This is a genomic window from Clostridium nigeriense, assembly GCF_050585245.1.
In the GTDB taxonomy this organism is placed as follows: Bacteria; Bacillota; Clostridia; order Clostridiales; family Clostridiaceae; genus Clostridium; species Clostridium nigeriense_A.
This window is the reverse complement of sequence record NZ_JBNOOF010000014.1, coordinates 1-57,671: the sequence shown is the minus strand read 5'-3', so window position 1 is coordinate 57,671 and position 57,671 is coordinate 1. Positions and strand designations below refer to the sequence as shown.

Annotated in this window: 49 protein-coding genes, 1 tRNA gene and 1 pseudogene (1 of these 51 running past the window's edge); 7 read left to right on the top strand and 44 right to left on the bottom strand. The window is 29.0% G+C overall.

The genetic code is table 11. The annotated features are described in order from the left end of the window. Positions 1–628 (top strand): annotated as a pseudogene (locus ACQPUY_RS16440) (IS3 family transposase); it begins 695 nt to the left of the window's first position. 98 nt (positions 629–726) lie between these two features. Here ACQPUY_RS16440 and rlmD read toward each other — a convergent pair. The 33 genes from rlmD to ACQPUY_RS16275 all read right to left on the bottom strand — a co-directional run bounded on the left by rlmD (position 727) and on the right by ACQPUY_RS16275 (position 41,072). Next, entirely contained in the window at positions 727–2,091 is a 1,365-nt protein-coding gene (gene rlmD, locus ACQPUY_RS16435) for a 23S rRNA (uracil(1939)-C(5))-methyltransferase RlmD (RefSeq protein WP_430842926.1), read from the bottom strand. Positions 2,092–2,508: 417 nt separating this feature from the next. Further along, a complete protein-coding gene (pyk, locus tag ACQPUY_RS16430) occupies positions 2,509–3,927 on the bottom strand; it encodes a pyruvate kinase (RefSeq protein ID WP_430842924.1) in 1,419 nt (472 codons plus the stop codon). 98 nt (positions 3,928–4,025) lie between these two features. Further along, on the bottom strand, positions 4,026–4,985 hold the full coding sequence (gene pfkA / locus ACQPUY_RS16425) for a 6-phosphofructokinase (protein ID WP_430842922.1): 960 nt from the start codon (positions 4,983–4,985) through the stop codon (positions 4,026–4,028). Positions 4,986–5,427: 442 nt separating this feature from the next. Further along, complete coding sequence (locus ACQPUY_RS16420) at positions 5,428–8,982, bottom strand: DNA polymerase III subunit alpha (RefSeq protein ID WP_430842920.1); 3,555 nt, start codon at positions 8,980–8,982, stop codon at positions 5,428–5,430. A gap of 152 nt (positions 8,983–9,134) precedes the next feature. After that, entirely contained in the window at positions 9,135–10,085 is a 951-nt protein-coding gene (gene whiA / locus ACQPUY_RS16415) for a DNA-binding protein WhiA (RefSeq protein WP_430842918.1), read from the bottom strand. A 91-nt stretch (positions 10,086–10,176) separates the two neighbouring features. After that, positions 10,177–11,424 carry a sensor histidine kinase gene (locus ACQPUY_RS16410; RefSeq protein ID WP_430842916.1) on the bottom strand — a complete coding sequence of 416 codons (1,248 nt, stop codon included), beginning with the start codon at positions 11,422–11,424 and terminating at the stop codon, positions 10,177–10,179. Positions 11,425–11,591: 167 nt separating this feature from the next. After that, a complete protein-coding gene (locus tag ACQPUY_RS16405) occupies positions 11,592–12,941 on the bottom strand; it encodes a gluconeogenesis factor YvcK family protein (protein ID WP_430842914.1) in 1,350 nt (449 codons plus the stop codon). Next, the gene (rapZ, locus tag ACQPUY_RS16400) at positions 12,938–13,822 is read right to left on the bottom strand and encodes an RNase adapter RapZ (protein ID WP_430842912.1); all 885 of its coding nucleotides are present in this window, start codon (positions 13,820–13,822) and stop codon (positions 12,938–12,940) included. The genes ACQPUY_RS16405 and rapZ overlap by 4 nt, the downstream gene beginning before the upstream one ends. 229 nt (positions 13,823–14,051) lie before the next feature. Continuing rightward, positions 14,052–14,843 (bottom strand): TIGR00266 family protein, encoded by a 792-nt coding sequence (locus tag ACQPUY_RS16395; protein WP_430842910.1) that lies wholly within the window; start codon positions 14,841–14,843, stop codon positions 14,052–14,054. Positions 14,844–14,867: 24 nt separating this feature from the next. Continuing rightward, positions 14,868–15,350: an LURP-one-related/scramblase family protein gene (locus ACQPUY_RS16390; RefSeq protein ID WP_430842908.1), complete on the bottom strand. Its 483-nt coding sequence runs from the start codon at positions 15,348–15,350 to the stop codon at positions 14,868–14,870. 193 nt (positions 15,351–15,543) lie between these two features. Beyond that, the gene (murB, locus tag ACQPUY_RS16385; protein WP_430842906.1) at positions 15,544–16,464 is read right to left on the bottom strand and encodes a UDP-N-acetylmuramate dehydrogenase; all 921 of its coding nucleotides are present in this window, start codon (positions 16,462–16,464) and stop codon (positions 15,544–15,546) included. A gap of 175 nt (positions 16,465–16,639) precedes the next feature. Continuing rightward, positions 16,640–18,508, bottom strand: a complete 1,869-nt coding sequence (uvrC, locus tag ACQPUY_RS16380; protein ID WP_430842904.1) for an excinuclease ABC subunit UvrC — start codon at positions 18,506–18,508, stop codon at positions 16,640–16,642. Between the two features lie 327 nt (positions 18,509–18,835). Then, on the bottom strand, positions 18,836–19,384 hold the full coding sequence (locus ACQPUY_RS16375; RefSeq protein WP_430842902.1) for a dTDP-4-dehydrorhamnose 3,5-epimerase family protein: 549 nt from the start codon (positions 19,382–19,384) through the stop codon (positions 18,836–18,838). A 139-nt stretch (positions 19,385–19,523) separates the two neighbouring features. Continuing rightward, positions 19,524–20,990 carry a peptidoglycan D,D-transpeptidase FtsI family protein gene (locus ACQPUY_RS16370; RefSeq protein ID WP_430842900.1) on the bottom strand — a complete coding sequence of 489 codons (1,467 nt, stop codon included), beginning with the start codon at positions 20,988–20,990 and terminating at the stop codon, positions 19,524–19,526. Between the two features lie 126 nt (positions 20,991–21,116). Then, positions 21,117–22,352: an FtsW/RodA/SpoVE family cell cycle protein gene (locus ACQPUY_RS16365; protein ID WP_430842898.1), complete on the bottom strand. Its 1,236-nt coding sequence runs from the start codon at positions 22,350–22,352 to the stop codon at positions 21,117–21,119. Positions 22,353–22,362: 10 nt separating this feature from the next. After that, positions 22,363–22,815: an FHA domain-containing protein gene (locus ACQPUY_RS16360; RefSeq protein ID WP_430842896.1), complete on the bottom strand. Its 453-nt coding sequence runs from the start codon at positions 22,813–22,815 to the stop codon at positions 22,363–22,365. A 72-nt stretch (positions 22,816–22,887) separates the two neighbouring features. After that, on the bottom strand, positions 22,888–25,716 hold the full coding sequence (gene uvrA / locus ACQPUY_RS16355) for an excinuclease ABC subunit UvrA (RefSeq protein WP_430842894.1): 2,829 nt from the start codon (positions 25,714–25,716) through the stop codon (positions 22,888–22,890). Between the two features lie 236 nt (positions 25,717–25,952). Continuing rightward, positions 25,953–26,849 (bottom strand): radical SAM protein, encoded by an 897-nt coding sequence (locus ACQPUY_RS16350; protein WP_430842892.1) that lies wholly within the window; start codon positions 26,847–26,849, stop codon positions 25,953–25,955. Between the two features lie 44 nt (positions 26,850–26,893). Then, positions 26,894–28,867: an excinuclease ABC subunit UvrB gene (uvrB, locus tag ACQPUY_RS16345; protein ID WP_430842890.1), complete on the bottom strand. Its 1,974-nt coding sequence runs from the start codon at positions 28,865–28,867 to the stop codon at positions 26,894–26,896. Between the two features lie 131 nt (positions 28,868–28,998). Continuing rightward, the gene (locus tag ACQPUY_RS16340) at positions 28,999–30,267 is read right to left on the bottom strand and encodes a PDZ domain-containing protein (RefSeq protein WP_430842888.1); all 1,269 of its coding nucleotides are present in this window, start codon (positions 30,265–30,267) and stop codon (positions 28,999–29,001) included. A gap of 11 nt (positions 30,268–30,278) precedes the next feature. Then, the gene (locus ACQPUY_RS16335) at positions 30,279–31,529 is read right to left on the bottom strand and encodes a S41 family peptidase (RefSeq protein WP_430842886.1); all 1,251 of its coding nucleotides are present in this window, start codon (positions 31,527–31,529) and stop codon (positions 30,279–30,281) included. A gap of 111 nt (positions 31,530–31,640) precedes the next feature. Continuing rightward, entirely contained in the window at positions 31,641–32,531 is an 891-nt protein-coding gene (gene ftsX, locus ACQPUY_RS16330) for a permease-like cell division protein FtsX (RefSeq protein WP_430842884.1), read from the bottom strand. Then, positions 32,521–33,207 (bottom strand): cell division ATP-binding protein FtsE, encoded by a 687-nt coding sequence (gene ftsE / locus ACQPUY_RS16325; protein WP_430842882.1) that lies wholly within the window; start codon positions 33,205–33,207, stop codon positions 32,521–32,523. Before ftsE ends, ftsX begins: the two co-directional genes overlap by 11 nt. 143 nt (positions 33,208–33,350) lie before the next feature. Further along, the gene (locus ACQPUY_RS16320) at positions 33,351–34,187 is read right to left on the bottom strand and encodes a YitT family protein (RefSeq protein WP_430842880.1); all 837 of its coding nucleotides are present in this window, start codon (positions 34,185–34,187) and stop codon (positions 33,351–33,353) included. A 43-nt stretch (positions 34,188–34,230) separates the two neighbouring features. Further along, entirely contained in the window at positions 34,231–35,076 is an 846-nt protein-coding gene (locus ACQPUY_RS16315; protein ID WP_430842878.1) for a YitT family protein, read from the bottom strand. A 231-nt stretch (positions 35,077–35,307) separates the two neighbouring features. Beyond that, positions 35,308–36,252, bottom strand: coding sequence for a transketolase family protein (locus ACQPUY_RS16310; RefSeq protein ID WP_430842876.1), 945 nt, complete (start codon positions 36,250–36,252; stop codon positions 35,308–35,310). Further along, positions 36,252–37,076 carry a transketolase gene (locus ACQPUY_RS16305; protein ID WP_430842874.1) on the bottom strand — a complete coding sequence of 275 codons (825 nt, stop codon included), beginning with the start codon at positions 37,074–37,076 and terminating at the stop codon, positions 36,252–36,254. Before ACQPUY_RS16305 ends, ACQPUY_RS16310 begins: the two co-directional genes overlap by 1 nt. 262 nt (positions 37,077–37,338) lie before the next feature. Further along, positions 37,339–37,692, bottom strand: coding sequence for a type II toxin-antitoxin system PemK/MazF family toxin (locus ACQPUY_RS16300; protein ID WP_430842872.1), 354 nt, complete (start codon positions 37,690–37,692; stop codon positions 37,339–37,341). Between the two features lie 8 nt (positions 37,693–37,700). Further along, complete coding sequence (locus ACQPUY_RS16295) at positions 37,701–37,943, bottom strand: hypothetical protein (RefSeq protein ID WP_430842870.1); 243 nt, start codon at positions 37,941–37,943, stop codon at positions 37,701–37,703. A gap of 242 nt (positions 37,944–38,185) precedes the next feature. Beyond that, positions 38,186–38,797, bottom strand: a complete 612-nt coding sequence (locus tag ACQPUY_RS16290; protein WP_430842868.1) for a germination lipoprotein GerS-related protein — start codon at positions 38,795–38,797, stop codon at positions 38,186–38,188. A 60-nt stretch (positions 38,798–38,857) separates the two neighbouring features. Further along, a complete protein-coding gene (locus tag ACQPUY_RS16285; protein ID WP_430842866.1) occupies positions 38,858–40,348 on the bottom strand; it encodes an NAD(P)H-hydrate dehydratase in 1,491 nt (496 codons plus the stop codon). Continuing rightward, a complete protein-coding gene (gene acpS, locus ACQPUY_RS16280; protein ID WP_430842864.1) occupies positions 40,348–40,716 on the bottom strand; it encodes a holo-ACP synthase in 369 nt (122 codons plus the stop codon). The genes ACQPUY_RS16285 and acpS overlap by 1 nt, the downstream gene beginning before the upstream one ends. Positions 40,717–40,766: 50 nt before the next feature. After that, positions 40,767–41,072 (bottom strand): DUF6514 family protein, encoded by a 306-nt coding sequence (locus tag ACQPUY_RS16275; RefSeq protein ID WP_430842862.1) that lies wholly within the window; start codon positions 41,070–41,072, stop codon positions 40,767–40,769. A 471-nt stretch (positions 41,073–41,543) separates the two neighbouring features. On the opposite strand from ACQPUY_RS16275, the gene ACQPUY_RS16270 reads away from it, so the two are divergent. Next, positions 41,544–44,171: an FAD-dependent oxidoreductase gene (locus tag ACQPUY_RS16270; RefSeq protein WP_430842860.1), complete on the top strand. Its 2,628-nt coding sequence runs from the start codon at positions 41,544–41,546 to the stop codon at positions 44,169–44,171. An 84-nt stretch (positions 44,172–44,255) separates the two neighbouring features. On the opposite strand, the gene ACQPUY_RS16265 is transcribed toward ACQPUY_RS16270, so the two are convergent. Beyond that, positions 44,256–44,633 carry a single-stranded DNA-binding protein gene (locus tag ACQPUY_RS16265; RefSeq protein WP_430842858.1) on the bottom strand — a complete coding sequence of 126 codons (378 nt, stop codon included), beginning with the start codon at positions 44,631–44,633 and terminating at the stop codon, positions 44,256–44,258. A gap of 131 nt (positions 44,634–44,764) precedes the next feature. Next, positions 44,765–45,601, bottom strand: coding sequence for a YihY/virulence factor BrkB family protein (locus tag ACQPUY_RS16260; RefSeq protein ID WP_430842856.1), 837 nt, complete (start codon positions 45,599–45,601; stop codon positions 44,765–44,767). Positions 45,602–45,764: 163 nt separating this feature from the next. Between ACQPUY_RS16260 and ACQPUY_RS16255 the strand changes: the two genes are divergently transcribed. After that, positions 45,765–46,643: an aldose 1-epimerase family protein gene (locus ACQPUY_RS16255; RefSeq protein ID WP_430842854.1), complete on the top strand. Its 879-nt coding sequence runs from the start codon at positions 45,765–45,767 to the stop codon at positions 46,641–46,643. A 60-nt stretch (positions 46,644–46,703) separates the two neighbouring features. Here ACQPUY_RS16255 and ACQPUY_RS16250 read toward each other — a convergent pair whose 3' ends face one another. From ACQPUY_RS16250 to ACQPUY_RS16235, 4 genes are all read right to left on the bottom strand, one after another. Then, positions 46,704–47,336 (bottom strand): cyclase family protein, encoded by a 633-nt coding sequence (locus ACQPUY_RS16250; RefSeq protein ID WP_430842852.1) that lies wholly within the window; start codon positions 47,334–47,336, stop codon positions 46,704–46,706. 12 nt (positions 47,337–47,348) lie between these two features. Continuing rightward, a complete protein-coding gene (locus ACQPUY_RS16245) occupies positions 47,349–49,637 on the bottom strand; it encodes an ATP-dependent DNA helicase (RefSeq protein WP_430842850.1) in 2,289 nt (762 codons plus the stop codon). A 134-nt stretch (positions 49,638–49,771) separates the two neighbouring features. Continuing rightward, entirely contained in the window at positions 49,772–49,915 is a 144-nt protein-coding gene (locus ACQPUY_RS16240; protein ID WP_430842848.1) for a YvrJ family protein, read from the bottom strand. A 56-nt stretch (positions 49,916–49,971) separates the two neighbouring features. After that, positions 49,972–50,562 (bottom strand): DUF1836 domain-containing protein, encoded by a 591-nt coding sequence (locus ACQPUY_RS16235; RefSeq protein WP_430842846.1) that lies wholly within the window; start codon positions 50,560–50,562, stop codon positions 49,972–49,974. Positions 50,563–50,973: 411 nt separating this feature from the next. On the opposite strand from ACQPUY_RS16235, the gene ACQPUY_RS16230 reads away from it, so the two are divergent. After that, positions 50,974–51,213, top strand: a complete 240-nt coding sequence (locus ACQPUY_RS16230) for an AbrB/MazE/SpoVT family DNA-binding domain-containing protein (RefSeq protein ID WP_016207519.1) — start codon at positions 50,974–50,976, stop codon at positions 51,211–51,213. 49 nt (positions 51,214–51,262) lie between these two features. Here the strand turns inward: ACQPUY_RS16230 and rsmI are convergent, their stop codons facing one another. The 4 genes from rsmI to ACQPUY_RS16210 form a co-directional block, all read right to left on the bottom strand. After that, positions 51,263–52,108, bottom strand: coding sequence for a 16S rRNA (cytidine(1402)-2'-O)-methyltransferase (gene rsmI / locus ACQPUY_RS16225; protein WP_430842844.1), 846 nt, complete (start codon positions 52,106–52,108; stop codon positions 51,263–51,265). A 2-nt stretch (positions 52,109–52,110) separates the two neighbouring features. Then, complete coding sequence (locus ACQPUY_RS16220; protein WP_430842842.1) at positions 52,111–52,860, bottom strand: tRNA1(Val) (adenine(37)-N6)-methyltransferase; 750 nt, start codon at positions 52,858–52,860, stop codon at positions 52,111–52,113. A gap of 306 nt (positions 52,861–53,166) precedes the next feature. Next, positions 53,167–54,408: an NlpC/P60 family protein gene (locus ACQPUY_RS16215; protein WP_430842840.1), complete on the bottom strand. Its 1,242-nt coding sequence runs from the start codon at positions 54,406–54,408 to the stop codon at positions 53,167–53,169. Between the two features lie 241 nt (positions 54,409–54,649). Then, entirely contained in the window at positions 54,650–54,955 is a 306-nt protein-coding gene (locus ACQPUY_RS16210) for a hypothetical protein (RefSeq protein ID WP_430842838.1), read from the bottom strand. 159 nt (positions 54,956–55,114) lie between these two features. Between ACQPUY_RS16210 and ACQPUY_RS16205 the strand changes: the two genes are divergently transcribed. Then, positions 55,115–55,190, top strand: a tRNA-Pro gene (locus ACQPUY_RS16205). A 306-nt stretch (positions 55,191–55,496) separates the two neighbouring features. Next, on the top strand, positions 55,497–56,138 hold the full coding sequence (locus tag ACQPUY_RS16200) for an HAD family hydrolase (RefSeq protein ID WP_430842837.1): 642 nt from the start codon (positions 55,497–55,499) through the stop codon (positions 56,136–56,138). A 51-nt stretch (positions 56,139–56,189) separates the two neighbouring features. On the opposite strand, the gene ACQPUY_RS16195 is transcribed toward ACQPUY_RS16200, so the two are convergent. Then, positions 56,190–56,936 (bottom strand): peptidylprolyl isomerase, encoded by a 747-nt coding sequence (locus ACQPUY_RS16195; protein WP_430842835.1) that lies wholly within the window; start codon positions 56,934–56,936, stop codon positions 56,190–56,192. Positions 56,937–57,109: 173 nt separating this feature from the next. On the opposite strand from ACQPUY_RS16195, the gene bcp reads away from it, so the two are divergent. Next, complete coding sequence (bcp, locus tag ACQPUY_RS16190; RefSeq protein WP_430842833.1) at positions 57,110–57,562, top strand: thioredoxin-dependent thiol peroxidase; 453 nt, start codon at positions 57,110–57,112, stop codon at positions 57,560–57,562. Positions 57,563–57,671 lie beyond the last annotated feature (109 nt).

Genomic DNA, 57,671 nt, shown 5'->3' with positions numbered 1-57,671 from the left:
TATACAAAGAATAATGAGAAAATTTAATATAGTTTGTCCAATTAGAAAACCTAATCCTTATAAATGTATAGCGAAAGCTACAAAGGAGCATACTGTAGTTCCGAACTTGCTTAATAGGAATTTCAAACAAGATATACCAGGTAAAGTATTACTTACAGATATCACATATTTGCCATATTCAAATTCTAATACGGCCTATTTGTCGACCATAAAAGATGCATCAACAAATGAAATATTAGCTTATAATTTATCAGATAGAATAACTTTAGATATTGCTACAAATACAATACATAAATTAATGATAAATCCTAATGTAAAACTTGCTAAAGACGCTTTTATTCATTCAGATCAAGGTAGCCATTATACAAGTCCGACATTTCAAAAACTTTTGAAATCCAAAAAGCTTGGACAATCTATGTCCAGACGCGGAAATTGCTGGGATAATGCACCACAAGAATCATTTTTGGGACATATGAAAGATGAAATTGATTATAAATCTTGCTCGAGTTTAGAAGAACTATAATTAATCATAGATGATTACATTGATTGTTATAATAATGACCGTTGTCAGTGGAACTTAAAAAAGCTGACTCCTGTTAAATACAGAAATCAGCTTTTAGCTTCTTAACTCTCTTTTTTAAAATGTCCTTGACATAGGTACCACTTTTTAAAATAACACTAATCCTTTAAAATGTCTTATTTGCAGGCTTTTCTAGCTATTTTTAATTATTTCCTTGACATCAATACTACCGTCTCCACATGACTTGTATGTGGGAACATATCAACTGGCTGTACTTTTTCTGTTTTATAACCTTTTTCCTCTAATATCTTTAAATCTCTTGCTAAAGTACTAGGATCACAAGAAACGTAAACTACCTTTTTAGGTTTTGCTTTTCCTATTGCGTCTAAAAGTTTTATATCGCATCCCTTTCTTGGTGGATCTACTACTATAACTTCTGGTGCAATACCTTTTTCAATTAATTCTGGTATTACTTCTTCTGATTTTCCTACAAAGAATTCTGCATTTTCTATATTATTTATCCTTGCATTTTCTCTTGCATTAATTATTGCTGGCTCTATTATTTCTACCCCATATACCTTCTTTGCTTTCTGAGATAAGAATAATGTTATAGTTCCAGTTCCACAGTAGGCATCGAATACTGTTTCTTCACCTGTTAACTCTGCATATTCTAAAGCTTTTGAATAAAGCTTTTCTGTTTGTACAGGATTTACTTGGAAAAATGATAATGGAGAAATATTAAACTTAAAGTTATCTATGTAATCTGTTATTGTATCTTCTCCCCATAGAGTTATACATTCTTGACCTAATATTACATTAGTATTTTCTTTATTTACATTTAAAATAATACTTTTTATTCCATCTATATTTTCTTTAATTTCTTCTATGAATCCATCTAAATTTGGAATCTCTCTCTTAGTTGATACTAACACTACCATAACTTCATTTGTAGTAAAGCCTTTACGAATCATTACATGTCTTATTAGTCCATTTTTATTAAAGATTCCATCAATACTAGCTGCTGAGATATTAAATTTTATCATCCAATTTCTCGTAATACTAGCAACCTTATCTGCTACTTCATCTTGAATTAAGCAAGTATCTAGATTTATTATATTATGACTTCTTGGAGCATAAAATCCTATACTTAATTCTCCTTTTACTATACCAACAGGTAATTGAACCTTATTTCTATATCTTTCTGGCTTTTCCATACCTATAGGATATTTTACTAATGAGCTATCTAATCCACCTATTTTTGATATACAATCCTTAACTCTCTCGAATTTATAATCTAATTGTTTTTTATAATTCATATGCTGAACTGTACATCCACCACATCTTTTATATACCCTACACTTTGGTTCAACTCTTTCTTCAGATGCCTCTATTATTTCTATTAGTTTTCCATAGGCATAGTTTTTCTTAACTTTCACTATTAAAGCTTTAACTTTTTCCCCTAAAATTGCTCCTTCTATAAATATAGGATAGCCATCAATTTTTGCTATGCCTTCTCCTTCATATCCTACACTAACTATATCCAATATATATTCATTGTTTTTTAAAACCAAATTTTTCACCTCTTAAAACCCTGTAAATTTAATTATTTCTAAAGTTTCATCTTATGATAGCATAAAAATATATAAATTACAAAAGATGTGGATTCATAAACACTGTATTTATTTTTAGGTAAAAAAAACGGCATCAAAGCGATGCCTAAGTTCAGAATTTGTTGCCATTTAATTCCATAATAATATTATTACATTATTCATTTCATAATATACATTATAACTTAACTTTTATCAATATATTTATTAACATTTTGTTAATTATCTATTTTATATCTTAATTTAAACTATTTTATCACAAATTTATATCATAATTATCACTTTATCATATTTTAATGATATTGATTATCATATGAGTATGATCTTATATAAATTTTAAAAAAATAGAAGCCATAAAGGCTTCTATTAATTAATAATATATTATTCAACTACGCTAATCTTTAATAAATTAGTTGCACCAATTTTATCAACTGGAACACCTGCAGCTATTACTACTGTATCTCCCTTTGCAACAAATCCATTAGCTTCTGCAACTTTAACTGATTCTTCCATCATATGATCAGTTGATTGCATTTGTCCAGAAACAACTGGATAAACACCAAAGCATAATGCTAATTTCTTAGCTACTTTTTCATCTGGAGTAACAGCAACTATTGGACAATCTGGTCTACATTGAGATAATCTTCTTGCAGTTGCTCCACTTTGAGTTGATGAAATTATAGCTGAAGCTTTTAATTCGTTAGCAGCGTTTGCAGCAGCTCTTGAAATAACTCCTGCTATAGCAGGTATATGCTTCTTAGCCTTTGAAATAGCTATTTCATAATCTAATTGTTTTTCAGCTTCTACAGCTATCTTAGCCATAGTTTGAACAGCTTCTACTGGCCAATCTCCATTTGCTGATTCTCCTGATAACATGATTGCATCAGTTCCATCATATATAGCATTAGCTACGTCTGATACTTCAGCTCTTGTTGGTCTTGGGTTTCTTATCATAGAATCTAACATTTGAGTAGCAGTTATAACCGGCTTTCCTGCATTATTACATTTTTCTATTATCATCTTTTGAACTGCTGGAAGTTTTTCCATTGGGATTTCAACACCTAGGTCTCCTCTAGCAACCATTATACCATCTGAAGCTTCTAATATAGCATCTATATTATCAACACCTTCTTGGTTTTCTATTTTTGAGAATATTTGAATATGCTCTCCACCATTTTCAACTAAAACTTTTCTTATAGCTTCAACGTCAGCTGATTTTCTTATGAATGATGCTGCAACTAGGTTAACTCCTATTTCACATCCAAATTTTAAGTCTGCTATATCTTTTTCAGTTAAAGCAGGTAATTTAATTGATACTCCTGGAACATTAACTCCCTTATGAGTTCCAACAAAACCTGTATTCATAACCTTACAGTTTATTTTGTTTCCTTCAACTGATTCAACTTTTAATCCAACTAGACCATCATCTATTAATATAGTATCTCCAGTTTTTACGTCATTTGCTAATCCTTCATAAGTTACTGTACATTGAGTTGTATCTCCTACAACATCTCCACCTGCATATATAACAAAATCACTACCTGATTTTAATTCAACCTTCTTAGGTTCGAACTTTCCAGTTCTAATTTCAGGTCCCTTAGTATCTAACATTATAGCTATTTCTCTATTATGTTTCTTAGCTAAGTCTTTTACTAAGTTTATTCTTTCTGCATGTTCTGCATGATCTCCATGTGAAAAGTTATGTCTTGATGCGTTCATTCCTGCTTCAATTATTTTTGATAGTATTTCTGGATTTTCACTGGCTGGACCTATAGTACAAATCATCTTAGTTTTTCTCATGTAATAACACTCCTTTAATTAAATATAATATTTTTAAATATTAATTTTGACTTAAAATAGTCATATATATTTTGAGTAATAAATCAAAGATTTATAATCTAAGATGAAATCTCGTTTGCTATTTCAAATAATTTTTCATCAAATTTTCTATCTAATGCTAATGCTTCATCTATATCTTGATCGATTATCTCATTATTTTTAATTCCTATTACTCTTGAAGTTTTTCCTTCTAAAAGAACTTCAACTGCTTTAGATCCCATTTTAGAAGCTAAAATTCTATCTGTTGCTGTTGGGCTACCACCTCTTTGAATATGACCTAAAACTGTTGCTCTAGTTTCAATTCCAGTAACTCCTTCAACATATTCAGCTAATTCTTGAGCTCCACCAACACCTTCTGCTAATAATACTAGGTTATGGATTTTACCCTTTTGCTTTCCTTCTAAAATTACTTTACAAAGTTCTTCCTTAGAGAATCCCTTTTCTGGTGTAATTATATACTCAGCTCCACCTGCAATACCTGCATATAAAGCTAGATCTCCACAATCTCTTCCCATAACTTCTATTATTGAAACTCTTTCATGAGAAGTTGATGTATCTCTAATTTTATCTATTGCATCTATTACTGTATTTAAAGCTGTATCAAATCCAATTGTAAAATCAGTATAAGTTAAATCATTGTCTATAGTTCCTGGTAAACCTACAGTTTTAACACCTAACTTTGATAAAAGTTTAGCTCCTGTAAATGAGCCATCTCCACCAATTACTACTAAAGCATCTACGCCATAAGCTTTTAATATTTTAGTAGCATTAACTCTTACTTCTTCCTTTTTAAATTCAAGACATCTAGCAGTTCTTAGGATAGTTCCTCCTCTATGAATGATATCTGAAACAGATGATCTATCCATAGTAAATAATTCTCCATTAATTAAACCACTATATCCTCTTTGAACGCCCATTACTTCAATACCATGATGTAAAGCAGTTCTTACAACGGCTCTTATTGCTGCGTTCATTCCTGGAGCATCTCCACCACTAGTTAAAATAGCTATTTTTTTCATGTTGTTTCCTCCTTAACACCACCGGGACAAAGGTTGTCCCACTTCCTGTGGAATTATCCATTTTTATTTACTATAATAATTTAAAATTTTTACCACATTAATTAGTTTTACTAATTTATCACCTTTTTTTATTTTACTTGCTTCCTTAAGTTTATGCAACTAAAATCAATACAATATTACGATTTTTATCGACTTTTTTATACCCTATAACTTATATTATAACCTAATTTAATATGATTTATATATTTATTAAAAATTTTTTCTCATTTATCTTTTGTAAATTTTTTCATTTAATTTTTTATTAATTTATTTACCTTTTTAATATAAATACTTAAATTTCTATTAAATTAAAGTAAAAACTCCAATTTATAAAAAATAACAAAGTAATGAAGTCTACAAATACTATACCTCTTAATAGTATGCATCTGCAAACTTCATTTCATTATTCAACTACTTTTACATTTTCTTCTCCAGTAATTTCTTTAAAGTAATTTATTACATCTGATTCTAAATTTACCCAGATATCCTTTGGCATTCTATAATTTTTTCTATCACTTTCTGTAAATAAATATACTGTGGTATCTCCTCTATACTCATCTGGCATCATTCTTAACTCTTTCATTAATGCCTTTCCGTTATTTATATCCTTAGCTCTAATATAAACTTTAGATGTATTAATTTTTTCTAAAGGCTCTATACTTTCACAAATTAACTTTGGAAGCTCATCTTCTTTAATGCTTATTCTCCCTTTAATAACTACTAGGGCATCCTCTTTTAATCCTTCTCTTACCTTATCTAAAGTCTTTGGGAATACTATAACTTCAATAATACCTGTCAAGTCTTCAAGTTTTAAAAATGCCATCATAGTATTATTTCTAGTTATTTTTTGATTATACTCAGCAATTATTCCCCCAAGTATTACTCTCTCTTCATCGTGAATTATATCATCAGGTAAATCACTTGGATTAAAAGTTTCTTTAATTATTTCATAAGATTTATATACCTTATCTATATTAGTAGATGTTTGAACTTTTAAACTATCTGCATACTCATCTAGTGGATGACCTGATAGGTATAAACCCGTCATTTCTTTTTCCATTGCTAATAAATTTTTCTTTGCAAACTCTTTTATGTTTGGATAATTAACTTCAGGAAGCTCTAATTCCTCTTCTAACCCAAATAAGCTAATTTGACCATCTATGTTTCTCTTTTTTTCATTAGCAACTCCATCCATCAACTTCTCATATACTGCCAACAGCCTTGATCTAAAGATTTTAAAGCAATCTAAAGCTCCAGCCTTAATTAAACTTTCAATAGATCTTTTGTTAACTGATGATAAATCAATTTTGTTAATAAAATCTATTATTGATTCAAAAGCCCCTTTATTATTTCTAGATTCTACTATGGTTTCAACAACGTTATAACCTACATTCTTTATAGCTGCTAAACCAAATCTTATCTTATTACCTTTAACAGTAAACTTTGAATAACTTTCATTTATATCAGGTGGAAGTACTTGAATTCCTAAACTTTCAGCAAAAGCAATGTAATGAGCTACTTTTTCACTTGTTCCCATAACAGAATTAAGCATAGCTGCTATAGTTTCTGCTGGATAGTACTTCATTAAAAATGCTGTTTGATATCCTATAACTGCATAGGCTGCTGCATGGGACTTATTAAATGCATAACTTGCAAAGTCCATCATTTGATCAAAAATCTTATTTGCAGCTTCTTCTGAAATTCCATTTCTTTTACATCCTGGAACCTCTATATTACCATCCTCATCTAATACACCATAAATGAAGTTTTTACGCTCCTCTTCCATAACCTTGTGTTTTTTCTTTGACATTGCTCTTCTTACAAGGTCACTTCTTCCCATAGAGTATCCAGCAAGTTTTCTTACTATTTCCATTACTTGCTCTTGATACACCATAACTCCATAAGTAACGTTAAGTATATCTTCTAGTTCTGGAGCTACATATTCAACCTTATCTGGATTTTGCTTACACTCTACATATCTCGGAATTTCAGCCATTGGTCCTGGTCTATAAAGAGATATACCTGCTATTATATCTTCTAAGCAGTCTGGTTTTAACTCCTTCATAAATGATGTCATACCTGGTGATTCTAATTGGAAAACACCTGCTGTCTTTCCTTCACCAATCATTTTATAAACATCTTTATCTTCAAAATTTATCTTATCTAAATTTATATCTACCCCTTGGTTCTCTTTAATCATCTTAACTGCATCATTCATAACAGTTAATGTTCTTAAGCCAAGGAAATCCATTTTAAGTAATCCTAATTCCTCCAAAGTTGTCATATCAAACTGTGCAACTATAGAATCTTCATTTTTTTGAAGTGGTACATATTCAACTAAAGGTTTTGAAGATATTACTACTCCTGCAGCATGTGTCGATGAGTGTCTCGGAAGTCCTTCTAAATCCTTACTAACATCTATTAGACTTTTTACTCTTTCTTCACTATTATAAGCAGCTTTAAGTTCTGGATTTATTTCTAAAGCTTTGTCTATAGTTATTCCTAGCATAGTTGGAATCATCTTAGCAATTCTATCCACCTCTGCATAAGAGTAATTCATAGCTCTTCCAACATCTCTAATACATGCTCTAGGGGCCATAGTACCAAAAGTTATAATTTGTGATACATTATTAACTCCATATTTATCAACAACATAATCTATAACTTCCTGTCTTCTTTCATAACAGAAGTCAGAGTCTATATCTGGCATACTTACTCTTTCAGGATTTAAAAATCTTTCAAAAAGTAAGCTATATTTTATTGGATCTATCTTAGTTATTCCTAATGTATATGCAACTATTGAACCTGCCGCAGATCCACGACCAGGTCCTGTTGGAATTCCATTTTCATTAGAAAATCTTATAAAATCCCAAGTAATTAAGAAATAATCTACATATCCCATTTGCTTAATTACTGATAATTCATATTCTAATCTTTCTATATATCCACAAGCTTCTTCATTTTCTTTATAATAATCCACAAGTTCTTCAACATTTAATGGTTTGTTTAAACATTCCTTAAATACATCATATCTTTCAATTAAACCTAAATAACAAAGATTTCTCAAGTAAACATAAGGCTCTACCCCTTCTGGTAATGGGAATTTAGGTAATTTTGAAACATGAAACTCATAATCAAAATTACATTCTTCTGCTATCTTTATAGTATTTTCTAATGCTTCTGGAATATAAGAAAACATATCCCACATTTCTTCTGGTGATTTTAAGTAAAACTGATCTGATGGATATCTTCTTCTATTTTGATCCTCTATTGTTTTTCCAGTTTGGATACACATTAGAATATCATGAGATGCTGAATCTCTTTGATTTATGTAGTGAACATCATTAGTTGCAACTAAAGGTATTCCTGTTTCCTTTGATAATTTGATGTTAGCCTCTGTAACCTTCCTTTGCTCATCCATACCATGATTTTGTATTTCTAAATAAAATCCTTCTTTAAAAATATCATTATATAAAAGAGCTACTTCTTTAGCCTTCTCATAATTATCCTTTAGATGCCAATGCTGAACCTCACCACCTAAACATGCACTTAAAGCTATAAGACCTTTACTATGCGCTCTTAAAAAATCATGATCAACCCTTGGTTTATAATAAAATCCTCTAATTGAAGCTTCAGATACAATTTCCATTAAATTCTCATATCCTTCTTCATTTTTAACTAATAAAACTAGGTGGTGAGTACTATTTTCTTTATCAGCTAATTTTATATCCATAGACTTTGCAGCAACATAAATTTCGCAACCAAGAATAGGCTTAATACCTTGTTCTACAGCTTCTTTATAAAAAGCTACACATCCATACATAACACCATGATCAGTAATAGCAATACTATCCATTCCTAACTCTTTTGCTTTACTTATTACCTTCTTAATCTTTCCAGAAGCATCAAGTAAACTATATTCGGTGTGAAGATGTAAATGAGCAAATTTTTTTTCCATATAAAACACCACCTTTTAATTAATAATTAATGATGCGTAATGCATAATTATGGATGTAATTTGTTCCAAATCACTAGTAAAAAAATTCAGAAACTCAGCTTGCTGAGTTTCATCATAAATTATCCATTTTCCATTATGCATTATACATTGAACTAATATGTTCCTGATCTAATTTCTTCCGCTATTTTCTCTATTTTTCTTAATCTATGATTAATTCCAGACTTTCCCACTGGGGGATTTAGCATTTCTCCTAGCTCTTTTAAAGATTCATCTGGATAACTTAATCTAAGTTCTGCTATCTCTCTTAAATTCTTAGGCAGTCTTTGAAGACCAATTTCTCTTTGTATAAGTTTTATACTCTCCACTTGTCTAACAGCAGCATTAACAGTTTTACTCAAGTTAGCTGTTTCACAGTTTACAAGTCTATTTACGTTATTTCTCATTTCCTTCATTATCCTTATGTTCTCTAATTCAAGTAATGAAGTATGTGCTCCTATTATTCCCAAAAGATTTGATATTTGTTCCCCTTCTTTTAAGTAAATAATAAAGCTATTTTTTCTCTGTATAACTTTAGAATTTAATCCAAAAGTATTTATTAAAGCTGATAAATCCCTTGCATACTCTTCACTATGAGTTACAAATTCTAAATGGTAAGTTTTTTCTGGATTACTTATACTTCCTCCACCTATAAACCCGCCTCTTATATACGCTCTTTTTAATTCATCAGATTTAACCATATTCTCATCTATTCTATAATTTAAGGTTAATACTCCTTCAACTTCGGTAAGTATTCCCGTATCTCTTAAAAGGCCTCTAACCCCCATGTCCTCTTCTATAAGAACCATATATATATTATTCTTTTTTAAAGAATTACTCTTTTTAACCATTAATTTTGAATGTATATTAAAATGTTCTTTAAGCAAACTAAATATATGCCTTGCTGATGCAGGGTTTTCAGTAGTAATTCTAAAAGATAAGCCTAATCCACTAAAAGATATAGTTCCACTCACCTTCATTATAGCTGAAATTTCAGCTAATGCCTCTTCCTTACTTAATTCTGAATATCTGCAAATTTCTCCTTTTACTTTTGATGAAAATGACATATTGCCTATTTCTCCTTATTTACTATTCTTATCAAGTTATTATAACATAAATAATAATAAAAATTTAGATGTAAATTATAGCTTAAACCATCTAAATAAATATTTCAATAACTAGATAATCATCAACTACTCTAGCATATATTGTCCCTTTATATTTTTTTACTATTTTCTTTACATTATATAGTCCATATCCCCTTTCATTACCCTTACTAGAAAATCCCTTGCTAAAGAAATTTTCAATTTTACTAGGATCTATATTTAACCCAGAAATATTATTTTTAACTTCTATCTTATATTTTTCTAATTTTCTTACATCAATTGAAATCTTCTTATTGTTAGATTCTTTAGTTGCTTCAATAGCATTATTTAATAAATTGCTTAAAATTATAGTTATTTCTGTATCATCTAAATAAGCCTCTTCTATATTATTCTTTATAGTATAACTTAAGTTAATCCCTAGTTGTTCACATTCTACTAACTTACTATATAAAATTGCCTTAATAGTTGCACTCTCTATATCTAACACCGTACTTAAAACATTAGTGTTATTAATATTGCCAATATAACTTCCTGCCTTCTCCTTTATTTCAGGAATACTCTTAGATACCTGAATCATTGAATAAAGCATACTAATATGATTTTTATATTCATGCTCATTTGCTCTTATATTTTGTATTATCTCATCTAATAAAGGATTATAGGCATTCTTTACTTCAATATTTTTGTTTTTCAGTATAGTCTTATGTAATGATCTATAAAAGCTTATATTTAATAAAATATTTATAAAAATAAGAAAATTAATTTCTATAATTGATCCATTTGATAACTTTCCACTATCATAAATTATTTTCAATATCATAAAGAACATAAATATATTCAATAATATATTAGATACTAATAGATTATCTTCAATATATTCCTCTAAATCAATATATTTTTTCTTTCTATAATACTTTAAAAACCCCATAATGATAAATACACTAATTGCATATAAAATTAAATTTATTAGTCTAAACTCTCTTGTTTTACCTGTAATAAAAAATATTATAGTAAGTAGACTATTTTGAATAATAAAAGTAATAACAACACAAATAATCATCTCTGTTAAAACTAAATTTCTATCTTTCCTATCTACATAAGCTAAGGCAAAAATCTCAGCAATTAATAATACTACATATACGAAAGTGACATTAAGAGGACTAAACTTATAAAACAATACACTACATACTGACACTATTAAACAATATAACAGAAAATTATCTAATTTTCCCTTATTGAATAAACTATTGTACAACAGTACAACAAGCATCATTTCAATAAATATCATTATCACACCCATATTAAACTTCCCTTTCTATAACTTTTATAAATATTCTTTATCATCCAACCTATATTTTAACAAATTTTTGTATTATTTTCTATAATTTCCTCTATTTTTCTCAAAATTATATATATTTTGTAAAAAAAGAGACTAAAAAGGATAAATTCTTTTTAGTCTCTAAATTATTATTTATTATTTCCCTTGATTTTTAGTTCTCTTTCTTTAATTTTTTGAGAAACATACATATATTCTATTATCTTCTTCCTATCATACAATAATTTTTTCTCCATTATTGTATCTACAAGAACCTCTGCTAGATATTCTGAATCATGCTTGACATAACCTTTTTCTATCTTTGCTAAAGAAGCCTCTATAACTTCTACTCCAAGGCTTTTAAGTTCTTTTCTATCAAGCTCTACTAATTGAGAGCTATCTTTTAAATATCTTTCTTTTATATCTGTAGGAATATCTCCTCTATTAGCAATAACATAATCAACAATTCCTCTTCCACCATATTTTTTTAATACCTTTATATGGTCAGAGGCTTTAAATCCATGTGTTTCACCAGGTTGAGTCATTATATTAGAAATATAAATTTTAATTGCATCACTTTTTCTAATACTTTCTGCAATATCCTTTACTAAAAGATTAGGAATTACACTCGTATAAAGGCTTCCTGGGCCTAAAACTATAGCATCTGCCTCTTCTATAGCTTTTATAGCATCCTGTAAAGGCTTTGCATCTTTAGGTTCAATCATAAGTTTTTTTATTCTTGAATTTTGACTTATAGATTCTTCTGGAATTTGTGATTCTCCTTCTATTCTATTTCCGTTTTCTAGTTCAGCTATTAGCTTCATATCCTCTAAAGTAACAGGCAGAACCTTCCCCGTAACAGCAAGTACTGAACTCATTTTTTGAACTGCATCTTCAAAATTATCACTTACTCCATCCATAGCAGCCAAAAATAAATTTCCAAAACTTTGATTTTTAAGTCTACCATCTTGAAATCTATATTGTAGAAGTTCTTCCATTAATGGCTCTGTATCAGCTAATGCTAATATACAGTTTCTTATATCCCCTGGTGGTAACATTCCTAAATCTTCTCTTAGATCTCCAGAACCTCCACCATCATCAGCAACTGTAACTATTGCAGTTATATTAGAAGTATAATACTTTAATCCCCTAAGCATTGTAGATAAACCTGTTCCACCACCTACAACTACTATTTTAGGCCCCTTTACTAACAGCCTTTTTTCATAAATTAAATTTTCCATCTTCCTACTATCTAATGATAAATGAATATATCCCTTATTAGTTAAAGCAATTATTGATTTCATACTTTCAACAACTGAAATATATATTACTAAAACTCCAGTAATATTTAAGAATATATAAAAAACTTTATAATAAATATCATAGACCCTTCTTACTGCTAATTCAGTAAATCCAAAAGCAATTAAAAGAATTCCAAATATTCCAAAGAAAAGCCATCTTTTTATTCTAACTCCAGGCTTTAACCATTCCTTTAAACTCATAGCTTCTTAGCTCCTTGATGTACATCTTCTCTAATATCTCTATGTTCTACAGAAATATTATAATCTTTACTATTTAAACTTTCATATATGGCATTTGCTATGGCAACAGATCTATGTCTTCCACCTGTACATCCTATTGAAATAATAAGTTGTCTCTTTCCTTCTTTTTTATAATTAGGAATTAAAAATTCTAATAATTCATCTACTCTTTTTATAAATCCTTTAGTTTCTTCTTGGGCTAAAACATAATTTTTAACAGGTTCTTCATTGCCTGAATATGGCTTAAGCTCTGGAATATAAAATGGATTTGGTATAAACCTAACATCAAATACTAAATCTGAATCTACTGGTATTCCATATTTAAATCCAAAACTTAATATAGTTACAGAAAGATGCCTTTCTGGTTGCTCTACATCTCCATAATTTTTAGTCATTTCTTCTCTTAAATCTTTAATAGCATATTTTGATGTATCTATTATTATATCTGCTCTATCTTTAACTTCTCTTAATCTATTTCTTTCTTCATTTATTCCTGTAATTATTCTACTTCCAGGTGCTAATGGATGACTTCGCCTAGTTTCCTTAAATCTCTTCACCAAAACCTCATCAGAAGCATCTAAGAATAGTATTTCATATTTAAATTCTTGATTTTTTAAATAATTCAAGCTCTCAAATAAATCATCGAAGAATATTCCTCCTCTAATGTCTATAACTAAAGCAACTTTATCTATCTTACCTTGGCTTTGTACACAAGCTTCTGCAAACTTTGGTATTAGCTTTGGAGGAAGGTTATCTACACAAAAGTATCCCATATCTTCAAGGCTTCTTGTTGCTTCTGTTTTACCCGCTCCTGATAATCCTGTAACTATTATAAATCTCATGATACTACCTCCCTTTAAAATTAAAGTTCATTAATTGAATTATATCATATTCCCTTTATTATTATAATAAGTTATCCTAATACTATGACAAAATATAATTTTTATAGCATAAAAAGTAGAGAAGATTACACTCTTCTCTACTTTTTACTAAACTTTTTAAAATTACTATATAACCATTTTTATATTTTTTAATTATTAAAATGGTTATATAAATAAAAAATTTCTAAAACTACTTTTCAAATATATTACCCAAAGAACCCAGTATGCTTCCTTCATCTACTGACTTCCCCATATTTTGTGGAGCTGATGAATAAACTTTTGAAGCAAGTTTACTAAATGGAAGGCTCTGAACCCACACCTCTCCTGGTCCAGTTAATGTAGCAAAGAATAGACCTTCCCCTCCAAATACAGCATTCTTAATTCCACCTACAAATTGGATATCATAATGAACATTTTGAGTCATAGCAACTAGGCAACCTGTATCTATTTTTATAGTTTCTCCAGCCATTAAACTTCTCTTAACTATAGTTCCTCCTGCATGAATAAAAGTCAGTCCATCACCCTCCAGTTTTTGCAGTATAAAACCTTCACCACCAAAGAATCCAGTACCAAGTTTCTTTGTAAACTCAATTCCAATGCTTACTCCCTTAGCACAACATAAGAAAGCATCTTTTTGGCATATTAATCTTCCTCCAATACTTCTCAAATCAACTGCTAATATCTTTCCTGGATAAGGTGAAGCAAAAGCTACTCTTTGTTTTAACATACCTTCATTTGTAAATGCAGTCATAAATAAGCTCTCACCTGTTATAACTCTTTTAGCTGCACTTCCTAACATCCCAAAAAATCCACCTGCTTTTGATCTTTCGCTTCCATCACCAAATATAGCATTCATTGTAATACTATTATCCATCATCATCATTGCTCCAGATTCCGCAATAACTGTTTCTCTTGGGTCTAATTCAATTTCTACAAATTGCATTTCATTACCTTTAATTTCATAATCAATATCATGAGCCATTTTTATATCTCTCCTCTAATATTATTAATTATCATTGTGAAATCTAATCATATCTATCATAATTAATAGTCCAACAAAAAATTTTGTATATGATTCATCTATAACTTCAAGAAAATATCTATCACTTCCAAAAGTAAATTCTTTATCTATTGTTCCTATTACTACTCCATTTTTTCTTATTTCATAGTTTCTTCCTAAAATACTTGAACTCTCCATATTCATAGCTCCAACTGCTCCTGTTATATCATATTCAGGAACCATGAATTCTTTCTTTATAGTAGCTATTTCTCTTATATTTTCATCGTATGCAATATACTTATGAGCTCCAAACCTAATTTGTTGCCTCATATATAACACTTTTCTATTATTTAAATCATAAATATTGATATTTTTCCCTATATCAAACTTATCAGCTTCTGCAATAAATACCTTATTGTCATTTTCATCATAAACATCAAATTTAGTTCCTATTGCAAATAATCTTTCCTTCACATAAAATTTTCTCATAAATCATCCACCTTTAAACATTTTTTATTAACTCTAAATATAGTATATTATACCATTTAATAACTGTCAATAATTTCTTAACAAGAATTATTTATATTACAAATGTTATAAATCTAATAAAAAGTATTTTTATGAACTATCTAAAAAAAATAGGAATCCAGTATAAACTGAATTCCCATGTTAATTTATAATTCTATCTTTCATCTTCGCCTATTATTCTAACTTCAGGATGTAAATCTACGCCAAATTGCTTTTTAACCTCTTTTTGTATATGTTCTATTAAATCTAATATATCTTTAGCTGTAGCATTTTTTTTATTAATTACAAAACCTGAATGCTTTTCTGAAACTGCAGCGCCACCTATACTATATCCCTTTAATCCAGCATCTTGAATAAGTTTTCCTGCATAATATCCTGTTGGTCTTTTAAATGTACTACCAGCCGAAGGATATTCAAGCGGTTGCTTAGATTCTCTTTTACTAGTTAAATCCTGCACTATTTCTTTTATTTTTCTAACTTCACCATGTTTTAAGCTAAATCTAGCTGATAAAACAATATAATTTTTCTTCATAACTATTGATGATCTATAGCCTAATTCTAATTCGTCCTTAGTTAAAACTTTAATATCACCATTATTATCTATAATCTCTGCACTTTCAATAACATGAGCAATTTCTCCATCATATGCTCCTGCATTCATGAACACAGCACCACCTACAGTTCCAGGTATACCACAAGCAAATTCAAAACCAGTTAAAGAATTTTCTACAGCTGCGCTAGATACATCTTTTAACATTACTCCACTTTCAGCTTCTATACTTTCTCCATAAACTTTTATATTCTTAACTTCACTTAATTTTATAACTACCCCTTTAATTCCACCATCTTTTACTAATAAATTCGAGCCATTACCAACTACATAGTAAGGAATATTATTTTCTTTACATATTTCTATACTCTTTATAACCTGATCTTTATTTTCAGGAATTAATAGGATGTCTGCTGGTCCACCAACTCTAAAGTGAACATAATGCTTCATTTCAGCATCAAGAATAACATTTTCACTTTTGTAAAATTCTTTAAATAAGCCTTCAAATACTTTATATTGATTCATACCTAACTCCTTATAAATAACCTCGTAATCTCTTAATCTAGTTCAAATAAAATTTGCTTTTTTATTTTATTAAATATTTGATAATACCTTAACATAGTATAAATTAAAAAGCTTTATTACACAACCCATTAATATCATATTTATATAGTATAATTGAATTGTAACCATTTTGTTACTATTTTTCTTGTGTCTTAAAGTAGTCTATTATACTATTTGCAGCTTTTCTATCAATGCTTGGTGTTTCTATTAATTCATCATATGTAGCCTTTTTTATATTTTCTACGCTTCCAAATTTCATTAGAAGATTTCTTCTTCTTCTCTCTCCTACATTAGGGATATCTTCTAATATAGAATGTAATGTTCTTTTATCTCTTAATGTTCTATGATATGTTATAGCAAATCTATGAACTTCATCTTGTATTCTTCTTATCATTTGCATTAAGTTTGAACTTCTATTAATTATAAGCTCTTTATTATTATAAATAATTCCTCTAGTTTGGTGCTTATCATCTTTAACTAATCCACACACTGGAATATTAATATTTAACTTACTTAAAACTTCTAGAGCAATATTTACTTGCCCCTTACCTCCATCCATCATAATTAAATCTGGGAAACTAGAGAATTTACCACTTGAAAAGTTTAATTGTTTTTCTTGTATCTTTTTAATTTCTTCAAGTCCATGAGTAAATCTTCTCTCTAATATCTCTCTCATGCTATCATAATCATTAGCACCTTTAACTGATTTAATCTTAAATCGTCTATAGTCGCTATTTTTAGATCTTCCCTCTTCAAAAACTACCATAGTCCCAACAGAGTCTACACCTTGAATATTAGAAATATCATATGCTTCTATTCTAAAAGGAGGTTCATCTAAATCTAATAATTCTTTTAACTCCTCTAAAGAAATTCTATTTATTTCTTTGTCCTTAAAAAACTTATCTTTAAATTGTTCTAAAGTAATCTTTGCATTATTTTTTACCATCTCAAGCATATCTTTCTTTTGTCCCTTTTGTGGAACCTTAATCCAAGCCTTTGCCCCTCTCTTAATTGTTAAAAAATCTTCTATGAGTTCTGGATCTTCTATATCGGGTACGTATATTGTTTTAGGAACCTTTGCTGTTCCTCCATAAAATGACGTAATAAAATCTTCTAAAACCTCTCCTACTTTATCATCAGCAGTATTATCAAAAATAAAATGCTCACGACCAGTAATCTTACCATCTCTAGAGAAAAACACTTGAATACAACTATCCTTTTCGTCTTGATATATATTTATAAAGTCTTCATCACCTTCCATGGTTTTAAATATTTTCTGTTTCTCTACTATCGCATTTATAGCAAGGATTTTATCCCTAAGTTTTGCTGCCAATTCGAATTCTAAGTTCTTAGATGCTTCTTCCATGTCTGCCTTTAACTCATTTACAATAGTTTTATCCTTACCATTAAGTATATCCATAATATCATTAATCATTTCAGCATATTCTTCTTTTTTTATATATCCTGCACATGGCGCAACACATTTTTTAATATGGTAATTTAAACACGGTCTAACCTTTTCTCCATTTTCTTTAATCATTAGCTTACATGTTCTTATTGGAAATATTTTATTAATTAAATTTATGGTTTCATAAACTGCAGTTGCGTTAGTGTATGGTCCAAAATATTTTGCTCCATCTTTAGCATATTTTCTTGTTACAAAAACCCTTGGATAATCATCATTATTCGTAATTTTTATAAAAGGATAAAATTTATCATCCTTTAAAGCAATATTATATCTTGGACTGTATTTCTTTATTAAGTTACATTCTAAAATTAAAGCCTCCATCTCTGAATCTGTAACAATATACTCAAATTCAGAAATATTTTTAACCATAACCTTAACTTTTTCAGAATGATTTTTAGAATTTTGAAAATAACTTCTTACTCTATTTTTTAAAACCTTAGCTTTACCTACATATATAACTTCGCCAAGTGAATTCTTCATTATGTAAACACCAGGCTTTTCTGGTAAGTTTTTTAAATGGTATTCAAAATCAAACATTTAAATCTCTCCTCATTTTTTCACTTTGCTATATAAATTTTATCACTAGTAAATTTATTTGCAATTAACAATATAAAAAAAGAAGTAATTATATTATGTTAGTTGCTCCGTCGCAAGCTCCAAGCCGCCCTAACACAACAGATTTACTTCTACAAACTGAAGGTAATAATTCCTCATTTCATTCAGAATTATGAAATTTTATGACCTCGATCTAACTCCAAGTCCCCCCAAACTTAATAGAATCACTTCAAAACTAAAAGAAGAAAACTATAAAAGGTTATTCACATATTAAACCTTTTATAGTTCACTATACATTAAAATTTATTGCTAAAATGGTGAATTTAATTCTTCAAATTTTGGCCATATTTCATCTTCACCTTCTACTTCAACTTTATTATTATCAAACTCCCAAGGAATATCTAAAGAACTCCAATGTATGCCTCCCCTTAACTCTCTAACAAATGGCTTTGTTACTTTATAGAAAACTAAGGCATGTTTATCTCCCTTAATATAGTACCCATGAGCACAACCAGATGGAATGTATATTAAGTTCTTATTATCTTCATTTAAATTTACTACTGAATATTTACCAAAGGTTTTTGATTCCTTTCTTAAATCTACTACTACATCCTGAATTTCTCCTATAATACATGTAATTAATTTATCATGTTCTTCAGGAGGCAGCTGAAAATGCATACCTCTTACTACTCCAGGTTTTGCAATGACATAATATTCCTCTTTAAACTCCGTACTTAATCCATATATATTAAATTGAGTCTCATTAAAAACCTTAATTAAGTCACATGTATTTTGCATGAATACTGTTGGTGTAATTAAGTAGCACCCTTCCACTTCTAATTTTTTTACCCTAAACATATCAAAATTATCTCCTTTTATCCTAAAAGTTTTAAAAATAGTCATAATTTAATATATGAATTAGGATATAAATAGTGAAGCAAGGAAAAAGTGAATTTTTATAGAAAAAGAGGTTGTAAAATACAACCTCTTTAATTATTTACTGACCTAAAATAGCAGTCCTTACAACTTGTGAAGCTATATCAGCTGCTGATCCAGCTCCATTTTCTCCTTCTTCTACTATTACAGCAACTGCAATCTGAGGATCATCTATAGGTGCTACTGATATAAACCATCCGTGTGGCACACCTTCTGAACCATCTTCTAACATATAATCTGCTGTACCTGTTTTTCCTCCTGCATTAGTTCCTTCAAAAGCAGGCCATCTATAAAGATTATTTGAAACTAAATATCCCATATACTCTTTTATTGTATTTGCTATATCCTCAGAAATCACATCTTCCTTAAGAGCCTTATTAGAAAACTCCTTAATTGTATTTCCATCTTTATCAACAATCTTATTAACTAACTTTGGTTGCATTAAAACTCCATCATTAGCAACTGTTGCTGCTACCATAGCCATTTGTATTGGTGTTGATAATACGCTACCTTGACCTATCCCACTTTGTGCTATATTACCTTCTTCATAATCATTTAATGTAGGAAAATTACTTGCTGGTATTAATAATCCAACTCCACTTATTCTAGAATTAAATCCAAATCTTTCTGCTACTTCCTTAAGCTTAGCATTTCCCATATCCATTGCTAATGTTCCAAATACAAAGTTACTAGAAACTCTATATGCCATTTGTAAACTTAAATCTCCATGAACTTGATTCATATAGTTACTTAAACTAGTACCATCTGCAAATGTTATTTTACCAGTATCATGAAAAGTTTCGTTAACTATACTAGGGTCATTTTCCAAGGCTGCTGCTAAGGTTACTGTCTTAAATACAGAACCTGGAGGATATAATCCATCAATAGCTCTATTTAATAATTTACTATCCGTATCAACTCCAGAATTAGCATCTTCAATTACTTGCTCTAAATTACTTGGATCATATGTAGGCTTTGACACCATTGCAAGTATTTCTCCAGTCTTAGGATTTAAAGCTACTACTGCCCCCTTTAAATCTCCCATTGCATCATATGCTGCCTTTTGTATATCATAGTCTAAAGTAGTTACAACCCCATTACCTACTTTTTCTTCATCTCTATTTTCAAAAGCACTTTTTAAATCAAAGTCTTTAAAAAAGTTTCTAATTCCATTAGAAAATCCACTATATGTAGATAATTCACTATCATACTCATCTTCTAACCCTGTTATACCAAATCTCTCATCTATGTATCCTAAAGCATGAACATATAAATCTCCATAAGTATAATTCCTACTTTGATTATATTCATCTATTCTTACACTATTAGTTAGAGCATTTCCATCTCTATCATAAATTGTACCTCTTAAAACTTCATTTCTTTTTGCCCAAAGTCTTTTATTACCTGAATCATTAGCTATATCAGGCCCCTTAAAGACTTGAAAATATGCTATATATGATATTAAGGCTATAAAACAAAAAAGGAATATCACCATAATGTTTCTTACGCTTTTTGATAAATCGTTCATAAACTCCTCCTTGCTTTTTTAAAGCTACATATAAAAGATTATATAAAAGGAGTATTGATTCCGAGTTCAATACTCCCTTAATATTATACAACATTTAATTATAATTAAATATATTTTTTAATACTTTTAATATTCTTCAGAAATTTTTTGTAAAATTCCTAAAGCGAAAAATATAGTTAACATAGAACTACCACCATAACTTATTAGTGGTAAAGTAATTCCTGTAAGAGGTATTACTTTAAAAATCCCACCTACTATAACTAATGTTTGGCAAGCTATCATAGTACTAAAACCTACTGCAGCTAATAAACTGAATCTATCTTTAGTTAAAAAAGCTGTTCTAATACCTCTATAAAATAATAAGAAGTAGATTATCATTAATCCTACTGCAAAGATAGTTCCAAATTCTTCACAGATAATTGCAAAGATATAGTCACTTTCGCTAGCAAAAATTAAATCTGGATATCCATTTCCAAGTCCTACACCAAATAATCCTCCTGTTGATATTGCATACAAACCTTGCACTATTTGATATCCTTCTGCAGTAGCATATTCCCATGGATCTAACCAAATCATAACTCTTCTTTGAATATGTCCAAAAACTCCATAAGCTCCAAGAGCACCAACTACTGATAGACCTAAACAGGTAAACACATATTTCTTCTTTGAAGTCGCAATATATAACATAGTCACAGATATACCAAAGAAAATTAATGTTGATCCTAAGTCTGTTTGAAGTACCATACAAACTAAAGAAAACATTACTACTAGAGCTGGTTCTATAAGTTGTTTAAAGTCTTCTTTAATTACATTTTTACTTTCATAATTCATAAGCGAAGATGATAAATATAAAACTAAAGCTATCTTACCAAATTCAGATGGCTGGAATCCAAAAGGTCCTATATAAACCCAGTTCATAGCTCCATTTATACTTTGCTCTGTTATTAACCCATAAATTAACCCCATAGGCATTAGAATTAAAGTTATTATCATATATATCTTTTTATACTTAGCAAAGCTTTTTAAATCCGGTAACGCTATTACTATAGTCATATATCCAATTATTCCAAGTATAACCCAAACTAATTGCTTATACGCAAAACTCGGATCTATTCTATATAGTACTGCTATTCCCACAATAGCTAATATACTTGAAAAAATAAACATAAATTTATCTCCATCAGGATAAAACCTTCTTAAAATATAATGAGATAAACCTATTATAAAGCATAATACAACTCCGATAATTAATGCTTTGGTATCAAAAGGTTTTTGTAGTAAAGCTAGATTTGTAAATAGAAGTAAGCATAATAAATAGATTAATTTAAGAACTCTTTTTTCTAACTTTAATGCCTTATTCATTTTCTCACCTCTAGTTTTTTTCTGCTCTTATAACCTTAAAGGTAGCACTTCCTATTCTTATTTTGTCATTAGCTCTAATCTTAGCATATCCATTAATTTTTTCATCATTAATAAATACACCATTTGTACTATTTAAATCTTCTATTAATATTTCATTATTTTTTACTACTATTTTAGCGTGGTTTCCAGAAGCATACTGATCTGTTAACTTTATTGTATTTCCTTCTCTTCTTCCTATAGTTATTACACCATTTAACAACAATATGGATCCTTCTTCTAAGTTTGAGTTTTCTCCAACACTTAGTACTTCTATTCCATAATTCTTTTTAGTAGAAGATTGTTTCCTTCTTCCACCACCTTTTACATCCTTGTACATTATTTTTAATGCATAATAGATTATAAAATAAAGTACAATTATAAAAGCCACACCAAAAACAATTGTCATAAGCTTTGAAAAACCCATTTCTTCACCTCAAAATTAGTATTATGTTACCATTATATATTAAAACTTATAGCTAAAAATGACAAGTACTCTTTAATTATTTAACATCTTTTTAAGATATTTCCCTGTATATGACTCTTCAACCTTAATTATTTTTTCTGGAGTTCCTGTTGCAACTATTGTTCCACCCTTATCTCCACCTTCTGGTCCTAAATCTATAATATAGTCTGCACACTTTATCATATCTAAATTATGTTCTATAACTACTACTGTATTACCCGTATCTACAAGTCTTTGAAGTATCTCTACTAATCTACTTACATCATCTATGTGAAGACCTGTAGTTGGTTCATCTAAAATATACAGAGTTTTTCCTGTACTTCTCTTAGAAAGCTCATAAGCTAACTTGATTCTTTGAGCTTCCCCACCTGATAATTGTGTTGATGGTTGACCTAATCTTATATATCCAAGACCTACATCATACAAAGTTTGCATCTTATTTTTAATTCTTGGAAGATTTTCAAAAAACACTAATGCTTCTTCTACAGTCATATTTAATACATCATCTATAGATTTTCCTTTATACTTAACTTCTAAAGTTTCTCTATTATATCTCTTACCTTTACAAACTTCACATGGTACATAGACATCAGATAAAAATTGCATTTCTATCTTAATAATTCCATCTCCTGTACACGCTTCACATCTTCCACCCTTAACATTAAAACTAAATCTTCCTGGTTTATATCCTCTCATCTTAGCTTCAGGTGTATTAGAAAATAATTCTCTTATTATATCAAACACTCCTGTATACGTAGCTGGATTTGATCTCGGAGTTCTTCCTATTGGACTTTGATCTATATCAATAATCTTATCAATATTTTCATAGCCTAAAATTTCTTTATGAGCACCTACTGGATTTTTACTCCTATTAACAAGTCTATTTAATCCCTTATATAAAATTTCATTTACTAAAGTACTTTTTCCAGAACCAGATACTCCTGTAACCATAGTAAGAGTTCCTAAAGGAATTTTTACATTAACATTTTTTAAGTTATTTTCCTTAGCTCCTTTAACTGCTATGAAATTACCATTTCCTTTTCTTCTTTCTTTAGGAATATCTATTTTCTTCTCTCCTAATAAGTATTGCCCTGTTATAGATTTTTTACACTTTTTAATATCTTCCACAGTACCAGCGGCTACTATTTCACCGCCATGTTCCCCAGCTCTTGGTCCTATATCTACGATATAATCTGCTTCCTTCATAGTATCTTCATCATGTTCAACTACTATTACAGTATTTCCTACATCTCTTAAATGTTTAAGTGTATTTATTAACCTATCATTATCTCTTTGGTGAAGTCCTATACTAGGTTCATCTAATATATATAATACTCCCATAAGAGCTGATCCAATTTGAGTAGCAAGTCTTATTCTTTGAGACTCTCCACCTGATAGAGTTCCAGAATTTCTAGATAGATTTAAATAATCTAAACCTACATCTATTAAGAAATTAAGTCTATTTTTTATTTCCTTTATTATTTGATCACTTATTATTGTGTCCTTCTCTGAAAATTCTAATGAATTTATATAATCAAGCTCCTCCTTTATAGAAAGCTTAGTAAACTCATATATATTCTTATCTCCTACTAAAACAGCTAATGCCTCTTTTTTAAGCCTTGCTCCATTACATTTAGGACAAGGATTATCACTCATATACTGCTCTATTTCACTCTTTATGATATCCGAATTAGTTTCTCTATATCTTCTTTTTAAAGAATTTATTTCTCCATCATAAGCATAATTATATTGTGAAGTTACTCCTTCTTTTGTATAAGTTACCTTCATTTTCTTTCCATTAGTTCCATAAAGAATTAAATCTAATTCTTTTCTACTAAGCTCTTTAACTGGTCTACTTAAATCCACATCATATTCTTCGCTTAAGGCTTTTAAAATAGCAAATGTCCAAGAATCTTCCTTTAATCTACCTTCTCCCCAAGTAGCTATAGCACCTTCTAAAATACTTAAATCTTTATTTGGTATAACTAGATTTTCATCAATTTCCATTAAAGTTCCTAAGCCATCACAGTAATCACACTTACCAAAAGGAGAGTTAAATGAAAATAATCTAGGTGCAAGTTCATCAATACTCATTCCACATTCAGGACATGCAAACTTTTCGCTAAATAATATATCTTCTCTATCTATAATATTTATGACTACCAGACCTTCAGCAAGCTTTAATGCTGTTTCAATTGAATCTGTTAATCTTCCTTCTATACCTTCCTTAATTATTATTCTGTCTACAACTGCCTCAATATTATGCTTTATATTCTTTTCTAAAGATACTTCTTCTTCTGATAATTCATAAATAGAACCATCTATTCTCGCTCTAACAAATCCACTTCTCTTTATGTTATCAAGTATCTTCTCATGAGTTCCTTTTTTTCCTCTTATAACTGGAGCTAAAACTTGAATTTTAGTTCTATCCCCAAGAGCCATAACACTATCCACAATTTGATCAACAGATTGTTGCTCTATTGGAATTTTACACTTTGGACAATAAGGTTTTCCAACCCTCGCATATAGTAATCTTAAATAATCATATATTTCTGTAATTGTTCCTACTGTAGAACGTGGATTTTTGCTTGTTGTCTTTTGATCTATTGATATAGCTGGCGATAATCCTTCAATATATTCTACATCAGGTTTATCCATCTGCCCTAAAAACTGTCTTGCATAGGATGAAAGAGATTCAACATATCTTCTTTGCCCTTCTGCATATAAAGTGTCAAAAGCTAATGAAGATTTTCCTGATCCTGATAAACCTGTAAATACTACTAACTTATCTCTTGGTATTTCTAAAGATACATTCTTTAAATTATGTACTTTAGCACCTTTTATTATAATTTTATCCTTCATATTTAATGACCTTTCTCCTTATATTAACATTCCGCTTCGAACAAGCGTTCTTTATTCTATTCTAATTTTTATTATAAACCTTGTCAATTATATATTAAAGTATTTGCAAAAAAAGAGTGTAATAAACACAAATTTGATTTATTGCACCCCTTAATAATTTCAATCATTAATTTCAAATTTAAAGCCACTAATTTTATATTTTACAATGGACTCTATTTTTAATTATTCACTTGTATCTATACTCCCTCAAAATTAAATAATGGAATAAAACTTTCCTTATCTGTCCCCTCTTCTTGAATAAACCCATTTTGTACTCCTAAATTTAAAGCATAGTCAATAAGTGATTCATAGTGTTTTTGATTTAAAGGTCTATTTAATTCTGGATAGTCCTTTACATGCTCTAATGGTGTATATTGATTCATAATGCTAATATAAACCTTATTTCCATATGTATCATATATATAATCTATTATCTTTTTGGAATCAAATAATAATCCAGGTAACATGAGATGTCTTATTATTACTCCCTTTTGTATTATTCCATTTTCATCAAACTTAACCTCTTCAACTTGATTTACCATTTCATTAATGGCATCCTTCGCATAAGAAAAATAATCTTTTGCCTTAGAATATTTACTGGAATATTTAGTATCAAAATACTTCATATCAGGTAAATATACGTCTATATATCCTCTTAAAAGCTTAATTGTTTCTACCTTTTCATATCCACTACTATTGTATACAATAGGTAGCCTTAATCCATTCTCTTTTGCTATTTTTATAGCTTCAATAATTTGAGGAACATAATGTGTGGGCGTAACTAAATTTATATTTAATGCACCCTTATCTTGAAGCTCAATAAATACTTCTGCTAATCTCTCAATTGTTATTTCTTTTCCCCATGAACATTGACTTATATTATAATTTTGACAAAAAACACACTTTAATGTGCAGTAAGAAAAGAATACTGTTCCAGAACCTATATCACCAGATATACAAGGTTCTTCCCAATAATGAAGGGCAGCTCTTGCCACCCTTATTTTTTCTCCTGCCCCACAAAATCCTCTTTTTTCACCTAATCTATTTGCCCCACAATTTCTTGGGCATAGTTTGCAACTTTCTAATAACTCCATTTATTAATCACTCCAGATATTTTAAAAGATTTTGTAAATATATATTATTTTTTACTCTTTAAATCGTTAATTATATCACGTAATTCTGCCGCTCTTTCGAATTGTAAGTTCTTAGCCGCCTCCATCATTTCTTCAGTGTACTTCTTAATTAACTTCTTCTTATCCTTTTCTGAAACCGCTTTAGTGTTTTCAGCCTTGTATTCTACTTTCTCTTCTGCAACTTTAGTTGCTTCAATTACATCTCTTACATCCTTAATAATAGTTTGTGGTGTAATTCCATTATCTTCGTTGTACTTAATTTGTATTTTTCTTCTTCTCTCAGTTTCTTTTATAGCTTTATCCATAGACTTAGTAATAGTATCTGCATACATTATTACCCTACTTTCAGAGTTTCTAGCTGCTCTACCTATTGTTTGTATTAGTGATGTTTCTGAGCGTAAGAAACCTTCCTTATCAGCATCTAAAATTGCAACTAATGCTACTTCTGGAATATCAAGTCCTTCTCTAAGCAAGTTAATACCTACAAGTACATCAAACTCTCCAAGTCTTAAATCTCTTATAATTTTCATTCTTTCTATAGTGTCTATATCTGAATGCATATAAGTAGTTTTTATTCCTAAATCCTTTAGATACTTAGTTAAATCTTCAGCCATTCTCTTAGTTAATGTAGTAATAAGAGTTCTAAATCCTCTTTCTGTATTTTTCTTAATTTCTGCATATAAGTCATCTATTTGACCTTTCACAGGTCTTATTTCTATAACTGGATCTAATAATCCTGTTGGTCTGATAACTTGTTCAGCTATATTTATTGAGTTATCTAGTTCATATTGAGATGGTGTTGCACTGACAAAAACTACTTGATTTATCTTCTTCTCAAACTCAGCAAACTTTAATGGTCTATTATCATAAGCACATGGCAATCTAAATCCATACTCTACTAAAGTATCTTTTCTAGACCTATCACCAGCATACATAGCTCTACATTGTGGTAATGTAACATGACTTTCATCTATAAACATTAAAAAATCATCTGGGAAGTAATCTAGTAAAGTTTGAGGTGGTGTTCCTGGTGCTCTACCATCTAGAATTCTTGAATAGTTTTCTATTCCACTACAATATCCCATTTCTCTGATCATCTCTATATCAAAGTTAGTTCTTTGTCTTAATCTTTGAGCTTCTAATAATTTTTCTTGACTGTTAAGCTCCTTAAGCCTATCTTCAAGTTCATCTTCAATTTTACCTATAGCTTTTTCTAATACTTCTTGAGATGTAGCAAAGTGAGATGCTGGTGAAATAGATACATGATTTCTCTCACCTAATATATTTCCTGTTAGAACATCAAATTCTCTTATTCTCTCTATTTCATCTCCAAAGAACTCTACTCTAATTCCCTTATTCGAAGATGAGGCTGGAATAATATCTAAAGAATCCCCTCTAACTCTAAAACTTCCTCTTGCAAAATCTATATCATTTCTCTCATATTGAATTTCTATAAGTTTTCTTATTATATCATCTCTATCCCTTACCATTCCTGGTCTTAGTGATATAGTAAGCTTTTTATATTCTTCTGGATTACCTAAGCCATAAATACATGAAACTGATGCAACTATAATAACATCTCTTCTTTCCAATAATGCAGATGTAGCTGAGTGTCTTAATTTATCTATTTCATCATTTATTGATGCATCTTTTTCTATAAAAGTATCTGTTTGTGGTACATAAGCCTCTGGTTGATAGTAATCATAATAAGATACAAAATATTCCACTATATTATTAGGGAAAAACTCCTTAAACTCTGAGCATAATTGAGCTGCTAGCGTCTTATTATGAGCTAATATTAAAGTTGGCTTTTGAACTCTCTCAATAATATTTGCCATAGTATAAGTTTTTCCTGAACCAGTTACACCTAATAGTGTTTGTGCTCTATCCCCATTATTTATTGAGTTAACTAAGCTATCTATTGCTTGAGGTTGATCTCCAGTTGGTTTAAACTTTGATTCTATTTTAAACTCAGGCATATTTTCACTGTTACTTTACATTTATTAAAAGTAACGTCTCCTTTCCTTATATACTTCATTTTTCCCTTTTCTAATAAATAAATTATACATTTAAATATCTCTTATTACAATTTTAAAAAAATAAAAGAAAGCTATCGCTTTCTTTTCATTTCTTCTAATACTTTCTTAAAATCATCATTATCGACACTTAAAGTGCTATCCGCCTTTACCATTCTAGGTACTAATAGCATTCCAACTCTTTTATTCTTTGGTATTATATTCAAATCGACTATTTCCCCGGAAATTTTTTTAATTCTAAAGGAAATTTCGCCAAAATTTTCTCTTATCGTCCTGAAAATTTCCACTTCAGATGTAACTTTGTTTCTATTTACCTCTAATATTTTATCTCCTCGTCTTACTCCCGATTCAAAGGCTGGTGAATTAGGTGCCACTTCTAATACGGCTACCCCATTATCATCAGTCACGTATAAATATTTTCCTGATTTCTCAATCTTATTTTGTATTTTAAGCATAAGTTCATATCCCAATGCTGCAAATGCTACTACAATAATTTGTCCAACTATTCCGAAACTAGCTACTTGAGCTATTAATGTCAATACAACTCCATATATTAATATTCCAATTCCTGAATAAATAGGTTTTTTATTTTTTTCTTTTGTAAAAGAAACTGAATTATATCCTATAACTCCATATAAAGGTATTGAAGCAATTATAGCAGAGCTTAAAAGCAATAATGCTCCTGGTCTATTAATTATTGGCCACCAATCTGGTGTTGCTACTGCTGATGTAGTCACAGATGAAATATCACTAGTAATTGCAATAAATAAAGCTACAGGTAGTGCCCAATATCTATTATAAGCAAATCCTCCAATTATTTTATTATCTTTATTAGTGAAAACAGGTATAGCTCCTCTTCTTCCATCAAACATAATTAGAATACCTTCTACTATATGTATCAGTCCAACAAAAGACATAAGTACCAATATATTTACATTTATGTATGATTCAGTTTTAGTCAACTCTGCTAATATATTTGAAAATATACTAATAGCACCTAATATTGCTCCAGAATATGCAAAGCCCATATATCGCTTTTTAATAAAAAGCAACGTAATTGATATCATAAACATGATTTCTATACCAGAATTTTCATTAAAAATTATTCCAAAGCCACTTAACATTATACTAACTATAGCACCTGCGATAATCCCTAATGCAATTTGTGATAATGTAAGTTCTAAAGGGGAGTTAATACTCTCCCCAATAGTCATTTTCTGCATTATAGATATTCTTCTATTTTTTATATAAAACATTATTCCTAAAGCTACTAACATAAACAGATGCATCGGATCAACTATGGCATAAGCCACAGTTCTTAAAGTATATAACATTAACTCCATCAATGATCCTCCTAAATTTTTTCTTTAATCACTTCTAATGCCTTGTTAAATTGAGGATCTATACTCCTATCATACTCTTGTTGTGATATTTCATCAGGTATTTCAACTTCTATATCTGGTTTAATTCCAATTTTGTGTATATTTTCTCCATTTGGAGTATAGTATTTTGAAGTTGTAACCTTTAATCCACCACTTCCATCACCGAATTCTATTAATTGTTGAACAACCCCCTTACCAAAGCTAGTTGTTCCTACTATAGTTCCTGCTTCATAATCTCTTAAAGCTCCAGTAACAACTTCTGAAGCTGACGCACTTCCACCATCAATTAATACTACTAATGGCATTCCTTCTGCTTCTCCACCTACAGATTTAGACTCTTGCTTATTACCATATTTATCTATAGTGTATGTTACAATTTCTCCCTTTGGTATGAATTGTGATGCTACTTTTACTGCTTCAGTTAAGTATCCACCAGGATTTCCCCTTAAATCTAAAATCATTCCCTTCATACCTTGGTTCTTTAATTCAACTATTTTTTCTTTAAAATTTTCAGCAACATCTTCATCAAAAGAAGACATTTGTATATATCCTATGTTTCCATCTATTAGTTCTCCCTTAACAGAAACAACCTTAACAACATCTCTAATTATAGTTATATCTTGATATTCAGCCCCTTCTCTTGAAACAGTTAACGTTACTGGTTCTCCTTGTTCTCCTTTTATCATAGATATAGCTTTTTCTACATTAGGTTCAGTAATCTCCGTTCCATCAACTTTCAAAATTACATCTCCTGCTTTTAATCCTGCTTTTTCTGCTGGAGAACCTTCTAGTGGAGCTACTACTGTAACTTTATCATCTTTAATTCCTAACTGAGCACCAATTCCAACAAAATGTCCTTCACTTTGTTCTACAAATGATGTATATTCATCAGAATTCATAAATACTGTATAAGGATCATTTAAAGATTGAGTCATTCCTTTAATTGCTGCCTCTAATAAATCATTATCATCTATTTCTCCATCATACTTTGTTAGTAATGCATCTCTCACTTGAAATAGAAGTTCATACTTCTTAACATCCTTAACATCGCTAACATCCTTAGCTACATCTTCACTAACACTTTTTAAAGTAACACCATTAAATGCAAGAGCATTTCCCATATAGAAAAATGTAAAATTTGAAAGTAAGAAAATTAATACTATTCCTACTATAATTAAGGGCTTTTTATATATCTTACCCTTTGGGTTTTTATTCTCCTCCATACTCTAATACTTCCTTTCATAAAACTCTGTAGATTTACGTTAAATAATATTTTAAGTGGAGATATACTCCACTTAAATTATATAGTTTATTCTTTCTTTTTATTAATCCCTTTATACATCTAAGAATTTTCTTAAAGCAACTATACTTCCTAAAGCTCCTACTATTATACCACCTAATAGGAATATCCAAGTTAAAGTACTTAAAACAAACCCTGGTGAAACTAAAGAAACAAGGAACATATTAGATACTATGTATCCATAAACCCCTCTATAAAGCATAAATAATAATATGCTTGATATAAGTGAACCTATAAAGCCTATTATCATACCTTCTATTATAAATGGCCATCTAATAAACCAATCTGTAGCTCCAACGTACTTCATTATTCCAACTTCTCTTCTTCTAGAATATACTGTTATTTTTGTTGTATTTGTAATTAAGAATATAGACACCCCTATAAACACAACAAATAATACCATACCAGTAATTCTAACTCCATTAACAAAAGCACTTATAGTATCAATCATATCTTGTTGATTAGATATATCTTCTACTCCACTCATACCCTGAACTGCATCTACAATCTGAGTTGCATATTCTGGAGCATCTAATTTAACAATATATGAACTTGGCAATGGATTTTCTGATAAATCATAACCTTCCAACAAACCTTGGTTATCTTTAAGCATTTCTTGTAAGTTAGCGAAGGCTTCTTCTTTAGATTCATAAATAACTTCCTTAACGCCCTCTTGTTCATTAAGCTTTAATTCTATTTCTCTTTGGTCAATTAATTTAATATCATTATCTAAATAAACCTTAATTTCAAGCTTTGATGCAACATCTTCTACAGCTTTATTGAAATTTAAGCCAAGCAATATGAATGTACCAAATATAAAGAATGTAATTAGCACAGTAATCATGGCCGCTATACTTAATGTTCTATTTCTCTTAAGACTCTTAAAAGCATCTATAAAAAAGTATTTTATAGTATTAAACTTCATCTTCGTACATCCCCCTTGTAGTATCTCTTGCTATACATCCTTTTTCTATAGCAATAACTCTTTTCTTCATACTATCAACTATATCTTTAGCATGAGTAGCCATTAAAATTGTAGTTCCAGCTCTATTAATATCTTCTAATAGTTCCATTATTTCCTTTGCTGTTTCTGGGTCTAGGTTACCTGTTGGCTCATCACATATTAAAACTGATGGATTATTAACTATTGCCCTAGCTAAAGCAACTCTTTGCTGCTCACCTCCAGATAATTCATTAGGGAACATCTTATATTTGTGAGATAAACCTACTAATGATAATACCATTGGTACTCTTTTTCTAATATCCTTCTGTGAAGCTTCAACTACTCTCATAGCAAAAGCAACATTTTCATATACATTTAATGTTGGGATTAACCTAAAGTCTTGGAAAACCATTCCTATTTTTCTTCTGTAGTAAGGAGTTTGTCTCCTTGTAACACTTGAAAGATTCTTCCCAGCTACAACTATTTCTCCCACAGTAGGATCTACTTCTTTTATTAACATCTTTATAAAAGTTGACTTTCCTGAACCTGAAGGTCCAACCAAAAATACAAATTCACCTGATTCAATATTTATATTTACATCTGATAAAGCCTTAACATTATTATCATACAGCTTAGATACATTCTTAAATTCTATCATTCTCTAACACCTCGCACATCAGCGTATTTTAAAACCTATAGCGTTATTATAGCATAACAATGCCTTAGGAAAAATGTTTTTTGTACTTTTCCCCTTAATAAAACCTATAATATTCTATATTTTTATTAAATTTTCATTAAATCTTAATAATCTGCAAATCCTTTTCCTAATGCCTCTGTTGATTCACTAACAGTTAAAAATGCCTCTGGATTATTAACTTTTATAAATTGTTTTAATGTAATAAATTGTTTAGAGGTTAAAACTGTATATATGACAGTCATATCTTCTTTTGTATATCCGCCTTTTCCAGTTAATATTGTACAACCTCTATCTATATCATTATTAATAAATTCTACAACCAATTTTTCCTTATTTGTAATTACAAATACTTGTTTAACAGGATTTATACCTGCAATGAATTTATCTACTAAAATTCCTATTAAAGTAGCACTTAAAAGACCAAATAGCCCTTTTTCTACACCAAACGAATAAATAGCTAATAAAGTTACTGTACAGTCAGCTAATAATAAGCCTTGCCCTATAGGTAAGTGAAAATATTTATTAATAATTTTAGCAACTATACTAGTTCCACCTGTTGATGCACCTTGATTAAAAGTAATTGCTGTTCCAAAAGCTAATACAGCTGAACCAAATATGCATGCTAAAACTAAGTTATCAGTTATTGCTCTTGGTTCAAAAAATGTTTCAAAAATCCACATTATTACAGACATCATTATTGTCGAATATATGCTTTTAGCTCCGAAAGAAGCCCCAATTAAGAAAAATGCTAATGCAAATAATATCGCATTAAATATAAAAACTAATATACTTGGATTAATATCAATTAATTGATTTATAGCTAAAGCTAAACCTGAAACACCACCTGCCGCTATATCAAGCGGAAAGAAAAAATATTCTAGTGCAAAAGCTCCTATTGCTACTCCTACTGTAGATAAAAAATATTCTTTTAACTTTTCCATTTGTATTTTATTCTCCTTCTAATATATAGTCCCATCCTAAAGGTTATTGAATATTTTTAAAGCCTTCTCCCATAACCTCATGTACTTCCCCGACAGTTATAAAGGCTTTTGGATCTACTTTACCTATATACTGTTTAAGTTTTATAAATTCACTTCTACCTAAAACAGCATATAATACACAAGTATCCTGTCCAGTAAATCCCCCAATTCCTTTTAAATATGTGCATCCTCTCTCTAAATCATCCATGATAAATTTACCTATTTCATCACTTTTACTACTTATTATAGTTACCTCTTTACAAGAATGAAAACCTTCTATAACTTTATCTATTGCTATTCCATTAATTATTACTGAAAGTAATCCATATAGACCTATATTTATACCAAAAGTCATTGCCCCTAATAAGGTTACTATAAAATCAACTGCTAATAAAGACTTTCCTATATCTATATGAAAAAATTTATTTAGTATTTTTGCTATAGTATCTGTTCCACCTGTTGATGCATTTGCATTAAATACTATCGCCATTCCAATTGCAGTAATAAAAGTACCAAAAATAGCTGCAAGCATTAAATCATTAGTTAAAGCTTTCGGATTAAAGAATTTTTCAATAATTGTCATCATTCCAGCTAAGCTAAAACTTGAAATTATAGTTTTAACTCCAAAGTTCTTTCCAAGAAAAATAAAACCAATTATAAATAAAAATAAATCCATTACAAAAACTAGAGGCCCTGTGGAAATAGCCGGAATATAATGATTTATTACTATAGCTAACCCCGTAAGTCCACCTGCTGCTATATTATTTGGTATAAAAAAGTATTCTAATGCCAATGCTACTAAGAAAACTCCAGTAAATATTAATATATATTCTTTTAAACTTTCTCTCATACAAATCTCCTTTCTTAGAGAATTTTTATTATTTTTCCACAACATATATTTTTCTATCCAATGATATTAATTTTTTATCCATAAATTTTATATTTATATAAATATTATATAGTTTTTTATAAATATTTGTAATTTATTTTTTAAAATAAAAAGCTGTAGAATATTCTACAGCTTAATAGTAAATATAGCTATTTTTAGTGATTTATTTAAATTATTAATAGTAAACTAATCTTATTTTTTTAATGAAATTGCTTTTTTTACCTTTTCAACAACATTAGCAGCTGTTAATCCATACGCTTCTAATAATTGATTTGGTAATCCACTTTCACCAAATACATCTTGTACTCCAATCTTAAGTACTGGTACAGGTAGCTCTTCAGATAATACTTCTGAAACTGCTGATCCTAACCCTCCAATAACGCTATGCTCTTCAACTGTTACTATTGCTCCAGTTTCTTTAGCCGCCTTAATTAGGATTTCTTTATCAATTGGTTTTAATGTATGTATATTTATTACCCTTGCATTAATTCCTTCTTTACTTAATTCTTCTTTAGCTTCTAATGCAACATCTACCATAATACCAGTAGCAACTATAGTTACATCATTTCCTTCTGATAAATCAACACCCTTACCAATTTTAAACTCATATGTATTTTCATCATTTATAACATTAACGGCAGCTCTTCCTAATCTAACATAACAAGGTCCATCATATTCTGCAATAGCCTTAATAGCAGCTACAGTTTCTACTGCATCAGCAGGACATATTACAGTCATGTTTGGAACACTTCTCATTAAAGCTAAATCTTCTATAGCTTGGTGAGATGCCCCGTCTTCTCCTACTGTTAAACCAGCATGAGTTGCACATACTTTAACATTTAACTTTGGATAACAAATAGAGTTTCTAATTTGTTCAAAAGCTCTTCCAGCTGCAAACATAGCAAACGTACTAACATATGGAATTTTTCCACAAGTAGCTAACCCTGCTGCAACTCCCATCATATTTCCTTCTGCTATACCCATGTTAAAGAATCTTTCTTCACAAACAGCTTTAAAATCTGCAGTTTTTGTAGATTTTGAAAGGTCAGCATCTAAAACTACGATATCTTTATTCACATCAGCTAATGCTGCTAATGCTTTTCCATAAGCTTCTCTTGTTGCAATCTTTTTACTCATTAATTGTTACCTCCAATTTCTGCTAACGCTTGTTCACATTGTTCCTTACTTGGTGCTGTACCATGCCATGAAGCTTGGTTTTCCATGAAAGAAACACCTTTACCTTTTACGGTATTGCAAACTACAACTGTTGGTTTACCTTTAAATCTTTTTGCTTTTTCTATTGCATCTTGAATTTCTTCTATATCATGACCATCTATCACCAAAACATTCCATCCAAAAGCTTCAAATTTCTTGTCAATTGGTGAAGGATTCATAACTTTTGTTATATCACCATCTATTTGTAGTCCATTAAAATCAACAAAAGCAGTTAAATTGTCTAGTTTATAATGAGCTGCTGACATAGCTGCTTCCCAAACTTGACCTTCTTCTAATTCACCATCACCTAAAAGTGTATATACTCTATATTCTTTATTATCAAGCTTACCAGCTAATGCCATTCCAACCGCTGATGAAATACCTTGACCTAAAGAACCTGTTGACATATCAACTCCAGGCAAGCATTTCATACTTGGATGACCTTGTAATCTAGAACCGATTTTTCTTAATGTATTTAATTCTTCAACTGGAAAATATCCTCTTCTAGCAAGCACGCTATATAAAACAGGTGCAGCATGTCCTTTTGATAATACAAATCTATCCCTATTTTCATCCTTAGGATCTTCTGGATTTATGTTCATTTCTCCAAAATATAGTGTTGTTAGGATATCCGCTGCTGATAACGATCCACCTGGATGCCCTGAACATGATTCTGTTAGCATAGAAACTATGTCTTTACGAACAGTTTTAGCTATTGATTTTAATTCTTCAACATTTTTAATCATCTTTTATCCTCCTAAGATTTGATTTACCTGTACATATATTGTGCCATATTTTGATAAAATTATTTTAACACAACATATCTAATTTGTATACACTAATAGTCTTGTTTTTTATTAAATTAATGTATTTTTATATATAAATGCTATACTATTTATATATTGTATAGCATTTTCCCCTTTGTTTTTACATAATAAAAGAAACCCATTAAGGGTTTCTTAAGTATTTAAGATACTCAATTATCTAATTTTTTTCTTGAATAATTAATTATGCCAAATTTAAACTTATTAATAGTGCTTTATTCACCTTTCTCATATCAGCATCTGTCATATGTCCTATTTTCTCCTTTAGTCTTTTCTTATCTAAAGTTCTTAACTGTTCTAATAAAACAACAGAGTCTCTATTTAATCCATATTCCTCTGAGGAAATCTCAACATGAGTTGGTAACTTAGCTTTATTAATCTGTGATGTTATAGCTGCAACAATAACTGTTGGACTATACTTATTCCCTATATCATTCTGAATTATTATAACTGGTCTAATTCCACCTTGCTCAGATCCTATTACAGGGCTTAAATCCGCATAAAAAATATCCCCTCTTTTTACTACCATAGTCGTCATTAGAAATATCACACTCCGCAAAGCCAGTTCTCATATTCATCAATATCTGCACTTTCGCACTCGAAAGGAAGTTGTGAAAGCTCCAAGTTAATTTTTGCCATAGCTTTGTAGCCTTCTTTCATCATTTCAAAAACATCCATATTCAATTGATCTTCATTATATTCTATTAAAGAATACTCAATAAATTGACTATTTTTTTTATTTTTATCTACTTTTTTTATAATTCGTGGATTTATAATTTTTTTAGACATAATTTGCCTCCAGATAGTAAAGGATCTATGTATAAATAAATTATATTGCAAATTATGTCCCCTTGTCAAAACTTATGTTTAACTTTTTAAACAATTATATATATTCATATTATTTTTGCTATTTTATAACTTTTGTCTTAATACGTAAAACACATTCCATACTTATGTACTCCACTTTTTCTAACTTCTTAACTTGTACTAACATAAAGAACTAAATATTGAACTGGTTATTTTTTTATTTTTTATTTTAATAATCCCTCATCTAAATCCTTTAATTTTTCAAAGTTTCTATATACAATTCTAACTCTATCTTTATTGTCCTTATCATAGATTATGGCACCAATAGGGGTTTTTTCTTGCTTATCTATAAAAATTTTAATCTTATTTAAACTATCATTTTTAATAAACAATTCACTTGTAAACACTATATATTCAGTATCTCCCCACTCCTCCTGACCTTCATTTATACCTTCGTTATCAATTGGATAAGATAATAACTTATCCACGAAACTTAAAGAATATAATTCATCCATGCTTTCTTCCATTGTATACTCTTTATTAGCTATATTATCCTTAACTAAAATACTACCATCCTTATATATCTTAGTTCTGTCTGTTCCAAAATCTATTCTTCCACCAATATCTTTCTTATAATACTGAATAGTATCTTGCCTCTCTTCATCTCTAGAATTTTTTACAATAAATTCTACTTCTGTTTTATAAGCTTTTATTCCTTTTAAAGATTCAATTATTTCCTCATTAGTAGGTTCTGCTGTTACTCTAAATATAATAACTAAAACAATTAATATTATAGGTATAGATACCAACAATCCTAGTAATAATTTTTTCTTCATCATATCCCCCTTGAACTTTACTACTTATTATTACTAATATTATACCTACTCAAAATTTATTCATATATAATTCATGGCTCTCGATATATTTTCTATAACATCTGATGCTACTACAGAATATTTATCCTCAGATGCTATCTCTCCTGCTAATCCGTGTATATACGCTCCTAGTAACGCCGAGTCTATAAGAGAATGACCTTGCGCTAAAATTGCTGATATAATTCCTGTTAAACAATCTCCCATTCCCCCTGAAGCCATCTTACTATTTCCTGTATTATTTATGTAAACATATTCACCATTAGTTATTATTGTGTTATATCCTTTTAATAAAACTACAACTTCATTTTCCTTTGCAAACTTCCTTGCTACATCTATTCTATTATCTTCTACATAATCTATTGTTTTGTCTATAAGCCTTGCCATTTCCCCTGGATGTGGAGTATATACAGCTCTCCCTTTTAATCCCTCCATTATTTCTTTACTACCTTTTATTAAATTAAAAGCACCTGCATCAATTACAAACAATTTATTTTCATATTTAATTATGTCCAATAAAATTTCTTTGTACATTTTTTCATTATTAATACCTGGTCCTATAGCAATTACATCTAACTTTTCAAATAATTCTTTTAGTTCATCTCTTGATTCAATATTAGCTGTCATAGCCTCTACTAACTTACAACTTAATTTGTCTTGTACATATTTTGTAGATACTAAAGTAGTTAACCCAGCACCTGCTCTTACACAAGCCTCAGTTGCTATAAAAGCAGCTCCAGTGTACCCCTTGCTTCCTGCTAAAATTGCCACTTTCCCATAATCACCCTTATGTCCATATACAGTTCTCTTTTTTAAAAGTTGTCCATAATCTTCTTTATTTAATAAAAATACTTTTTCTGAGTTCATGCTTTTTACAAACTCAGGTATTCCTATATTTAAAATTTCTAATTTTCCTAAGTATTCTAAAGCTTTATATTTAATGAATCCCTTCTTAATAACCTCAAAACTAAAAGTTATATCTGCTAATATAGATGCTCCAATTACATCTCCATCATCTGCATTTAAACCAGATGGTACATCCACGCTTATTATAAACTTGCTTTTCTCATTTATAATATTTATCACTTTTATATAAAATTCATCTAAGTCTCTATTTAACCCCACGCCCCAAATACAATCTAATACAATTTCATACTTACTCAAAACTTTACTTAATATTTCTATATCATTTAAGCCTTTTAAATGAATAATATTACTTGTAAGTTTCATCAAAATATTATAATTTACTAAAAAATCCTTAGAATAATTATCATTTTTACTTACTATAACTATACAAACATCTTTATTTTTAAGAAGTAATTTTCTAGCAATGGCTAATCCGTCTCCACCATTATTTCCGTTTCCACAAAATATTATAAATTTATGTCCTAAGTTCACTATCCTATCTGTAACTTCTTTAGCTGCATTCTCCATTAAAACAATACTTGGTATGCCAATTTCTTTTATAGTATACCTATCTATTTCTTTACAACCTTCTCTTGACATTACTTCCATTATGCTTCCTCCAATACAGCAAAAGCTATTGCAGATGTTCTATTATGTGATATAGAAACATTAAGCCTGTACTCAGTAGCAATATTGTCTTTTATATTATCGCTTAAATATGCTATGGGCTTACCTAATTCATCTCTCAATATTTCTACATCTATCAACGAAAAACCTCTAAATCCAGTTCCCAATGCCTTACTTATTGCCTCCTTAGCTGCAAAATTTCCAGCTATTACTTCTGATCTCATACTTCTTTCTTTAAACATTTCAATTTCTCTAAAGGTAAAAATCTTGTTTAAAAATCCATTATTTTTTTTGATAGCCCTTTCAATTCTATCTATTTCAATTATATCTGTCCCTATTCCAATAATCATAAAATCACCTCTATATATAGTTTACTATATAAGATTTTATTTTCTATATACTAAAAACAAAAATCAGAAACATAGTTATCAACATATTCCCCTAATATGTCAACAAGGTGTATAGGTGAAACTTGATAATCGTGTAATAAATTTAGAAGAGTTTTGACTTTATCTTCCTTATTAGATATTTTCCTAATTAAATCCCTTTCAATTTGCACAACATTTCCTTCAATTAAATCTTGCCTCTCAGCTTCAATTCCAAAAGCTTGTCCCCCCAAAAAACTTTCGCTAATCATTCTATAAGAATATCTTATTTCTTTGTTATCATTCTTACTACTGCTATATAGGCTATCAACAATGTACATATTATTATTCACTCCCTTTTAAGCTATAATTTATTTAAATAACACAATATTACAATATCATAGATTTTCATAAAACAATGTCAAACATTGTTTCCTCTAAGATTAAAATATTTCTTTATATTTCAGCAAAATTCATGTATAGCTTAATCTTTTCCTATTATTTGTTTAATATAGATAAAATCCACATCAAAATTATCATTTATTTTGTATTTTTTATAAAATATACTTTTATTTTGTATATAAAAAGTTATGATTTTGATTATATATTAATCATTTTTGTATTTTTTTGATATATTATTTTTTGTATTCGTTTTAATATTATTTATTTAATATCAACATATAAAAATACTTTTTAAATGCAAATTTATTTCTAATTATTTCATTTTCTTATTGATATTGTTAATAATTAGACATATAATAATTTTATAATAATAGTTATTAATTAATATTTAATTAAGGTAGGTGTTAACTTTGAAATCTTTAGAATTAAAAAAAGATATACATTGGGTTGGAGCTTTAGATCCAAATTTAAGAGTCTTTGATATTATTATGTATACACCTTATGGTACAAGCTATAACTCATACGTAGTAAAAGGAAGCGAAAAAACAGCTGTATTTGAAACAGTTAAAGCAGAATTTTTTGATCAATATATTGAAAGATTGCAAGATTTAGATGTGGATATAACAAAAATTGATTATATAGTAGTAGATCATACCGAACCAGATCATGCTGGATCAGTCTCTAAATTGTTAGAAATTTCACCAAATGCTAAGGTTGTAGGATCAGCCCCAGCAATAAAATTCTTGAAAAAAATTGCTAACAGAGATTTTGAATCTATTACTGTAGGAGATGGAGATACAATATGTCTAGGTAATAAAACTTTACATTTTATATCAGCACCATTCTTACATTGGCCAGATTCAATTTACACTTATATTCCTGAGGATGAAGTCTTAATTACTTGTGACTCCTTCGGATCTCACTATTCATCTGAAGCTATTTTAAATAGTAAAGTTGAAAGTAAGGAAAATTATATGGAAGCATTAAAATACTACTTTGACTGTATTTTTGGACCATATAAATCTTATGTATTAAAGGCAATTAAGAAAATAGAAAATTTAAAAATCGATATGATACTACCTGGCCACGGTCCTGTTTTAGTAGAAAATCCTATGGAAATAGTTGAATACTATAGAACTTGGAGTACTTCACCAATTCCTTCGGCTGATAAAAAGAAAATAGTATCAATACCTTATGTTTCAGCTTATGGATATACAGAATCATTAGCAAAAAAAATTGCAGAAGGTATAGAGGCAGCTGGAAATATTGAAGTTAGATTATTTAATGCAACTCATTATAAAATTGATGATATAGTTAATAGCATTTCTGAATCTGATGGATTTTTATGTGGTTCACCTACTATAGTTGGAGAATTACTTGAACCAATCCGTGATATACTTTCAAAATTAAATCCAATAATTCATGGTGGAAAATTATCAGCAGCATTTGGATCTTATGGATGGAGTGGCGAAGCTATACCAAGAATGGAAACTAGATTAAAAGAATTAAATATGAAGCTTTGTCCAAGCCTTAAAATAAACTTTAAGCCATCAGACACTGAGCTTCAAGAAGCTTTTGACTACGGATTAGAATTTGGACATATTCTACTTGGTAATAAAACATTTGAACCTCAAGAAACTCCACAAGTAAAGGAAACCCCTAAATCTACTGGTGGATTAAAACTTTGGAAATGTGTAATTTGTGGAGAAATAATAGAATCTGAAACAATTCCTGAATACTGCCCTGTATGCGGAGCTGGAAGCGACGCATTTGTAGAAATAGAAAGAGAAGAATCAACTTATAAAATAGACAAAGAAGAAACTTATGTAATTATAGGTAATGGTGCTGCTGGTTTCTATGCTACAAAGGCTATTAAGGAAAGAAATGAAAGTGCTATAATTAAGCTAATATCTAATGAACCTGTACATTCATATGTAAGGACTCAACTTTCAGACTTATTAACTGAAGATATAGATAATTCCTTCTATCTAGCAGCTGAAAACTGGTATAAAGAAAATAATATTGTGGAAATCCTCAATACTAATGTTGATAGTATAGATAGAGAAAAGAAAGTTGTTAGATTAGATAGTAAGCATGGCGTTCGTTACGATAAACTAATCCTAGCTAACGGTAGTTATAACTTTGTTCCTCCAACTAAAATTAATATAAATGGTTCTGAGACTGAAATTAACTCTTGGACTTACAATAGTATAAAAGGAATTCATACTATTAAGAAGCTTGCTGATGTTAATGCTATCAAGGAAGAATTACCATCTACTAAAAATGTAGTAGTAATCGGCGGTGGATTATTAGGTTTAGAGGCTGCATGGGAAGTTCAAAAACGTGGAATAAATGTTACAGTAGTTGAATTAGCTGAAAGAATGCTTCCTCGTCAATTAGATAATGATGGCTCCAAACTTTTTGAAACTCTAGTTAATAAAACTCCTGTTAAAGTTCTTCTAGGAGAAGTTGTAGAATTTATAAATGCAGATGAAAATGGAGTTAAATCTCTACAATTAAAGAGTGGGAAAGTTATAAATGCAGATGTGGTTATTTTCTCAGTAGGAGTTAGATCAAATATATTCTTAGCACAACCTGTTGGTATTAATTGCAATAGGGGGGTAGTTGTTAATCAATATATGCAAACAAATATTAATGATATTTATGCATGTGGTGATGTCGCTGAATATGATGGTGTATATTATGGAAACTGGCCAGCTGCTATAGAAATGGGTAAAGTTGCTGGTGCTAATGCAACCGGAGATAATATCAAGTTTGAAAAATTTGTTTCATCAACAATATTCCAAGCAATGAATACTCAAGTATTCTCTGCAGGAACTGTTAACTTCGATGATCCATCATTAGAAAGAATAGGCTATGTAGATAGCGTAAATAATAAATACTCTAAATTATTCTTCCAAAACAATAAATTAGTTGGTGGTATACTAATTGGAGATGTATCAACATCTGCTAAGATTATGGAAGGAATTCAAAACGGAGAAGATAAAGCAACTGTTTTAAGTAAAGGTGCTATTTAGACTCTATTAATTAGTAAGGTGCTATATTAGAAATTACTCTAATACAGCACCTTTACTCTATTTATTTAAATTTATATTTCAAGCTTAATTAGTTGCTAAGTCATCAAAATTATTTTCAGATTGGTTATTTTCTTTTTCTACTCTTCTATTTCCTACAAATTTAAAATCTTCAGCTACTACTTCAGCTATATACTTTTTATTTCCATCCTTATCTTCATAGCTACCCGTTCTCAATCTTCCACTTAAGCTTATATAGCTTCCTTTTTTCATATATTGACACACTACTTCTGCTTTTCTTCCCCAAAAAGTAACTGGAATTAAATCTGACTTTCTTGTTCCATCTAGAGCCTTGAAGTTTCTATCTACTGCAATAATGAATCTAGTAAACGCTTTATTGCCATCTTCTAAAGTTCTAAGTTCAGGGTCCTTTATTAATTTTCCTAGTAATACAATTTTATTCATTTTTACACCTCCTGAATATCTCTTCTTTGATTATATCCACTTAAAATTTTTCTATTCAGGATTACATAAAATTCCTATTTGAAACAAAAAAGTATTAACTACTCTATTTATGCGATTTATAATTTTCTTTATTACTTTCTTCTTATATTTAAAACAGAATTAATTTCTGCACCTAATATAAGTATCATAGAAGTAATGTAAAGCCAAGTCATTAATACAAATACAGCCCCTACACTCCCATACAATCTTGAGTAATTTGCAATATTATTTATATAATATGAAAAACCTAGAGAGACCATTATCCAACCTAAGGTGCTTACTATTGCCCCAGGATAAACCTCCCTCCATGAAATTTTCTTTGCTGGAGTATATCTATAAATACTTGCAAATATTAATATCATCATGAATACTACTATTAAATATCTACTTATATTCCATACATACATTATTATGTCTTTAAACGGAAATACGGCTAAAATGTACTTACCTATTATTTCTCCAAATACTAGCATAGCCAATGTCAACATTATTATTATCACTAAAGCTAATGTGAATATAATAGCCACAAATGATCTTTTTATAAATGATCTAGAATCCTTAACATTATATGCTTTATTCAATCCCTTAATAACAGCTCTAAATCCTGACGAAGCAGACCAAATAGTAAGAGCAATAGATGCTCCCAATAATCCTGCATTTTGGGTTCCTACCAACTCTACTACTGTTGTATCTACTAAACTAAAAACATTATTAGGTAGAATAGCTCTTAAACCATCTAATATATCAGCCGAATCTAACTTACTAAAACCAACTACAGTCATTAAGAATATTAGAAATGGAAAAAATGATAACATTAAATAATAAGCAAGTTGTGCACCTAATGCAAAAATATCATCGTTCTTAACTTTTACAATAAAATAAATAATTCCATCTAAAAATGACTTATTATTTGTATTTTCTTTATCCATTAAATCACCACATTACTATAATTTTATAGCCCTTATTATATTACTTTATATATAATACTACATAATTGCTAATTATATAAGTAAAATGATCTACTTCTTTCTCAAAACCGTCTATTGTAGTATAATTTTTATAGAATATTTAAAAATCTGAAAGGGTGTTGTTATGAATTACATACTAGAAAATGAGAATATTAAAATATCAACCAATACTTTTGGTGGTGAACTTACCAATTTAATAACAAAGAAGGATAATATTGAATTTCTATGGAATGGTGACGAAAAATATTGGAAATATCATTCACCTATATTATTCCCCATAGTTGGCAAAGTATTTAATAATAAGTATAGAGCTGAAAATGGAGAATATGAATTACCTCAGCATGGTCTTGCTAGAACTAGAGAATTTGAAATGATAGAAAAAGATAATAATCATATTGTATTTGAGCTTTTATGGTCTGAAGATACATTAAAAGTTTATCCTTATAAATTTTCTCTAAGACTTTCTTATGAATTATTAGAAAACGGCATTAAAGTTGGGTATAATGTTAAAAACCTTGATGATAAAGAAATATATTTTTCAATTGGAGGACATCCAGCATTTATGTGTCCACTATTAAATGGAGAAAAGTTTGAAGATTATTATTTTCAATTCAACAAAAAAGAAAATATCGGTATTATGGAATTAGATACTAGTACGGGATACTTTACAGGTAAAACTAATGAACTTCTTAGTAACTCCAATAAAATCAATTTGAATATGGATCTTTTTAAGTATGACACTTTGGTATTTAATAACTTAAAATCAAATCTAATTACATTAAAATCTGATAAAAATAATAAAGAATTAACAATGGACTTTACTGGATTCCCTTATTTAGCTCTATGGACTAAACCTACAGGAGCGCCTTTTATATGTATTGAACCTTGGTATGGTCATTCAGATTACAAAAACTTCAATGGTGAATTTAAAAATAAAGAAGGCATTGAAAAATTATCAATTTCTGAAGAGTTTAATGCAGAGTATAAATTGTTCATTAAATAAATTAACTAAAATTAAAGCTGTGCTACAAAACTAATGTATTTTAGTTTTGTAGCACAGCTTTTAATTTGTTATTGCTATAGCCCTAGCTGGAGATGCATCTCCACCTTCTATTTTCAATGGAGTAGCTACAAGCGTAAATTCCTCTTCTCTTACTTCATCTAAATTAGTTAGATTTTCAATTATAATTTTTCCTCTTGATAAAATTGTATTATGAACTTCGAAATCTATACTGTCAAATTTATCTATAGAAATTGTATCTATCCCGACTCCTCTAATATTAAAACTACATAACCATTTAGCTGCCTCTTCTGTTAAGCTCGGAAACTCATTCAAGTATTCATCGCTTCCCCAATACCTATCCCAACCAGTTCTTAGTATAACAAAATCACAATTATTGATTTTTTCTCTATAAAAAATCAAATCTTCTACATCTACCTTATTAAGATTGGATATATCTATAATAGTTGCAATACCTATAAAATCGCTTATATGGAATTCATCTATAGTCTTTCCTTTATTTATCATGTGGCTAGGAGCATCAATATGTGTTCCAGCATGAGTACACAATTTTAAAAGCTTCTCATTATATCCATCTTTTTCTATAGATGCTATGTTGTAAACTTCTAACCTTTCATCCTTTGTATATGTGCTCATATTACTATTTATGACATGACTTAAATCAATAACATTCATAAAACCCCTCCTTTATTTTGCTAATTCCCATTCCTTTGGAAGTAAACTTCTATATTTTAAAGTATAGTACCTATCATCTATAAGTAGTATTCTTCCCTTATCCGTTTCCGTTCTTATTACCCTACCAGCTGCTTGCATGACCTTATTTATTCCAGGATAAATATATGCATAATCAAACCCCTTGTCACCATAATAGTCTCTAATTATATCTCCTTCATTTGATATTTTAGGAAAACCAACTCCTACTATTACACTTCCTATAAGCCTTCTCCCTGGTAAATCTATCCCCTCTGAAAAAACTCCTCCTATTACACAAAAGGCTATTATTTTTGTATCTTCCTTAAAATTATTCAAAAACTCTTCTCTTTCTGCTTCTGTTAATACTTCTCCCTGGCAAATAGTATTATCTTCACCAAATAGCTCTATATATCTTGAATATACCTGATTCAAGTACAGATAAGATGGTAAAAACACCATATAATTACCTACCTCTTCACCCTTAAACTTATATATTAAGTTACAAACATTATCTATATTATTTTCTCTTTGTCTAAATCTCATATTTAATGGATGTCCGTAAATTTTTAAGTTTTCTTTTTTAAATGGTGAAGGAAGTTTCATCCTATAACTTTTATCGTCTCCACCAAGTAGATCTATATAATAATTAATAGGAGTTAATGTAGCTGAAAATATTGTAGTAGAATAACTTCCTTTAACTATCTTAGCTAAATTTTTAGATGGATTTACACAAAATAATTTAACTTTAACATCATTTTTATTTATTTCCACTAAAGTTACATACTCCTTACTATACAATTCAGAAATAGATATAAATGCTCTTATTTCAAAGTAAAGATCTCTAATTTCATCATAGCCTTCTGTATTAGTTGCCTTTATTAGATACTCATCACATTCATTCAAAAATATTCTAAGTAATTTATAAAGGTCTTTATATTCTTCATTCTTATATAGGCTAGTACTTTCAGACTCTTGAACTTCCTTTCTAATATCAATTAAATACCTATTAATAGAATTTAAGGCCTTATATAGATTAGGAGCTTTTCCCTTTATCAATTTGCTAGACTTTAAAATTCTTTCCTTATAAATTTCAGCACTAAACATATTTCTTGCCCTATCCACAAGGTTATGACCTTCGTCCACAAGTAATATATTTTTATTCACATCTTCCTCAAAAAATCTCTTTAATCTAGCTCTAGGATCAAAAGCATAATTATAATCACAAATTATTAAATCACACCAAAGACTTAAATCTAAAGATAGTTCAAATGGACATAGCTTTTCTTTTCTAGCATATTCTTCAATCTTTTCTCTGGTAAAACTATCTTCATCCTTTAACATTGCTAATATAACATCATTTACCTTATCATAATAATTCAATGCATATTCACATTGGTCAGGATTACAACTTGATTTATCTTTAAAACAAATTTTTTCTTTTGCAGTTAATGTTATATTTCTACAACTAAGCTTATTATCTTTTAATCTACTTACAGCTTCCTCTGCAACAGTCCGTGTTATAGTCTTAGCAGTTAAATATACAATCCTTTCTCCTCTATCCTCTCCTAAAGATTTTACTGCAGGAAATATTGTGGAAATTGTTTTTCCTATTCCAGTAGGTGCTTGAGCAAATAATACCGCCTTTTCTTTTATATTATTAAAACAAGCTACAGCTAGTTCCTTTTGTCCTTTTCTATAACTTTCAAATGGAAACTGTAATTTCTTTATGCTTTCATTTCTTTCAGTTAATAAATTCGATTTTAATATTACCCATTTTTTATATTCACTTATTATTGATAACACAAAATTTTCTAAATCATTTTTATTGAAACTTTTATTAAAACTCTTTACTTCTTCTGTCTCTATATTGAAATAACTTAACCTTATATTAATTATTTCTATATCATTTTGAATTGCATATATATAAGCATAAAACTTAGCTTGAGCCCAATGTAATTCATTATAATCTTCATCTATAAGAACTAACGATTTCATAGTTGATTTTATTTCCTCTATATAAATATCACTATCTTCAATTATTATTCCATCAGCTCTACCATCTACTATTAAAGTCACATTATCTATTTCAAAGACCTCTTGAAGTTTTACTTCTTTTTGATAATTACTATATACTTTTTCATTACTACTTTGAAGCTTCTGATGAGCAACAGTTCCTTCTAAAGCTCTAGTACTCCCCATATATCTATCATCTATACTGCCTGTCTTTAAGACATACTCAATGATTCCTCTAACAGATTCTTTAATAATAATTTTATCCTTCATTAAAGCTCTTCCCATCTTTATATTTTAAATATATTATAAGCCTAAAAATATCTAATTAATAGATAAGTATTAATAAAAAATAGAAGTGTTTATATATCTATAAAATATAATATAAACACTCCATAAGATTTTTCTTATTTCATTGAATTTATTGTTTGAGATAAGTTATTTATACTATTAGTAAGATTCTCTAACTTTCCTTCAATCCTAATCAAAAGGTATAAAGAAACAGCAATAGGAAATCCTATATTAGCAACTAAATCAACTAATTCTTTCATAAAATCACCCCACTTATTATATACGTCAATAAGAGGGGCATTTTAAACTTTCATTATTATTCTGAATGATATTCATTAACTATTTTTTGAACTAACTTTTTAATAGCACTTGCTTGAGCAATTAATGACATTACTATCACAAAAGTTCTTATACTATTTTCATCCTTTTCATTTAACTGTAATTCTGAAATTATGCTATCTAATTTTTCTTCATTTACCGCAGGCTTACTTAAAAACTCCTTAAAACTTTCGCTTTGAGTTTCTGAGAATATTTTATAAGCCTTTTCCCAAGATATAATATCATCTGATCTATCATTAATTTCATTAAAAGCTAAACTAAATACTTTTTTGATTTCCTCTGTAGTAAGTACTGGTCTCATATAGCTTAATAAAACTAATTGCACTAAATGTATCTTAGTATATCCTCTTTTTTTCCCATCTTCAGGTTTACTAATCACTTCACTCTTTATATAATTTTGAACTATATTATTCGTGTATTTATCTTCAATAAATTTATCATTTAAAAAATCTATAACTTGAGATAAAAAAAGATCGTATTTCGGTAAATCGTCGTAAGCAATCATAGTACCGTTTGCCATTTCTTCTGCAACTTCTGTTATATAATTAGTATCTATCCTCTTTACCATTATATCCACCTCTACGCTTTTATTCTTTATTCTAATTTAATTATATAGTATGTATAAACTTATTACAAGTTATTTCTATCTGTATAATTTTATTTATTATTCATACCTTATTATCATTTACATATTTTTCTTTTTTTATTAATATTTTTTTAATAAAATTTTTAAATTATTTATTTAGTAAGGCTCAATGCTAGAGGACAAGCCATTCTACATTTTTTTGCTATTTTACTCTAATTTTGATTAATTAGTATTGACTTTTCTAATTTATGGTAGTATATTGTATTTATAAATTGTTTAATATAAGAAATTTGTACTTTTTGAAAATTTTTTTCTTTTGTTATTGACTTTTAATTACATTTTTAGTAATATTAACATTGCGCGATGTCGAAACTTGTTTTAAGGAGGATGTTTATGAAATCAACAGGAGTTGTAAGAAGAGTAGATGAACTTGGAAGAATAGTTATTCCAATAGAATTAAGAAGAACATTAGATATAGCAGAAAAGGATGCTTTAGAAATCTATGTAGATGGAGAACAAATAATCTTAAAGAAATATGAGCCAGCTTGTATTTTCTGTGGGGATGCTAGAGATGTTGTTAACTACAAAGGTAAAAATATCTGTAAAAACTGCTTAAACGAATTAAAAAAATAATTCTTAATTGAAACCCCTATAGTATACTATAGGGGTTTAATATTTTTAATTATATATCCATAGAATGCTTATAAACTTCCTTTTTGGCTATTCCTCTTTCTTTAGCAACAAATTTTATAGCCTCTTTCTTATCTATTCCTTCTTCTATCACTTTTACCAAGTGTTCCCTTATTGTTAAATCACTCCATAGAGCTTCTTTTTCAGCCTTAATATCTTCGTAAGATTTCCCCTCTATAACTAATACAAATTCACCTCTTGGCCTATTATCAACAAAAAAATCTATTGCTTCTGATATTTTTCCCCTATATATTTCTTCATGTAACTTAGTTAACTCCCTACAAATCGCAATTCTTCTATTCCCTAAATTACTTTTTAAGTATCCTAAAGTATTAAGTAACCTATGAGGTGCTTCGTAAAATATTAATGTATCTCTAACATTTTTCACTTCTTCAATAACAGGATTTCTTTCCTTATTTTCTCTCGGTAAAAAACCTCTAAATAAAAATCTAGTTGTATCTAATCCTGAATATACTAAAGCTGTAGTTATTGCAGTCGCACCTGGTAAAACCTCAAATTCTATATTTTCTTCTATACACTTTTCAACTATTACACTTCCAGGATCTGAAATTCCTGGTGTTCCAGCATCAGTAATTAAAGCAATATTTAATCCGCTCTTAAGTTTATTTATTATATCTAAACTCTTACCTTTTTCATTATGTTTGTGGTAACTGAATAGACTCTTCTTAATATTAAAATGATTTAAAAGCTTTAAACTAGTTCTTGTATCCTCAGCAGCTATTTCATCTACGCTTTCTAAAACCTCCAAAGCTCTTAAAGTTATATCTTTAAGATTACCAATAGGAGTTGGAACTAAATATAGTTTTCCAGTTTCCATCATTATTCCTCCCTGCCATAAATTTTATTTAAATCTTTTGTATAAGTTCCATCTTCATTATAAATATGTAACGGAGCCTCCCACTTTAAATAAGCCCCTCCATCACGTTGACCTTCAACTAAAACTATATTAGGGGCCTTTTTAACATTAGGTTGAATCATTTGTACCCTTTTAGGTTCAATTTTATGCTTTCTCATAAGCTCAAAGATATCTATTAACCTTTCTGGTCTATGTACCATATACATCCTTCCATTGTCCTTTAAAAGCCTTCTAGCTGCTATTATTACATCTTCTAAATTGCACATCACTTCATGTCTAGCAATAGCTAACTTATCATTAGGATTTAATATACCTGAATTATTTAATTTATATGGAGGGTTAACAGTTAATACATCGAAAGTTCCTAAAGTTTTTAAGAAATCTATATTCTTTAAATCAGCATTTTTAAATTTAACTATATCTTCAACATCATTATACTGACTACTTCTATTAGCCATCTCCACCATATCCTCTTGAATTTCAATTCCTATTACTTCTTTAGGCTTATATTTACCATAAACTAAAAAAGGAACTATTCCTGTACCTGTGCATAAATCTATAACCCTATGTTTATTTTTTATATTCGCAAAATTAGATAGAAGCACCGCATCTACTCCAAATCTAAATCCTTGCTTTTTTTGTATTAAATATAAGTTATCTAACTGTAAATCATCTATAGATTCATCTTCTAATAAATTAATATTCTTACTCATTTAATTACCTCAATATAAGATTTCTACGTATATATAACAAATTTATATACATTATTTAAGTCTTAGCTTAAATCCATTAAATTATATCATAATTTTTATTTTCTTATATATAAAAAAATCGTTAAGGATACTTTGGATCTATCAATTTTTTTAGCTCATCTACCACTTTTCAAGGCTTCTTAAAAAAACTGGAAGACGCACATTATTCTATTTTCGACAACTTATTTACAAATATAATTTTCATAAAGAAAAAAATAAGCTCCGTCAATTAGACGGAACTTAATTTAATTAATATTAACTTCTTAATTAAAGTACTCTTCTTGCAGCATAGAATGATGTAATAGGTGAAACTTTAACAGAATCTCCTGGTTGTGGAGCATGTATATACTGACCATTACCAACGTATATTCCAACGTGATCTGATCCATAAGTAAATACTAAATCTCCTGGTTGTAATTCATTGTATGATACTGATGTACCAACTCCAAGTTGTGAATAAGTAGTTCTAGTTATTTCTATTCCTGCTGCATTTCTATAAACATAGCTTGTAAATCCTGAACAGTCAAAGGAACTTGGACCTGTTGCTCCATATACATATGGAGTTCCCATTAAAGTGTAAGCATAGTCTACTATTGCATTTCCTGATGAAGAAGTTTGACCTCTATTTGGAGCAATAGTACTATTATTACTACTATTAGTAGTATCAGAAATAGCTGCTTGAGCCTGTAAATCCTCAATTCTTGCTGTTCCACTTTCAATTGCATTATTTACTTCTTCTATAACAGTAGGGCTCTTTAATGGCTGATTGTCCCTAATACTTATTAACTGATTAATTGCACTTTTTAGCTCTGAAATATCACTAGATGATCCTAAAGTTTCAATTTGGGATTCAACTAGACTTCTTTCTGAAACTGATAAATATTCTGCATCAAATTTCTCTTGCTCTGCTTGCGCTTGAGCAATAAGATCTTCTTGCTCCTTTTTCTTAGTTTCAAATTCAGCTAATGTTTTATTTGTTTCATCATTAATCTTAGCTATTTCATTAGATTTTTCTTCTAATGAAGCAACTTTCTTATCTAAATTTTCTTTTTTATCAAGCAAATCATTTACTATTTTCTTATCAATACTAACAAGTCTACTAGCAGAATCTATCTTTGAAATAAGGTCACTAAAACTCTCTGCACTGAATAAAAGAGTTAAGTAACTTCCTTGACCACCTGATTTATATAACTCTCTTAATCTTTTATTTAGTGTTTCTTCCTTAGCCTCAATTTCAACCTTTGAAGCCTCTATTTCTTTATTAGTATTGTCTATTTCCTCTTGAATAGTCGCCATTTGTTGCTTATTACTTTCAACTTTTTCTGCTAATGGCGCTATTTGTTCATTTAAACTGTATATTTCACCTTGAATATCATCTATCTTTTGATTTAATGCGTCATACTTTTGTTGATTTTCTATTACTTCCTCATTAGGAGTAGCAAACACTGGTGTTACCGAAGTTATTGTTAAAGCACTCGCTATAACAATTGATAAAATTTTCTTCTTCATACTTGATCGGTCTCCCTCGACCATCCCCCTCTCCCTGCATAATACTTTACCATTATAACACTTATGGAAAGCTTGGACAATGGTATTTTTTTAAAAATGTGTTATTTAGAGCATGTAAATGTATTCTATACATAATCGGGAATAATTCGTCCTTAGGGTGGATATATAAAATGCTCTTATAATATTATATTTCTTTGTATCAACTTTTATATCTAATCTCTATAAAGATATTAGTATTAAGCTATATATTTCTATATTTTTTTAATGTTCTATTTTGTAATATTGATAAAGTCATTATAAATATTATATAAATTACTATTATGTACTTAGAGACTCCTACTAAAATAATATCTAATATTCCTAATATTAACCCTATTAAACCTAGAGATAAATTAAATATTCCATTATATTTCATAAAATTATCAGTGTCTTTATAAGCACCACTTTCTTTAAAATACCTTTTCATCTTCTTACTTAATAAAGATATTAACCCTATTATTATAAAACCTATACTACCAAACAATATAACTAAAGTTGTACTTTTCATTTTGCTTCCTCCTATCTTAATAATTGCCTATTTATTACAAATATAAACATTCTTTTAAAATATTTTATCAATTTTTTATTTCTATGTAAAATAATTTTAAATTTTATTTTTAAAAGTGTTGACACAATTGCATATAGTTACTATAATGATAATGTGCTTCGGGGTGTGGCGCAGATGGGAGCGCGCGTGGTTTGGGACCATGAGGTCGCAGGTTCAATCCCTGTCACCCCGACCAAAAAAACCTCTCAAATTGAGAGGTTTTTTTTAATTTCAAATTTAAATATTATAAACTTACTAAATTGAATTTACTACATAATTACTTACAATCTATGTAATTATGAAATTCTTCAAACTTTTCATCAAATCCAATAGATTTACAAGACATTAATACTATTGGAATTATAGAAATGTAAATACAAAATATTAATTTTCACATAAATCTTATCCCCTTTTAATAATTTCTATTTAACTTTATTGTATGAAAAAGTTATCACTATAGTCACAATTTTTTATATATTTTTTATAAAAGGAGGTTATACAAATGAATAATTTTAAAGCAGTAATTTTTGATTTAGATGGTACACTAATAGACTCTATGGAAATCTGGTCTAAGATAGATGAAGAATACTTAGGATCTTTTGGATATGAAGTTCCTAAAAATCTTCAAGAAGATATAACTCATCTTACTCTTACAGAAACTGCAAATTATTTTAAAAATAGATTTAAAATACAAGATGATACAAAAGAAATAATTTCTACTTGGAATACTATGGCTCTACATCACTATTCAAATGATATTAAACTAAAAGATGGTGTACTCCCTTTTTTAAAAAGTCTGAAAGATAAAGGTTTGAAAATCGCATTAGCTACCAGTAATTCAGTCCCCTTGTTAGAAGCAGTATTAAAAAACAATAATATATATCATTATTTTGATGCTATAACTACTACTGAAGAGGTAAATAAATCAAAAGCCAACCCTGATATATATTTATTATCCGCAGCTAAGCTTAATGTAAATCCCAAGGAATGTTTAATCTTTGAAGATATTGTACAAGCTATTAAAGGTGCTAAGTTATCTGGAGCAACAGTTTATGCGATTTATGATAAGAGCTCAGCTCATCAAAAGGAAGAATTAGAAAAGTTATCTGATAAATATATTTTTAGTTTTAATGAATTATTATAAAAAAAGTATGCCACAATATAATTAATATTTGGCATACCTTTTTAACTCATACTACGCTCTAGTTACTCCGTATTTATTTTCTAGTTCTTTAACAACATCTAAATATTTTCTTTGTTGTCCTTCTTGTAATAATTGATTAACTATTTTAGATTTAACATCTTCAAATTCAGCTTCTGATCCTTCATTCTTTTCCTCAACCTTTATTAAATGATATCCAAATTGAGTTTGTACTGGATCACTTACTACATCAATATCTAATACAAATGCAGCTTCTTCAAATTCTGGAACCATCATACCTCTACCAAAAGATCCTAAATTTCCACCTTGTTCCTTAGATGGGCAAGTTGAATATTTAACTGCAGCTTCTTCAAATGTTATTTCATTATTATCTATTTCTTTTTTTATTTGATCACATAATTCTTTGTTATCTACTAATATATGTTTTGCTGAAACAGTTGGAGGTTGAGTAAATAAATTTTTATTACTATTATAATAATTTAATGCATCTTCCTCTGTAACTGTTACTTCTAATAATATCTTATTTAATGTTAATTGAGTTAATATATCTTTTTCAGCTTGTTTTATATTATCTGCATATTCTTCTGTTTCATTAATCTTTAACTCTCTACCTAGTATATTTATTAATTCAAATGATACAATTTGTTCTAACAATTGTTTTTTAGCTTCATCTGTAGTAAAATATGCTCTCTTATCTTCTGGATATCTTGATATTATATTTTGTAAATCTGATTCCTTAATTTCTTTCCCTGCAACTGTTGCTAAAACCTTATTTTCCATTAAAATAATCTCCTTTGTCTTATAATTTATTAACATCATTAATTATAACAGAGTTTCTTATTAAATATACAAACTTTCTATAATTAATCTAATTTTATGTAAGATTAATATTATTTATTGATAATAATTATTCTTAGTATTATAATGTAGTTAATATTAAAGGAGGTAATGTAATGGAAGTAGGAAATTTAGTACCAGATTTCACTCTTAGTGGGTCTGATGGGAAAAAACATAAATTAAGTGACTATAGAGGAAAGAAAGTTGTATTGTATTTTTATCCTAAGGATAATACCCCTGGATGCACTACTGAAGCTTGTGACTTTAGAGATAGTATAAATGAAATTCATAATTTAAATGCTATAGTTCTTGGAATAAGTAAAGATAATCTAAATTCACATAATAAATTTATTGAAAAATTTAATTTGCCTTTTATCCTTTTAAGTGATGAAGAGAAAGTTGTATGTCAACTATATGATGTTATAAAAGAAAAGAATATGTATGGTAAAAAAGTTCTTGGTATAGAAAGAAGTACATTTATTATTGATGAAGAAGGTAAATTAAAAAAAGAATTTAGAAAAGTTAAAGTTAAAGGACATGTTGAACAAGTTCTAAGTGAATTAAAATAATAAAAAAGCACTAACATAAGTTAGTGCTTTTTCCTGGTGGCTCGACCAGGAATCGAACCAGGGACACGAGGATTTTCAGTCCTCTGCTCTACCGACTGAGCTATCGAGC

Bases quoted from the DNA above. Each gene is read 5' to 3' on its own strand.
- ACQPUY_RS16245 (WP_430842850.1), bottom strand. From the start codon at position 49,637: ATGAAGGATAAAATTATTATTAAAGAATCTGTTAGAGGAATCATTGAG.
- ftsX (WP_430842884.1), bottom strand. From the start codon at position 32,531: ATGAAGTTTAATACTATAAAATACTTTTTTATAGATGCTTTTAAGAGT.
- rsmI (WP_430842844.1), bottom strand. From the start codon at position 52,108: ATGGAAACTGGAAAACTATATTTAGTTCCAACTCCTATTGGTAATCTT.
- pfkA (WP_430842922.1), bottom strand. From the start codon at position 4,985: ATGAAAAAAATAGCTATTTTAACTAGTGGTGGAGATGCTCCAGGAATG.
- ACQPUY_RS16255 (WP_430842854.1), top strand. From the start codon at position 45,765: ATGAATTACATACTAGAAAATGAGAATATTAAAATATCAACCAATACT.
- ACQPUY_RS16275 (WP_430842862.1), bottom strand. From the start codon at position 41,072: ATGTACATTGTTGATAGCCTATATAGCAGTAGTAAGAATGATAACAAA.
- uvrC (WP_430842904.1), bottom strand. From the start codon at position 18,508: ATGTTTGATTTTGAATACCATTTAAAAAACTTACCAGAAAAGCCTGGT.
- ACQPUY_RS16250 (WP_430842852.1), bottom strand. From the start codon at position 47,336: ATGAATGTTATTGATTTAAGTCATGTCATAAATAGTAATATGAGCACA.
- ACQPUY_RS16370 (WP_430842900.1), bottom strand. From the start codon at position 20,990: ATGAACGATTTATCAAAAAGCGTAAGAAACATTATGGTGATATTCCTT.
- ACQPUY_RS16390 (WP_430842908.1), bottom strand. From the start codon at position 15,350: ATGAGAAAATTTTATGTGAAGGAAAGATTATTTGCAATAGGAACTAAA.
- ACQPUY_RS16405 (WP_430842914.1), bottom strand. From the start codon at position 12,941: ATGAGTTTAAAGGAATGGTTAAAGCCTGGAGTTAGAATAAAAAGATGG.
- ACQPUY_RS16220 (WP_430842842.1), bottom strand. From the start codon at position 52,860: ATGAGTAAGAATATTAATTTATTAGAAGATGAATCTATAGATGATTTA.
- ACQPUY_RS16310 (WP_430842876.1), bottom strand. From the start codon at position 36,252: ATGAGTAAAAAGATTGCAACAAGAGAAGCTTATGGAAAAGCATTAGCA.
- ACQPUY_RS16300 (WP_430842872.1), bottom strand. From the start codon at position 37,692: ATGACGACTATGGTAGTAAAAAGAGGGGATATTTTTTATGCGGATTTA.
- ACQPUY_RS16335 (WP_430842886.1), bottom strand. From the start codon at position 31,529: ATGGAGGAGAATAAAAACCCAAAGGGTAAGATATATAAAAAGCCCTTA.
- ACQPUY_RS16195 (WP_430842835.1), bottom strand. From the start codon at position 56,936: ATGGAAAATAAGGTTTTAGCAACAGTTGCAGGGAAAGAAATTAAGGAA.
- ACQPUY_RS16340 (WP_430842888.1), bottom strand. From the start codon at position 30,267: ATGGAGTTAATGTTATATACTTTAAGAACTGTGGCTTATGCCATAGTT.
- ACQPUY_RS16410 (WP_430842916.1), bottom strand. From the start codon at position 11,424: ATGGGTGTGATAATGATATTTATTGAAATGATGCTTGTTGTACTGTTG.
- ACQPUY_RS16240 (WP_430842848.1), bottom strand. From the start codon at position 49,915: ATGAAAGAATTAGTTGATTTAGTTGCTAATATAGGATTTCCTATTGCT.
- ACQPUY_RS16305 (WP_430842874.1), bottom strand. From the start codon at position 37,076: ATGATTAAAAATGTTGAAGAATTAAAATCAATAGCTAAAACTGTTCGT.
- ACQPUY_RS16265 (WP_430842858.1), bottom strand. From the start codon at position 44,633: ATGAATAAAATTGTATTACTAGGAAAATTAATAAAGGACCCTGAACTT.
- uvrA (WP_430842894.1), bottom strand. From the start codon at position 25,716: ATGAAGGATAAAATTATAATAAAAGGTGCTAAAGTACATAATTTAAAG.
- uvrB (WP_430842890.1), bottom strand. From the start codon at position 28,867: ATGCCTGAGTTTAAAATAGAATCAAAGTTTAAACCAACTGGAGATCAA.
- ACQPUY_RS16360 (WP_430842896.1), bottom strand. From the start codon at position 22,815: ATGGGTTTTTCAAAGCTTATGACAATTGTTTTTGGTGTGGCTTTTATA.
- ACQPUY_RS16395 (WP_430842910.1), bottom strand. From the start codon at position 14,843: ATGGCTCATGATATTGATTATGAAATTAAAGGTAATGAAATGCAATTT.
- ftsE (WP_430842882.1), bottom strand. From the start codon at position 33,207: ATGATAGAATTTAAGAATGTATCTAAGCTGTATGATAATAATGTTAAG.
- murB (WP_430842906.1), bottom strand. From the start codon at position 16,464: ATGAATCAATATAAAGTATTTGAAGGCTTATTTAAAGAATTTTACAAA.
- ACQPUY_RS16215 (WP_430842840.1), bottom strand. From the start codon at position 54,408: ATGAAGAAGAAAATTTTATCAATTGTTATAGCGAGTGCTTTAACAATA.
- ACQPUY_RS16200 (WP_430842837.1), top strand. From the start codon at position 55,497: ATGAATAATTTTAAAGCAGTAATTTTTGATTTAGATGGTACACTAATA.
- ACQPUY_RS16375 (WP_430842902.1), bottom strand. From the start codon at position 19,384: ATGTTTAGGGTAAAAAAATTAGAAGTGGAAGGGTGCTACTTAATTACA.
- ACQPUY_RS16285 (WP_430842866.1), bottom strand. From the start codon at position 40,348: ATGGAAGTAATGTCAAGAGAAGGTTGTAAAGAAATAGATAGGTATACT.
- ACQPUY_RS16290 (WP_430842868.1), bottom strand. From the start codon at position 38,797: ATGAAGAAAAAATTATTACTAGGATTGTTGGTATCTATACCTATAATA.
- ACQPUY_RS16350 (WP_430842892.1), bottom strand. From the start codon at position 26,849: ATGGAGTTATTAGAAAGTTGCAAACTATGCCCAAGAAATTGTGGGGCA.
- acpS (WP_430842864.1), bottom strand. From the start codon at position 40,716: ATGATTATTGGAATAGGGACAGATATAATTGAAATAGATAGAATTGAA.
- ACQPUY_RS16365 (WP_430842898.1), bottom strand. From the start codon at position 22,352: ATGAATAAGGCATTAAAGTTAGAAAAAAGAGTTCTTAAATTAATCTAT.
- ACQPUY_RS16295 (WP_430842870.1), bottom strand. From the start codon at position 37,943: ATGTCTAAAAAAATTATAAATCCACGAATTATAAAAAAAGTAGATAAA.
- ACQPUY_RS16420 (WP_430842920.1), bottom strand. From the start codon at position 8,982: ATGGAAAAAAAATTTGCTCATTTACATCTTCACACCGAATATAGTTTA.
- ACQPUY_RS16230 (WP_016207519.1), top strand. From the start codon at position 50,974: ATGAAATCAACAGGAGTTGTAAGAAGAGTAGATGAACTTGGAAGAATA.
- whiA (WP_430842918.1), bottom strand. From the start codon at position 10,085: ATGTCATTTTCATCAAAAGTAAAAGGAGAAATTTGCAGATATTCAGAA.
- ACQPUY_RS16210 (WP_430842838.1), bottom strand. From the start codon at position 54,955: ATGAAAAGTACAACTTTAGTTATATTGTTTGGTAGTATAGGTTTTATA.
- ACQPUY_RS16315 (WP_430842878.1), bottom strand. From the start codon at position 35,076: ATGAGAGAAAGTTTAAAAGAATATATATTAATATTTACTGGAGTTTTC.
- pyk (WP_430842924.1), bottom strand. From the start codon at position 3,927: ATGAGAAAAACTAAGATGATTTGTACTATAGGTCCAGCCAGTGAAAAT.
- rapZ (WP_430842912.1), bottom strand. From the start codon at position 13,822: ATGAGATTTATAATAGTTACAGGATTATCAGGAGCGGGTAAAACAGAA.
- ACQPUY_RS16260 (WP_430842856.1), bottom strand. From the start codon at position 45,601: ATGGATAAAGAAAATACAAATAATAAGTCATTTTTAGATGGAATTATT.
- ACQPUY_RS16320 (WP_430842880.1), bottom strand. From the start codon at position 34,187: ATGGAAAAGTTAAAAGAATATTTTTTATCTACAGTAGGAGTAGCAATA.
- bcp (WP_430842833.1), top strand. From the start codon at position 57,110: ATGGAAGTAGGAAATTTAGTACCAGATTTCACTCTTAGTGGGTCTGAT.
- ACQPUY_RS16235 (WP_430842846.1), bottom strand. From the start codon at position 50,562: ATGGTAAAGAGGATAGATACTAATTATATAACAGAAGTTGCAGAAGAA.